The organism is Undibacterium sp. GrIS 1.8, from assembly GCF_040544445.1.
In the GTDB taxonomy this organism is placed as follows: Bacteria; Pseudomonadota; Gammaproteobacteria; order Burkholderiales; family Burkholderiaceae_D; genus Undibacterium.
Genome location: NZ_JBEONQ010000006.1, coordinates 1 through 57,671 on the forward strand (window position 1 = coordinate 1; position 57,671 = coordinate 57,671).

General features: G+C 47.7%; 46 protein-coding genes. 16 read left to right on the plus strand and 30 right to left on the minus strand.

Translation table 11 applies throughout. From position 1 onward, the window contains the following. Nucleotides 1–155 precede the first annotated feature (155 nt). Both AAKU64_RS04070 and AAKU64_RS04075 read right to left on the minus strand, forming a co-directional pair. Complete coding sequence (locus tag AAKU64_RS04070; protein ID WP_354361502.1) at nt 156–1,307, minus strand: anhydro-N-acetylmuramic acid kinase; 1,152 nt, start codon at nt 1,305–1,307, stop codon at nt 156–158. 136 nt (nt 1,308–1,443) lie between these two features. Next, nucleotides 1,444–2,811: a peptidoglycan DD-metalloendopeptidase family protein gene (locus AAKU64_RS04075; RefSeq protein ID WP_354334227.1), complete on the minus strand. Its 1,368-nt coding sequence runs from the start codon at nt 2,809–2,811 to the stop codon at nt 1,444–1,446. Between the two features lie 287 nt (nt 2,812–3,098). On the opposite strand from AAKU64_RS04075, the gene tyrS reads away from it, so the two are divergent. The 4 genes from tyrS (at nt 3,099) to AAKU64_RS04095 (ending at nt 6,369) form a co-directional block, all read left to right on the plus strand. Continuing rightward, nucleotides 3,099–4,367 carry a tyrosine--tRNA ligase gene (tyrS, locus tag AAKU64_RS04080; protein WP_354334226.1) on the plus strand — a complete coding sequence of 423 codons (1,269 nt, stop codon included), beginning with the start codon at nt 3,099–3,101 and terminating at the stop codon, nt 4,365–4,367. Nucleotides 4,368–4,422: 55 nt separating this feature from the next. Beyond that, a complete protein-coding gene (gene dtd, locus AAKU64_RS04085) occupies nt 4,423–4,884 on the plus strand; it encodes a D-aminoacyl-tRNA deacylase (protein WP_354334224.1) in 462 nt (153 codons plus the stop codon). Between the two features lie 22 nt (nt 4,885–4,906). Beyond that, nucleotides 4,907–5,554 carry a histidine phosphatase family protein gene (locus AAKU64_RS04090; protein WP_354361504.1) on the plus strand — a complete coding sequence of 216 codons (648 nt, stop codon included), beginning with the start codon at nt 4,907–4,909 and terminating at the stop codon, nt 5,552–5,554. A gap of 113 nt (nt 5,555–5,667) precedes the next feature. Continuing rightward, complete coding sequence (locus tag AAKU64_RS04095) at nt 5,668–6,369, plus strand: hypothetical protein (protein ID WP_354334221.1); 702 nt, start codon at nt 5,668–5,670, stop codon at nt 6,367–6,369. A gap of 162 nt (nt 6,370–6,531) precedes the next feature. Here the strand turns inward: AAKU64_RS04095 and AAKU64_RS04100 are convergent, their stop codons facing one another. Continuing rightward, on the minus strand, nt 6,532–8,217 hold the full coding sequence (locus AAKU64_RS04100; RefSeq protein ID WP_354361506.1) for a S1C family serine protease: 1,686 nt from the start codon (nt 8,215–8,217) through the stop codon (nt 6,532–6,534). An 815-nt stretch (nt 8,218–9,032) separates the two neighbouring features. Between AAKU64_RS04100 and AAKU64_RS04105 the strand changes: the two genes are divergently transcribed. Together AAKU64_RS04105 and AAKU64_RS04110 are read left to right on the plus strand one after the other, a co-directional pair. Next, on the plus strand, nt 9,033–11,030 hold the full coding sequence (locus tag AAKU64_RS04105; RefSeq protein ID WP_354361508.1) for a S9 family peptidase: 1,998 nt from the start codon (nt 9,033–9,035) through the stop codon (nt 11,028–11,030). 203 nt (nt 11,031–11,233) lie between these two features. Continuing rightward, a complete protein-coding gene (locus AAKU64_RS04110; protein WP_354361510.1) occupies nt 11,234–13,072 on the plus strand; it encodes a TonB C-terminal domain-containing protein in 1,839 nt (612 codons plus the stop codon). Between the two features lie 738 nt (nt 13,073–13,810). On the opposite strand, the gene AAKU64_RS04115 is transcribed toward AAKU64_RS04110, so the two are convergent. Beyond that, nucleotides 13,811–14,305, minus strand: coding sequence for an SgcJ/EcaC family oxidoreductase (locus AAKU64_RS04115; RefSeq protein ID WP_322121224.1), 495 nt, complete (start codon nt 14,303–14,305; stop codon nt 13,811–13,813). Nucleotides 14,306–14,439: 134 nt separating this feature from the next. On the opposite strand from AAKU64_RS04115, the gene AAKU64_RS04120 reads away from it, so the two are divergent. The 4 genes from AAKU64_RS04120 to AAKU64_RS04135 all read left to right on the plus strand — a co-directional run bounded on the left by AAKU64_RS04120 (nt 14,440) and on the right by AAKU64_RS04135 (nt 18,122). Continuing rightward, entirely contained in the window at nt 14,440–15,219 is a 780-nt protein-coding gene (locus tag AAKU64_RS04120; RefSeq protein ID WP_354361512.1) for a helix-turn-helix transcriptional regulator, read from the plus strand. Further along, nucleotides 15,216–17,204 carry an ATP-binding protein gene (locus AAKU64_RS04125; RefSeq protein ID WP_354361514.1) on the plus strand — a complete coding sequence of 663 codons (1,989 nt, stop codon included), beginning with the start codon at nt 15,216–15,218 and terminating at the stop codon, nt 17,202–17,204. Before AAKU64_RS04120 ends, AAKU64_RS04125 begins: the two co-directional genes overlap by 4 nt. Continuing rightward, a complete protein-coding gene (locus tag AAKU64_RS04130) occupies nt 17,201–17,668 on the plus strand; it encodes a response regulator (RefSeq protein ID WP_354361516.1) in 468 nt (155 codons plus the stop codon). The genes AAKU64_RS04125 and AAKU64_RS04130 overlap by 4 nt, the downstream gene beginning before the upstream one ends. 79 nt (nt 17,669–17,747) lie before the next feature. Beyond that, nucleotides 17,748–18,122, plus strand: coding sequence for a hypothetical protein (locus tag AAKU64_RS04135; RefSeq protein WP_354361517.1), 375 nt, complete (start codon nt 17,748–17,750; stop codon nt 18,120–18,122). A 474-nt stretch (nt 18,123–18,596) separates the two neighbouring features. On the opposite strand, the gene AAKU64_RS04140 is transcribed toward AAKU64_RS04135, so the two are convergent. The 6 genes from AAKU64_RS04140 to AAKU64_RS04165 form a co-directional block, all read right to left on the minus strand. Next, nucleotides 18,597–19,367 (minus strand): enoyl-CoA hydratase, encoded by a 771-nt coding sequence (locus AAKU64_RS04140; protein WP_354329592.1) that lies wholly within the window; start codon nt 19,365–19,367, stop codon nt 18,597–18,599. 271 nt (nt 19,368–19,638) lie between these two features. Continuing rightward, nucleotides 19,639–20,835, minus strand: a complete 1,197-nt coding sequence (locus tag AAKU64_RS04145) for an acetyl-CoA C-acyltransferase (RefSeq protein WP_322121216.1) — start codon at nt 20,833–20,835, stop codon at nt 19,639–19,641. Nucleotides 20,836–20,863: 28 nt separating this feature from the next. Beyond that, complete coding sequence (locus AAKU64_RS04150) at nt 20,864–23,266, minus strand: 3-hydroxyacyl-CoA dehydrogenase NAD-binding domain-containing protein (RefSeq protein ID WP_354361519.1); 2,403 nt, start codon at nt 23,264–23,266, stop codon at nt 20,864–20,866. 167 nt (nt 23,267–23,433) lie between these two features. Beyond that, on the minus strand, nt 23,434–25,224 hold the full coding sequence (locus tag AAKU64_RS04155; RefSeq protein WP_354329596.1) for an acyl-CoA dehydrogenase C-terminal domain-containing protein: 1,791 nt from the start codon (nt 25,222–25,224) through the stop codon (nt 23,434–23,436). Between the two features lie 140 nt (nt 25,225–25,364). Continuing rightward, the gene (locus AAKU64_RS04160) at nt 25,365–25,976 is read right to left on the minus strand and encodes a TetR/AcrR family transcriptional regulator (protein ID WP_354329744.1); all 612 of its coding nucleotides are present in this window, start codon (nt 25,974–25,976) and stop codon (nt 25,365–25,367) included. Nucleotides 25,977–26,306: 330 nt separating this feature from the next. Next, nucleotides 26,307–26,681, minus strand: a complete 375-nt coding sequence (locus AAKU64_RS04165; protein ID WP_354329746.1) for an RNA-binding S4 domain-containing protein — start codon at nt 26,679–26,681, stop codon at nt 26,307–26,309. 354 nt (nt 26,682–27,035) lie between these two features. Between AAKU64_RS04165 and AAKU64_RS04170 the strand changes: the two genes are divergently transcribed. Beyond that, complete coding sequence (locus AAKU64_RS04170) at nt 27,036–27,668, plus strand: TetR/AcrR family transcriptional regulator (protein WP_322121213.1); 633 nt, start codon at nt 27,036–27,038, stop codon at nt 27,666–27,668. Between the two features lie 208 nt (nt 27,669–27,876). On the opposite strand, the gene AAKU64_RS04175 is transcribed toward AAKU64_RS04170, so the two are convergent. From AAKU64_RS04175 to AAKU64_RS04270, 20 genes are all read right to left on the minus strand, one after another. After that, nucleotides 27,877–28,005: a hypothetical protein gene (locus AAKU64_RS04175; RefSeq protein WP_354329598.1), complete on the minus strand. Its 129-nt coding sequence runs from the start codon at nt 28,003–28,005 to the stop codon at nt 27,877–27,879. A 117-nt stretch (nt 28,006–28,122) separates the two neighbouring features. Next, nucleotides 28,123–28,971, minus strand: a complete 849-nt coding sequence (locus AAKU64_RS04180; protein WP_354329600.1) for a DUF429 domain-containing protein — start codon at nt 28,969–28,971, stop codon at nt 28,123–28,125. Then, nucleotides 28,968–30,143, minus strand: coding sequence for a phospholipase D-like domain-containing protein (locus AAKU64_RS04185; RefSeq protein ID WP_354329602.1), 1,176 nt, complete (start codon nt 30,141–30,143; stop codon nt 28,968–28,970). The genes AAKU64_RS04180 and AAKU64_RS04185 overlap by 4 nt, the downstream gene beginning before the upstream one ends. Next, nucleotides 30,136–30,987, minus strand: a complete 852-nt coding sequence (locus AAKU64_RS04190) for an endonuclease/exonuclease/phosphatase family protein (protein WP_354329604.1) — start codon at nt 30,985–30,987, stop codon at nt 30,136–30,138. Before AAKU64_RS04190 ends, AAKU64_RS04185 begins: the two co-directional genes overlap by 8 nt. Before the next feature lie 40 nt (nt 30,988–31,027). Beyond that, nucleotides 31,028–31,480 (minus strand): dihydroneopterin triphosphate diphosphatase, encoded by a 453-nt coding sequence (gene nudB, locus AAKU64_RS04195; protein ID WP_354329606.1) that lies wholly within the window; start codon nt 31,478–31,480, stop codon nt 31,028–31,030. Nucleotides 31,481–31,584: 104 nt separating this feature from the next. Continuing rightward, a complete protein-coding gene (aspS, locus tag AAKU64_RS04200) occupies nt 31,585–33,390 on the minus strand; it encodes an aspartate--tRNA ligase (protein WP_354329608.1) in 1,806 nt (601 codons plus the stop codon). A 118-nt stretch (nt 33,391–33,508) separates the two neighbouring features. Further along, nucleotides 33,509–34,117: a DUF502 domain-containing protein gene (locus AAKU64_RS04205; RefSeq protein WP_322121207.1), complete on the minus strand. Its 609-nt coding sequence runs from the start codon at nt 34,115–34,117 to the stop codon at nt 33,509–33,511. A gap of 101 nt (nt 34,118–34,218) precedes the next feature. Continuing rightward, on the minus strand, nt 34,219–34,581 hold the full coding sequence (locus AAKU64_RS04210) for an FmdB family zinc ribbon protein (RefSeq protein ID WP_354329610.1): 363 nt from the start codon (nt 34,579–34,581) through the stop codon (nt 34,219–34,221). Between the two features lie 233 nt (nt 34,582–34,814). Further along, nucleotides 34,815–36,239, minus strand: coding sequence for a high affinity choline transporter 1 (locus AAKU64_RS04215; RefSeq protein WP_354329612.1), 1,425 nt, complete (start codon nt 36,237–36,239; stop codon nt 34,815–34,817). Between the two features lie 537 nt (nt 36,240–36,776). Next, complete coding sequence (locus AAKU64_RS04220) at nt 36,777–37,916, minus strand: GGDEF domain-containing protein (RefSeq protein WP_354329614.1); 1,140 nt, start codon at nt 37,914–37,916, stop codon at nt 36,777–36,779. Nucleotides 37,917–38,325: 409 nt separating this feature from the next. Then, entirely contained in the window at nt 38,326–39,699 is a 1,374-nt protein-coding gene (gene pssA / locus AAKU64_RS04225; protein ID WP_354329616.1) for a CDP-diacylglycerol--serine O-phosphatidyltransferase, read from the minus strand. A gap of 76 nt (nt 39,700–39,775) precedes the next feature. Further along, on the minus strand, nt 39,776–40,462 hold the full coding sequence (locus AAKU64_RS04230; RefSeq protein WP_354329618.1) for a methyltransferase domain-containing protein: 687 nt from the start codon (nt 40,460–40,462) through the stop codon (nt 39,776–39,778). A gap of 10 nt (nt 40,463–40,472) precedes the next feature. After that, nucleotides 40,473–42,035: a ubiquinone biosynthesis regulatory protein kinase UbiB gene (gene ubiB / locus AAKU64_RS04235; RefSeq protein ID WP_354329620.1), complete on the minus strand. Its 1,563-nt coding sequence runs from the start codon at nt 42,033–42,035 to the stop codon at nt 40,473–40,475. Further along, on the minus strand, nt 42,035–42,655 hold the full coding sequence (locus tag AAKU64_RS04240; RefSeq protein ID WP_354329622.1) for a ubiquinone biosynthesis accessory factor UbiJ: 621 nt from the start codon (nt 42,653–42,655) through the stop codon (nt 42,035–42,037). Before AAKU64_RS04240 ends, ubiB begins: the two co-directional genes overlap by 1 nt. Nucleotides 42,656–42,779: 124 nt before the next feature. Next, entirely contained in the window at nt 42,780–43,739 is a 960-nt protein-coding gene (locus AAKU64_RS04245; protein WP_354329624.1) for a Tim44 domain-containing protein, read from the minus strand. A gap of 11 nt (nt 43,740–43,750) precedes the next feature. Beyond that, complete coding sequence (ubiE, locus tag AAKU64_RS04250) at nt 43,751–44,485, minus strand: bifunctional demethylmenaquinone methyltransferase/2-methoxy-6-polyprenyl-1,4-benzoquinol methylase UbiE (protein ID WP_354361521.1); 735 nt, start codon at nt 44,483–44,485, stop codon at nt 43,751–43,753. A gap of 64 nt (nt 44,486–44,549) precedes the next feature. Next, a complete protein-coding gene (locus tag AAKU64_RS04255) occupies nt 44,550–44,984 on the minus strand; it encodes a gamma-butyrobetaine hydroxylase family protein (protein WP_322121197.1) in 435 nt (144 codons plus the stop codon). A 349-nt stretch (nt 44,985–45,333) separates the two neighbouring features. Continuing rightward, nucleotides 45,334–45,804, minus strand: coding sequence for an HIT family protein (locus AAKU64_RS04260; RefSeq protein WP_354329628.1), 471 nt, complete (start codon nt 45,802–45,804; stop codon nt 45,334–45,336). Between the two features lie 35 nt (nt 45,805–45,839). Then, nucleotides 45,840–49,829 carry a DUF3683 domain-containing protein gene (locus tag AAKU64_RS04265; protein ID WP_354329630.1) on the minus strand — a complete coding sequence of 1,330 codons (3,990 nt, stop codon included), beginning with the start codon at nt 49,827–49,829 and terminating at the stop codon, nt 45,840–45,842. Between the two features lie 435 nt (nt 49,830–50,264). Further along, complete coding sequence (locus tag AAKU64_RS04270; protein WP_322121195.1) at nt 50,265–50,756, minus strand: YqaA family protein; 492 nt, start codon at nt 50,754–50,756, stop codon at nt 50,265–50,267. Nucleotides 50,757–50,872: 116 nt separating this feature from the next. Here AAKU64_RS04270 and ilvA point away from each other — a divergent pair, with 116 nt between their 5' ends. The 5 genes from ilvA (at nt 50,873) to AAKU64_RS04295 (ending at nt 57,620) form a co-directional block, all read left to right on the plus strand. Then, nucleotides 50,873–52,501 (plus strand): threonine ammonia-lyase, biosynthetic, encoded by a 1,629-nt coding sequence (gene ilvA, locus AAKU64_RS04275; protein WP_354329631.1) that lies wholly within the window; start codon nt 50,873–50,875, stop codon nt 52,499–52,501. Nucleotides 52,502–52,555: 54 nt separating this feature from the next. After that, nucleotides 52,556–53,440, plus strand: coding sequence for an NADPH-dependent 7-cyano-7-deazaguanine reductase QueF (gene queF / locus AAKU64_RS04280; RefSeq protein ID WP_354329632.1), 885 nt, complete (start codon nt 52,556–52,558; stop codon nt 53,438–53,440). Nucleotides 53,441–53,515: 75 nt separating this feature from the next. Then, on the plus strand, nt 53,516–54,163 hold the full coding sequence (locus AAKU64_RS04285; protein ID WP_354361523.1) for a hypothetical protein: 648 nt from the start codon (nt 53,516–53,518) through the stop codon (nt 54,161–54,163). A 66-nt stretch (nt 54,164–54,229) separates the two neighbouring features. After that, complete coding sequence (locus AAKU64_RS04290) at nt 54,230–56,950, plus strand: bifunctional diguanylate cyclase/phosphodiesterase (RefSeq protein WP_354361525.1); 2,721 nt, start codon at nt 54,230–54,232, stop codon at nt 56,948–56,950. A gap of 199 nt (nt 56,951–57,149) precedes the next feature. Beyond that, nucleotides 57,150–57,620, plus strand: coding sequence for a PTS sugar transporter subunit IIA (locus tag AAKU64_RS04295; protein ID WP_354329635.1), 471 nt, complete (start codon nt 57,150–57,152; stop codon nt 57,618–57,620). The last annotated feature ends 51 nt before the right edge of the window (nt 57,621–57,671 follow it).

A 57,671-nucleotide genomic window follows, 5' to 3' on the forward strand; every position in this document is an offset into this window, starting at 1 on the left:
ACTTTCGACTGGCTGGTCAAAAGGCAGAATGCTATCGCATCTGACCCTTTGACTTTTTATTCAATGTTGCTCTTCGTACTTGAATCCGCCGCATTTTTTATAAAAAATAGGGGGAGTATATACAATTTGGCAGTACAAAAGTCTAAGCAATCGCGCTAAGCGGGATGTAAAGCGCCAAGAATCCGCAAACCTTTTGCGCCAGTTACTTCGGGCAAATTACCCGCCGAGCGATCAACAAATTGTTGTGCCAGCCAAGCAAAGGCCAGAGCTTCAACATGATGTGGCGAAACTCCCAGATCCTCAGTGCTTGCGACGGTTGACTGCGATCCCTTGCGACGCAATGTCGACTCAATATGTTGCATCAGACATTGGTTATAAGCCCCGCCACCGCAGATATAGATGCCAGCAACATCGGCTGCATAATTTAAGATAGCGTCAACCAGAGTCGTCGCAGTGAACGCACACAGCGTCGTCTGTACGTCTACCGCCGAGATATCCGCAAACGCTGACAACTGTAATTTTTGATTCAACCAGTCGGGACGGAATAAATCACGCCCCGTACTTTTTGGTGGAGCCGCCTGCAAAAACGCCTCATCGCACAATGCAGCCAACAATCCGGTATGCACTTGCCCCTGCGCCGCCCAGGCACCATTTTCATCATACGGTTTAGCATGATGCTGCGCGATCCAGGCATCCATCAACACATTGCCAGGACCCGTGTCAAAACCGGTAGTCGAACCATCTGCTCGCAAGATACTGATATTGCTGATACCGCCGATATTGGCGACCACCCGACAGACGCCAGCCTGACCAAAAATCGCGCGATGAAATGCCGGCACCAACGGTGCGCCCTGCCCTCCCGCCGCGACATCACGACTACGAAAATCAGCGATCACATCGATGCCAGACAACTCTGCCAGCAACGCAGGATTATTGGTCTGGCGCGTATAGCCTAACTCTGGACGATGCCGTATGGTCTGGCCATGCACGCCGATGGCACGCACGCTATGCTGATCAACTGACGTCACTTTTTCAAGCAAGGCATTAACACAGGCAGCGTATTGTATGACCAGCATATTAGCGGCCAAAGCCTCTCGATGAATTTCATCTGCACCTGACTGCTGCAATGCCATTACATCAGCCCGTAAGGTGTCTGCAAACGGAATATAAGCACTCGCCAGCAATTGCATGGTGTTGGCTTGCGCAGGGTCTGTGTGCTCTGGCAATACAACCAAAACGCCATCTACGCCGTCCAGACTGGTGCCTGACATTAAACCGATATACAAGTTATTAGTGAGATTTTTCATGGCGGGGAGCAAAGTTAAATTAAGGCATCGACACCGACGCTTTATAGCAGATTATTTATCAGGCTGAAAAAAAAGGCTGAACATGGAGTTCAGCCTTCTATTGTACTTGTAGATCTGCTCGCAACTTCCTGAAGATTTACTTCGATGCGAGTCTCATTGTTGTTGGTGATCCTTGTGGGCGCAACAAGGCAAAGCGATGCGCCATATCGTCCGCCACAGATTTAAAGCGCGGCAAGTCGTTTCCGGCGAGTGGCGGTGCGTTAGGCACACTCACCGACATAGGATCACGTGCTTCGTTATTCACCCGGAATTCATAGTGCAAATGCGGACCAGTTGACCAGCCAGTGGTACCCACATACCCGATCACTTCACCTTGACTGACTTTGCTACCTTTATGGATGCCAGCTGCAAAACGGCTCATGTGTGCATACGCCGTGCTGTAATTAGACCAGTGCTTGATAACGACCAAATTACCGTAACCACCGCTCATGCCTGCTGTCTCCACTACGCCGTCACCGGATGCACGGACAGGTGTACCGACCACAGCAGCAAAGTCCACGCCTTTATGCGCTTTCCATTGACCAGAAATAGGATGCAAGCGCATCGCAAAGCCAGAAGAAATACGGGTAAATTCCAACGGTGATTTTAAGAATGCTTTCTTGAGGGATTTACCATCAAAACTATAGTAACCGCCTGCGCCACCCGCCTCATCAAACCAGACGGATTGGAATAACTTACCGGAGTTGCTGAATTCGCCAGCTAACACGCGACCAGTTCGGATGAACTCACCATTCTGCCAAAAGCTTTCATACACAACGTTAAAATGGTCGCCGCGTTGCAGGTAACGGAAATCCACATTGGTCTCAAACATACTGACGATTTGGGTCGCAATATTGTCAGGGATTTGTGCATCATCGGTGGCGGCAAACAAGGTCGAACGGATATCGCCAGAGCGCATCTCTACTCGTTTTTCTAACTTGGCAGTCGCATCGATAGAGATCAATTTACCAGCTGCATCGCGGGTGATGGTGATGTTGTGAACTGGCTTATCGTTGCTGTCGACCATGGTCGCTTGCAGCCATTCCAGCTCGCCTTCGTCATTGGTCTGAGCACGAATAGATTTACCAGTACGCAACTGCATCACAGAACGGGCAACCGCGTCAGTTTTAATGAATTTAGTCGCCTCATCATCCTCAACGCCTAAGCGCAATAACAAAGAACCCAAACTATCACCACGTAAGACTTTTTCTTCGCGGATAAAATGCTGTTCGTTCTCTTCTAGGGCAGCAACTTGCTCATCTAATTTAGGCAAATCTAATTGCTGAGTGATTTTCTTGACTGGCAAATCGGAGGCATCCGGTGCCATCGGTGCAACACCGACTGCGCCAAAAGCACACACTGCAAAAAACAAACCGCAAAACGAAACAATTCGCGAAGTACGCGTAGTTCCGAATAACAACCTGCTGCCAGAAGTTAATTGATGGAATTTATCTGATAGACGCATGCAATAAGTTAAAATTAATATATTGAGTAATAAATTGATATAAAGAATTGAGTGCAGGAACGATAAAACGTTCAATGCGGAACGATATAAAAAGTAATTCCTAATACCAATTACTGACTATCGTTCCGTCTCATTTTCATACCATTTTCGTATAGTGCCCGAGGCTGAATGCACGAAAAAATCTCGCTGGATTATAGCAAAGCTACCTTGCGAAAAAAACTGATTATGGGTGCAGACCACTCGATCGGCTAGCGGTGTTACAAAAAACTGATGTAGATAAAATCATAATGACCTCCATACAAACTCCCTCTCATTCTTCAAAATCTGCAACATCATCCACGGCCTTACCACTATCAGATGCCGTACAACATGCGCTGGCAGTTGCTAAGCGCGGTGCGGATGAACTGTTAATCGAATCCGAATTTGCGCAAAAATTAGCTCGTAGTGAACAAACTGGCAAGCCTTTACGCATCAAACTTGGCCTTGACCCAACCGCACCAGATTTGCACCTGGGACATACTGTTGTGTTGAATAAGATGCGGCAGTTGCAAGATTTAGGCCACACCGTCATATTTTTGATCGGCGATTTTACGTCGATGATCGGCGACCCTTCTGGACGCAATGCGACGCGCCCACCGTTGACCCGTGAACAAATCGAAGCAAACGCCCAGACTTACTTTAAGCAAGCCAGTCTCGTGCTGGATGCGAGCAAAACAGAGATCCGTTACAACTCTGAATGGTCAGATCCGCTAGGTGCACGTGGCATGATTGAATTGTCATCAAAATACACCGTAGCGCGGATGATGGAACGTGACGATTTCACAAAACGTTTTAAAGCAGGAACGCCCATTTCGGTGCATGAATTTTTATACCCGCTGATGCAGGGTTATGATTCTGTGGCGTTGCGCTCCGATTTGGAACTTGGTGGCACTGACCAAAAATTCAACTTATTAGTTGGTCGTGAATTGCAAAAAGATTATGGACAAGAGCAGCAATGTATTTTGACCATGCCTCTATTAGAGGGTTTGGATGGCATAGAAAAAATGTCGAAATCCAAAAATAATTACATCGCCATCACCGAACCTGCCAACACGATGTTCGCCAAAATCATGAGCATTTCTGACATCATGATGTGGCGCTATTACGAATTATTGTCGTTCTGCTCAATGGAGCAAATTGCAGCCCATAAAAAAGCAGTCGCCGAGGGACAAAACCCACGCGATATTAAAGTCGCGATTGCGCAAGAAATTGTCGCGCGCTTCCATAATAAGCAGGCCGCAGACGACGCGCTGACGGACTTCGTCAACCGCTCCAAAGGTGGCATTCCCGACGATGTGCCAGAAATCGCACTCAGCGGCGCACCGATTGCGATCGCACAACTATTGAAGCAAGCGAATCTCTGCCCCTCCACCTCCGATGCGATGCGTATGATAGATCAGGGCGGCGTGCGTCTGGATGGCGCAGTTGTCAGCGACAAAGCCGTCAAAATTGAGGCGGGTACCTTTGTGCTGCAGGTGGGTAAACGTAAATTTGCCAAAATCACTTTGTCGGCATGATCTGCGGTATTGATTACTTCCGGCATCTTCACCGCATCTATCAAAAAACGACAACATGATCGCATTGCTACAACGCGTTAGTCATGCCAGTGTTGTCGTTGATGGCAACACCATAGGCTCGATTGGCGCAGGTTTGCTGGTGTTGTTGTGCGCAGAACGCGGTGACAGCGAAGCACAAGCCGATGCCTTGCTTAAAAAATTACTGGCCTACCGTGTGTTTTCAGATACTGCTGGCAAGATGAATTTAAGCTTGACCGATACCGCAGGGGACTTGCTGCTGGTGCCACAATTTACATTAGCGGCCGATACCTATTCTGGTACGCGCCCCTCGTTTACTCCGGCCGCATCGCCAGAAGATGGTCGCAGATTATTTGACTACTTTGTCACTCAAGCCAGCACCAAACATAGCCAGATTGCCAAAGTCGCTACCGGACAGTTCGGCGCCGATATGAAGGTCTCGCTGACCAATGATGGCCCTGTCACTTTCTGGCTGCAAACCAAGAAGCCCGCTGTATAGTCAACATTCAGAAGCGTTATTTATGACCGATATTCTCTTGATCCGCCACGGCGAAACCGCCTGGAATGCGATCCGCAAACTACAAGGCCACTTAGACGTTCCGCTCAATGCAGAGGGTACGCGGCAGGCAAAAGCTCTTGCTGCGGAATTACAAAATGAAAAACTGGATGCCATTATTTCCAGCGATCTGCAACGTGCAGTGCAAACCGCCGGAGAAATCGCTCGTCTGCAAGGTATCAGCACACGTATTGATGCTGGTCTGCGCGAACGCTGCTTTGGCGGCTTTGAAGGTTTGTTGTACAGCGATCTGCCACTGCGCTTTCCGGAGGCTTACGCAGTCTGGCAAGCACGTGATCCTGATGCACCGTTTCCACCCGGAGAAAATCAGGGAGAAACCATACGTCAGTTCCACACGCGGGTCATGATACATATCCTGCATTATGCGAAACAATTTGAAGGACAAAAAATCGCTTTGGTGGCGCATGGTGGCGTACTCGAATGCGCCTATCGCGCCGCTAAAAATCTGCCACTAGATGCGCCGCGCGAAGTCACTTTATATAACGCCAGTATTAACCGCTTTCGATACGACCCGACGCTGGCAAACGGTTTGCAATTGATCTCATGGGGTGAGATTGAACATCTGAATCATGATCTCACTGACGAAATTTAACGAGATTGCATCAGAGTTGCAGCTTGAGTTGAAGCTTGAAAAATTCAGAATCGGCTTAAGATACTCAATGCTATTTATGTGCATTGCGAATGCTTAGTCACTAAGGAAACTCCATGGGCCTAGATTTACTCAATTTAAAACAAGCGTCCAATGATTTTGAGAAATCGATGGAGCGTTTGATTGATCAAAATGTAGCGCCTTTAGTTGAGCGCTCAATACAGCAAGTGAGTACGGAATTATCCCAAGTTATCCAGCAAGCCGGCGCGCAGATTGATCGTAATATTGCTGTACTCTCAGAAGAAATTCACAACCAGCGCAGCATGACCAAGGACGATATTAAAGCCTTGATTGATTATTCTACCGAACAAATTGGCGCCGCATTAGATCAGCGCATCCTCGCCATCAAGCATGAGACTTCCACCTTGATCAATGAAAAAGTGGAGATGCTAAAAGCAGAGCTGGAAGATGCTGCAATCACCAGTCGTAAGACCATGTATGTGAACGTAGCGATCTCCATCGGTGCTGCGATTTGCATGGCGATCATCGGTTTGATCTATAAAAAAATCTCGCTGGGCGAACTCAATTTGCTGAACGTGTTCCGCGTCACTTTGCTGTCGTGTGCGACATTTACGCTGGTGCTGTCCGGCTTAAAAGGCTTGCAGCGCTGGCGCGGCATGAGGCGTGCAAAAAAAAGCGTGGCGACGGTGGCCATTTCTTATCTTGGGGTATTGCGACCGAACGGCGCAATGGGATTATTTTTACTCAGCGTAGCATTATTAGCCGGGTGGATGGCGCTATATCATTTCGTCAGGTAATCGCCTGCTAACGCCACAACAATCGCTAATAAAATCCTAAACAAACTGCACTACGCTAACGGCGCTGACTCTCTGCAATATAGCAGAACGAGCGATACGATCATCTACTCCAATGGCAACAGCGATGCCTTAGCAAAAGATGACCGTATCGATGACGTCTATTTATTTACCCGATTTACCCTGCCACACCGCCAGCATATCCGGCGATGCCTGAGCGCGGATGCCGCTGTCTGTCAGAATAGATTCTGTCGAATCCACCATAGCTTTACGAGGCAACACCATGGTCTCGCCAGCGCGCTGATCAAAGTGGATCGTCACAAACTCATCTTTTAAATCGCGTAATAAAGTCACCAAATGACGCAAGCTGCGCACTGGCACGTTATTAATGGAATACACCACGGCACCAAAACGGTTGCTGTAACCCGACGTTAATTTGTGTGGAAAAAATGGCGCGGTAACGACGACTAATTCTTCACGCGCAGCATCAGGCTCATCACCCCGACGTGTCACCAATGGGCTTGCGTTGAACGCAAACGCATTCAACCCATTTGCATTAGAACTGATAAATGTCAGAAACTCAGCAGTAGCGCGCGAGAATGCAATCGGACCATAAATAAAATAAGACGGATAGCCGCCGTTTAAATCGGGGATCAGCAATGGGCGCGAAGCAACTACGGGCAATTGAATCTTCAGCTGCTTGCCACTACGCATGACTGTCAACGGCACCTTGCCATTTTTTGCCAGTTGTTGCACCCGATACTGAAATTGCACCCGCAAATTAGGTCCTAGTTTAACCATCGCCTGATTATCAATCGGTGAATCGCCGATGTGCGTAATAACATCAAACTCCTTCAAAGGATAAGATGCATCGCTTTGCGCAGGACGATGCACAATCGCGCCCTCTACCGTTTTATCTAATTTCAGAAAAATCCGCATCGCTGGATTTTCCAGAGTTTGAATATCATCATGCATTGCTGGTTTGCCGTCATAAACGCCATCACCAATGTCGGCTAAAAACAAATCGATCTCTTCGTTAGGAATGATGTAACCAATATTTTGCGCACCATTGATACCGCTAAATGCCAGCCCTACCATTTTGTCGCCTGCCATGACAGGACCACCGCTGTTACCCGGATTAATTGCAGCATCAATCTGAATGCGCAAACCTGCTGTGGAATAACCATAATTAACAAACTCAATCCGCGACACAATGCCTTTAGTGATCGACAGCGAACTACCACCGATCGGATAACCGTACGCTAATACGGCATCACGGACATCGGGTAAAACGCTAGCACGCGCTGCGGGTGCATGAGTATCAAAAAACGATTCATCATCTAGCTTCAAGATCGCCAGATCAATCCCGCGCGCGATTGCGACTACCGTGGCAGATACTTTGTCACCAGACTGATTCGCCTGGATTTGTACCTGACTGGCATAGCCAACTACATGCGCATTGGTCAGAATTCGCTTGCCTTCAATTACGACACCAGATCCGGTGACCTCTTGCGGTGCGGCTTTACTCCATGGCTTAAATGGATCAGGTCCACGCAGCGTAGAAAAAATCTTTACTACTGAATTCTCCAACATCGCTGGCAATACCGTCGTGGACGGCAGAGTAGACGGCGCCGCTGATTGCACAGCAGGCGACTTTGCTGGGGCAACGATTATTGGCGTGGTTGAGATGGGCGCAGTTCCAGCACCCGGCACATCTGCTCCCGCTGCAAAAGCACAACTGCTAATCGCCGGACTCAGCACAAGCGCAATTGATAAGGCAGCAGAAACCGTCATCAGGCGACTTCTGACAGTGCGACTTTTAACTAAAGGAAAAATTCTAAATTGGATCATGTGCTTGACTATAAAAAGGATCAATCGGAAGACAATTCATACCATCACCACGCGGCGCAGCGAATGCAAAAAAGACTGCGTGAATTGACACAATATACAGGAAACCTCTTCCAAACTTTGCGCAATTGCGAACCGAAACGTAACAATTTATTTCTCGAATAATCGCGGGCTATTCTGGAATCAAAAAACTACGGATCAGCATTCTAAAGGTCAACACGTAGGACTTAAACTTAAGCCAGCTAATATCTTGCGGTAAAAGTATTTTTGTTTTGATGAGTATGTTTGCACATCCCGCCCATAAATTATGGCGCCCATTACACGATGTGATTGGCCGGCTTTAGCGCATTTCACATGTTCAGCACATCCTGCAATATAAATATACTCCTTATTAGTATATTTATATTGTCCATACAATCTTTGGACAATTAAGCATATTTATAAAAAATTAAGGGGAGTATATTAAATGCTAGGTTTTATCAGCAGATAACAATCAACCGATGCCCTTTCGACGATACACGCCAGAGATATCTATTAAGAATATTTAAAGCACTCAAACCTAGTCGCAGAACACACTGGATTGACTGAACTTTATGTTCCAAACCTGCTGTTGTTATTTTATTATTTATCAACTAGCATCACTTATCGCTTGAAAGCCACTGGCTATCCTTGCATACTTGTCGTCCGATCATCGAATTTTGCAGTTGGTCGCATCATCACCAAAATATCTTCAAGCAGCATTTACAGTGCTATCGCAGTAAAGAATTTGTCCAGATTCTACTGAACCACATGTCCACACTACTTAATCAGGAGATCGTATGAAATTGATGCGCCACGCCATAAAAATATCTACCCTCAGCATTTTGCTCAGTGCCGCTTTCGGCTTTAGTGCTCTGCATGCAGCACCGGTCGCGGCCGATACCAGCAAGGATAGCAAAGACAGTAAAGATCAAAAACCAAGCAAACAAGCAAGGCAAGCTACACAAAACTATAAACGCTACTCGATAGAACAGTTTATGGCGACCACCAGTATCAACGGCGCATCGTTTAGCAAGGATGAAAAACAAATACTATTCAACAGCAATGAATCCGGTATTTTTAATGCATACACCATCGCGGTGCAAGGCGGCAAACCGGTAGCATTGACTAAGTCGAGTACCGACAGCACCTACGCGATTAGCTATTTTTATACCGACAACCGTATTCTGTTCACCCGTGACAAAGGCGGTGACGAAAACAACCACGTGTACGTACGCGAGTTAGATGGTTCGGAAAAAGATCTGACACCCGGCGATAAACTCAAAGCGGAATTTGCTGGATGGATCAATGACGGTAGCGGTTTTTATCTTGTCAGCAATGAGCGCGACCCCAAGTACTTCGACATGTATAAATACGATGCAAAAACCTACGCCCGTACCCTGATCTATAAATCGGAAACTGGCATGAATCCAGATAGCATCAGCGACGACGGTAAATGGATTGCGCTTGGCAAAACAAATACTACCTCCGACAGCGATATCTATTTATACAATACCGTCACGCGTGAGACTAAACTGATTACGCCACACCAAGGCGCTGCCGGTCATTACATTGCGAATTTCGATCCGACCTCACAACGGCTGTTTTACGCATCCAATGCAGGCGGCGAATTTACCTCTATCCGCACGTATGATCTAACGAGCGGCATCACGAAAGAACATGAAAAAGCAGATTGGGACATCACCGGTACCAGCTTTTCACAAGACGGACGTTTCCGGATTAGTGTCGTCAATCAAGATGGTAGTACCGTCATCCGCGTAGTCGAAGGCGCGGCAGAAAAACCTGTCGCTCTGCCTAAATTACCAGGTGGTGAAATGCGCGGCACGACGTTCTCTGCCAGCGGCAATCTCATGGCGTTTTATGTGAATGGCGACCGGTCGCCAAATAACTTATACGTCCATGATTTTAAAACCAAGCAAACCCGTCAGTTGACACAAAGCCTGAATAAAGAAATCAACCCGGATGATCTGGTCGAGGCCGAAGTCGTTCGCTTTACGTCCTTCGATGGCACCGTCATCCCTTCGATTTTTTACAAACCTAAAGGCGCCTCTGCCAATGCCAAAGTCCCAGCCATTGTGTATGTACACGGCGGCCCTGGCGGCCAGACTCGGCGCGGTTACAGCTCGCAAATCCAGTATCTGGTCAACCACGGTTATGCCGTCCTCGGCATCAACAATCGCGGCAGCTCTGGCTATGGCAAAAGCTTTAATACCGCCGACGATCGCAAGCACGGACGCGAGCCATTGTGGGATTGTGTCGAAGCCAAAACCTACCTCGCTAGTCTGGGCTATATCGACCCGGCACGCATCGGCATCATGGGCGGCAGTTACGGCGGTTATATGACGCTTGCCGCGCTGGCATTCCGCCCAGAAGCCTTCAAAGTCGGGGTCGATATTTTTGGTGTCAGCAACTGGTTACGCACTTTAGAAAGTATTCCGCCATATTGGGAAGAACAGCGTAAAGCCTTGTATGACGAAATCGGTGATCCGGTCAAAGATAAAGACTTTCTGATCGCCACCTCACCGCTATTCCACGCTAACGAAATCCGCAAACCCTTGATGGTGATCCAAGGTGCTAACGACCCCCGTGTACTCAAAGCAGAAAGCGATGAAATCGTTGACGCCGTAAAAAAGAATAAGGTGCCTGTCGAGTATGTCGTCTTCGCCGATGAAGGCCACGGTTTTAGCAAAAAGAAAAATCAGGCAGAATCCAGCGAAAAGATTCTGCAGTTTTTGGATAAATATTTAATGCCAGTTGGAGGGACAACATCTAAGTAATCAAAAAGGTTTCTGAATCTAGATTCAGGAACCTTTTCCTCCAAAGTCCTATAGTGCTGTTTTCATAGACCATGACATCGATATAAGTTGGCTTCATACAAACCAAATATGAGTGGGCAGAAACCCAAACAATCTCATCCGCGCCTTCGCAAAGGGTTTGACATTTGAGAACGGATTTTTTCTTTAAGAATGAACCCTCACGATTGAGCGCTGCGCTGCTGCTCTCCTTGATAGCTCACGCCCTGCTGTTGAGTATTAGTTTAGGAGGTCAGACATTCGGGCTTCCCGGTTTTAACTTTCCCTGGAAAGAAAAACGTCTGGGAGCTAATGATTTACTCATCCTGCTCGAGCCAGCGCAATCCTCAACATTGACATCTGCTCCGGCACCGAACGAACTATCCACGTCGATGCCAGCCGATGTGAGCAAACCCGCCTTATCAAGCACGACCACATCAACCACGATGCCAGATCATGCGGTTGACCATAGCGAGGTCAACCCTGTGTTGATACCTCCGCCAGAACCCGCGATGACGCCGGTAGTCGTCCCTGCTCCGCATACGGAGCCGGTCATAGCCACACAAAAACAACCCGATCTGCAAGCAACTACAGTACCAATAAGCTCCATAGCGCAAACTGCGACGACTCAAGTTACTAAAACTCCCTCACCCGATAATTCAGACAGCGCATCGTCAAAACAGATCAAACAAGATACGCAAGAGCGAGAACTTGAGCGGATAGCACTTGAGCGTGAGAAGCAAAACACAGAACAATTGAAACAAACAGAACTGATAGCGACCGCTCAGCGAAAAAATAAGCAACAAGAGCAGGTCAGACAGGACTCTGCACGCTCTGCACAAATCGCTGAAAATGAAGCTGCTCAACGGGAACTCGAACGCCAGAAGGTCGAAAGTCAGGAACTTGCCTTGCAGGAGGAATTGCGACGAGAGACACTGCAAAAAGAGCAAACAAAGAAAAACGAACAGGCTCAGCAAGAGGCAGTTCGCCAAGAACTCGCCCGAGCAGATGCATCAAGATTAGAAGCGAGCCGCAAAGTAGTTGCACAACAAGAACAAACCAGACAAGCCCAGCTTGAAGCAGCGCGGCAAGAGCAGTTACGACAAGACGCTGCACGCTCTGAGCAGGCTGCCAGAAACGAAGCCACACGCAAAGAGGCTGAACGCCTTGAAACAGAACGTCTCGAACTTGCACAGCGAGAAAAACTGCGAAGAGAAGCAGCACAAAAAGAATTGGCAAGGCAAACCGAGCAAGCTCAGCAGGACGCGGCTCGGAAAGAACTGGCCCGAGCTGAAACTGCTCGGCTAGAAGCGGCTCGACTAGAAACTGCTCGCAGAGAGTCTGAGCGACAAGATCAGATCAGGCAAAAACAACTCGAAACAGCGCGGCAAGAACAGCTGCAACAAGAAGCTGCACGCACAGAGCAAACTGCTAGAAACGAAGCAGCGCGCAAAGAGACTGAAGGTGCAGCAGCCCAACGTCAGGAACTTGCCCGGCAAGAGAGTTTGCGACGAGAGAGTCTGCAAAAGGAACAGGCAAAACAGGAACGGGCGGAATATGAGGCGACGCGTGAAGAGCGGTTGCGCGCCATAGGGCGGCAACTCAACGAGGAGGCTGCTCAGCGCGATGCCGCTTTGAAAAACCCGTCACGCACGCTGCTGCCCACAGTAAGCAGTCTTCGTCGTGGATGGCTACTCGGACGCGCCGATGCAAACGCCGATCTCGTCCTCTACGCAGAGGCAATGAGCAGGAAGATCGAGAGAAACATGGCCTTTGATATGGTTCGTGAATTAGTAAAACAGCCTCACGTCCAGCCATTAGTGACGGTAGCAATCCGCGCAGATGGCTCCGTAGAAAAGGTAACTTTCGTCGTCTCCAGCGGTGTCGCCGCTATCGACGACGCAATACGAAAAGTCGTAGCCAGCCAGGCGCCCTATCCCGCGTTCTCGCCTGCCCTGGCGCGTCAATACGACGTGATCGAAATTCGCCGTACATGGATATTTGATGTGACGATCCGCCTGCAATAACGGTGAGTTCATTAAAGCCGTGTTCATCATTTGAACTCATCTCAGTCAAATGAATGGAATGTGTCCTAACTTATGTCTTTTCTATTACTCAAATCGAGTCGTAAAATGCCACGAAATTTGGTGGAAAGACAAATAGATTTTCTAAAAGAAGTTGCTAACAATATAGAAAAAGCAGGCAAATTGCTTCAGGATTAAATGCAGTAATCAGTTTCGGAAAGAGCTTGGTAAATACATTAATGGAGCAATCGTTTTGGTGACTTCTTCAGATTTGTAGCGAACCCAATGCTTGCAGATCATATAGGTATAGCGAAGATAGTTTTCTTTGGCCTACCGATCTATATTCGGCACAAAAACAATATACTCCCTATTATTTTTAATGAAATCTCATTATTGACCAATAATTATATGGACAACTAAAATATACTAACTATGAGTATGTATATTTACTTCAACATCAATACCGGGGCAGCCTCACTGCTGACATAGACGAAAATCTGTTGTACGTCAAAAGATCGTAACTGTAGATATTACATTTTGCTACCGTTAAGGTATGCGGAATCTAGCTATACTTCTGCGACTTCATCACATCGTTAGCACGCCTCGTTTGCTCATGATCATCCGCATATCATCTATAACAGTCAGTATAAACAGGCGCATGAAGGAGTAATCCTTGATACGCCTGTTATGTTCAACCCAGATTTTTCAGATCAGCATCATCAACTGATTGATTAGTTTCGATTAGTTTATCGAAACCTGTTCTGGCATGGCGGATGAATGATGATTTAAGATCAGCCAGTCGTTTCCTACTTTTTTATACACGTAGGTATAACGCGCCTGTACTTTGGAGTGCTTGCCATCTTTGGTCAGATCAAAGGTGTAGACTCCGCTATCGATTGCGGAGTCTGCATCTAACAAACGAATCTGGCGATAGTTGATGACGCCCGTTGGCTTAAGCACCAAAAAATGCTCGAAATAATCAGTAATCTCAGCTGGCGTAGTACGCACCTGGTTTGATACGGTCGGTTGCAACATAGCCTTCGGGTGGTAAAGCTTGACGACCTCTGCGGGCTTGCCGGTACCGAGTGCTGCGTTCCAGCGATCAAATAACTTGGAAATTTCTTGCTCTGCCGCATTGGCAGGCGCGACTACCTCGTTACCGTAGACTCTTGGTAGGTCTTTTGCAAACGCAGATGAGCCAACTAACAGTGAAATAGCGAGTAAAAGGGATTTCATATACATCTCCGAAAAGTCATTAAAAGTGTGTCGCAGTTTGTGGTTGCGATGACACACTATGACTTGGCAATAGAATCGCCACATCCGCTTACAGACATAGGCAAAGGTATGCTACTCGGCATATACTATTACGTATGCCAAACACTCCCCACCCGACAGCACACGCCTTGCGCAATCACTACCGCGATCAGCAAGCCAATACTGCCCGTCTGAGGTTGCTATCTGACGCCGGACAGGTGCTGACAACTTCCCCAAATAGCGCAGCTATTCCTGCCATATTGGGCTATGCGCTGGAGTTTTGTGCGTTCGAATCTGGCACGGTCATGGTGGCAGACAATGGTGCGTTGCGGGTTGAGGCGTCTCGCGGTGATGTGCTGCCGGGTGGATTGCGTTTTTCAGCGCAGAGAACACTGGCGGCAGCACTAAAGCTCGACGCAAACCTGATGGTGCGACAAAACAGTGTGAGCCGTATGCTATTGCCCGCCGGAGCGATGGCGAGTCTGGAACTTTTACTGCCACTGCGTGCTGCGGGCAACCCGGTTGGTATTTTGCAATTAGTTAATCGCAAACCCATACCCGTTCCGGTTGAGGCTGACTTACAAGCACTCTCTACGCTGGCCAGTATGCTGGCGCTGGCATTATCGTCGGCACTATCTCTACCAGCAAGTAATTTGCAAGCTAGTAGCAAGCAGAGTAAAGCCTTATCCCAGCAACTCACCCCGCGAGAACGTGAAGTGCTGGTGCTACTGCCTCACGGACTGACAAATGCCGACATCGGCTTACGGCTGGGGATTGCGACAGGCACGGTCAAGGTGCATGTCGAGAGAATTATTCATAAATTAGGACTCAACGACCGCACCCAAGTGGCAGCACGTGCAGTAGAACTTGGCTTTGGCAATTCGGGAGCGACATGAAACACAGCATACAAATCAAGATGTCACAGTGGTGGTCAAATCAACCGCTGCGCTTAAAAGGTTTAGTGGTGATTGCGGTACCGGTGCTGGTGCTGCTGGCGGCGCTGGTATCCGGTTATGTCATGAGTCTTGAAAGCCGGCAAGCGCAACAAGGCATACAACGCACGCTGCAAATTCAGCATGATATTCAGGAGGTGCATACGTTGCTGGCCGAGGCAGCAACCGGTGTGCGGGGTTATTTGCTGACGGGGCAAAGTAATTTTCTGGAGCCCTACCGGATCGCAGAAACCGATCTGCCAAAACCGCTGCAACGCCTGCGACTACAGATCCGTGATCCACAACAAGTCGTTTTGCTTGAACGTGTCGCAGCGTTAGCCGCAAAAAAAAGCGAAGGGCTCCACCATCTGGTTGAGCTAGGCAGCAATACTCCCTCGTCCACCCTGATTCCTATCCTTGTATCAAACAAAATGGTGCTGGACGAGCTGCGTCGTAGTATCGACATCATGCGTACGCGCGAGGAGCTGTTGCTACAACAACGTGAAGAATATGCAGAGCAAGTTCATCAGCGTGCGATGATTGCCACTGCCATTGCAGGTATCGCCGGAGCGTTAGGTGCGCTGCTAGCGGTGCTGTTATTTTCAACCGGTATCGTCCGCCGGGTGCATCGTCTGGCCGACAACGCCGAGCGACTGGCGCGTGGTGCACCGCTGGTACCGGCAGAACCTGCCACAGATGAGCTTGGACAACTCGCTAGCAGACTGGATCATGCGAGTCATTTGCTGGCCACACGCAGTGCCGAGGCGGAAAAAGCCTATCGTGAAGCGGAGCAGGCTAACCACGCAAAAACTGAGTTTCTGTCGCGTACTAGTCATGAATTACGCACGCCATTGAATGCAATTCTCGGCTTTGCTCAATTATTGGAACGTGATCTGCAAGATCCGGCAGCGCGTGACAGCGTGGCGCATATTCTGAAAGGTGGCCGGCACTTGCTCGCGCTTATTAACGAAGTGCTGGATATCGCCCGTATTGAAACGGGGCTAATTGATATCGACCTGCAAGCCGTTGAGGTGGATAACTTGCTGCGAGAAGCGGTAGCGCTGATCACACCGATCGCCGATCAAACCGGCATCAACATTAGCATCAAGCTCAACCAAGACATCGACACAACAAATCCAATAAATCCAATAAATCCAGCAGACCAGCCTAAAAAAATCCATGTTCTGGCCGACCGCAAACGTTTATTGCAAGTGATGCTCAACTTGCTGTCAAATGCAGTAAAGTACAACGAGCACAATGGCAGTGTCAGTCTGCACGTCTTGGTCCAAGGACGCAGAGCACGGATACAAGTCAGCGATACGGGCAAAGGTATTCCCGCCGAATTACAAGAACGTTTATTCACGCCATTTGACCGTCTTGGCGCAGAACATCGTTCCAGCGAAGGTACTGGACTTGGCTTGGCGGTATCGCGCCAAATTGTACGGGCAATGGGTGGCGACATTGAGATGACCAGCAGCCCCGGAAAGGGCAGCACGTTCTGGATTGATTTACCGGCCGCAGACAACATTGCCATCAACCCGGTGACCTTAACACCGGCTCCTATTCAACCCAGATTGCTACGCAGCTGCACGGTGCTATATATAGAAGACCAATCGTCCAATCTGGCACTGGTCGAAATTCTGCTATCACGTCGCAGCAACATCACATTGATCAGCGCCTCATCCGGTTCTGCAGGCCTGGCATTGGCGATATCACACCGTCCCGATCTGATCTTGCTCGATCTGCATTTGCCAGATATGGACGGCGAACAAGTACTCGCCTCTGTCCGCGCAACACCAGCGATGCAGGGAACACCCATAGTGATATTGAGCGCAGATGCATTACCCTCAACGATAACCCACATGATGTCCGCAGGCGCCAATGCGTACTTAACTAAACCACTTGATGTCAGCTTATTTTTTTCGACTCTGGATCGATTACTGTCATGAATATTACCGATTTACTCGTTATGCGCATCCTCATCGTTGACGACAAAATAGAAAATATCAACGTCTTGGAGGACATGCTGGCACGCGAGGGATTTAGTAATGTCGTCAGCACTACCGACTCACGCAGAACCCTGGATCTGGTTACCGCTTTCGATCCCGATCTGATATTACTGGACTTGATGATGCCGGACTTAGACGGCTTTGCGGTGCTGGAGCAATTGGCCAAACGTACACCACCAGATGAATTTCGCCCCGTGATGGTGTTAAGCGCAGATGTCACGCAAGAGGCCAAACGCCGCGCCTTATCGCTAGGCGCCAAAGACTTTCTGACCAAACCCTTTGATCTGATCGAAACTCTGCTACGCATCAGCAATCTATTAGAAACCTGTCTACTGTATAAACGCCTAAAAAATCTGGCGTCAGCAGAAATGCCTTTGCCGACATGGGCAAGGAAAGACGGGTAATAAGAGTTAGGTTATTTGATACTGGTAAAAATTAAATTTAGCCGGCTAAATCGAAGATCATTCTGGAGGAAATTGAATCGTGAAATCAACAGCCTTGCTGACTTTACTCTTTGGTTCTGGCCTGTCGTCAATTGAGATTCCGTTTAAAACTCTATCGAAAGAATCACTGACTTTGATGATTCAAGAAATAGTAGCGAAACGAGCTAGTTCGGTAAGTCACAATCCAAGTCTAAAGATCGTAGAGCTAGAACAGGAAAGCACTATTTATCTAATCACTCAACCTGGTCATTTTGCGCATCCATCAATTTTAAAACGATCTATAAAAAAACTAGAACATGAAAATTGTGTCGAAGTAGCTGGCTTTACGGTGTGCGATCCCGACACAATGGAAGTGTGGATGACACAATTTAGAGAGCAAGATTCTGTAATACGTTCTACGTTCGTCAAGGATTAGTCGATCAAGTTTATTTGCATGATCGCGTCGATATTTAGGCTTATAGATATGCTGGCAATCAAACTCAGAGAATGAAATATTCACATACTCCCCTTTATTTTTAATAAAACTGCCCTATTCTCCAATGATACTATGGACAACTTAAATATACTAGTTACGAGTATATTTAACCCAGATTTTCTATTAGACCGCTACCACTTCGCAAAAAACGCAGAAGGCGTGCGGTCTTCAGAGGGATAGCACCACCGCGATTTGAGTGGGAACGCTACAGCGACAATTGCACCTTTGGCGAACTGCCTGGCGTTGTTGCTCCTCCTAGCAAGATGCAGCTTGCGTCGTCGTCGCGTCTAACCAGTCAGTTCGCCAAAGGCACACTTGTCGCTGTTCAAATGGAAAATCTGGGTTTAAATAAAAAGGAAGCATAGGTAAATATTTTCCTATGCTTCCTTTTGTTTTCGTATTGAATTTATAAAATTATGAGAACTGCGAGAAGTCTGGTTTACGTTTTTGGAAAAATGCCATGAAAGCTTCTTTGGCTTCTGGTGCGGTCAGCATGGTGCGGAAGTGGACGTTTTCTTCGCCCATCTTGGCGATGATGGCTTCTTGTTGATTGCTCTTCATCAGGCGCTTGGTGGCGCGAATGGACGCCGCTGGCAAGGCGACCAATTTAGCAGCTTGCTTTTGGGCGTAGGGCATTAACTCTTCTAGCGGCAAGACTTTATTGACGAAGCCAATTTCGTAAGCTTCTTGTGCGCTAAATGCTTCGCCTAACATCAGTTTTTCTGCTGCGCGCTGGTAGCCAACGATTTGTTGGAAAATCAAGCTGGAAGCGAATTCTGGACACAAGCCCAATTGCGTGAACGGCATAGACAGTTTGGCGTTGTCGGCCAGATACACCATGTCGCAATGCATCAGCAAGGTAGTACCGATGCCGACCGCAGCGCCAGATACCGCAGCAACAACTGGTTTGCTAGTGTGACTTAAGGCATGCATGAACTGATAGACCGGTGGCACGCCCGCGTGCTCGGCGGTGGCGTTCTTCATGAAGTCTTCCAGATCATTGCCTGCAGTAAAAATCTCTGGCCTGCCGCTGATCAAAATAGCGCGCACGGCAGTGTTATCTTCTGCTGCGGTAATTGCGTCTGCCATTGCTTGGTACATCGCGGCAGTAATAGCGTTTTTCTTTTCTGGGCGATTGAATGCAATCGACAAAACGCCATTCTCTATTTGGGTCAAAATATCCATGTGATCTCCTGAGTTTTGATTAAATTTATGGTGTACAGATTATGCTGGAATTTGCTGAATCAAGCTGACTATCCATTTTTAGCTTGATCGATCAATAAAAAACCGCACAGAAAATTTCATATGCGGTTTTTTGTTTTATCAATTAGCGGAAACTTTGAGTAAGTGTAGCGAGCGGCTCAAGGTTTAATCGAGAAGCGCAGGCGTACTTTAGTACGTTGAGCATCGCAGGTTAAAGATCGAGTAGCGCGGTAGCTTAATCAAAGTCTTCCATTTACATGCGTTCGAAAATGCCTGCTGCCCCCATGCCGGTACCAACGCACATCGTCACCATGCCGTACTTCAGATTATTACGATGCAAAGCATGGATCGTGGTCGCAGAACGGATCGCGCCAGTCGCGCCCAACGGATGGCCGAGAGCAATCGCGCCGCCCATAGGATTGACTTTGGCTGGATCGAGACCGAGGTCTTGTACCACTGCCAGAGACTGCGCTGCAAAGGCTTCGTTCAGTTCAAACCAGTCGATCTGATCTTGCGTAATACCAGCGGCACGACATGCTGCAGGAATCGCTTCTTTAGGACCGATACCCATGATTTCTGGTGGTACGCCGCGTACTGCGAAGGACGCGAAACGTGCCAGCGGAGTCAGGTTGAATTGCTTCAAAATCTTTTCACTAACTAAGATCAGTGCGCCAGCACCGTCAGACGTTTGGGAGCTGTTACCCGCAGTCACACTACCTTTGTTTGCGAACACTGGGCGCAGTTTTGCCAAGCCTTCTAAGGATGTATCTGGACGTGCGCCTTCGTCACGGCTGACGGTGCGGGTTTTTAATTCGATCTCGCCAGTCAACAGATTTGGTACGCGGTCAATGATGTCAACCGAGGTAGTTTCTGCATCAAAGTAACCTGCGTTTTGCGCAGCGATGGCACGTTGATGGGATTGCAGGGCAAACGCATCTTGCGCTTCACGCGAGACTTTCCATTGTTGCGCGACCTTCTCTGCAGTCAGACCCATACCGTAGGCCATGCCGACGTTTTCATCTTTCAAAATCGCCATGTTCATGGATGGATTGTTACCCATCATTGGTACCATGGACATCGATTCAACACCGCCTGCGATCATGACATCTGCCTGACCGACGCGGATACGATCTGCCGCCATCGCCACTGCTGTGATACCGGATGCGCAATAACGATTGATGGTGACGCCACCGATGGTGTTTGGCAAACCTGCCAGCAAGATACCCATACGAGCCAGGTTCAGACCTTGCGGACCTTCTGGGAAAGAGCAGCCGATGATGGCGTCTTCTGCCAGTTTTGGATCAAGATTAGGTACTTGGGCAAATGCAGATTGCAATACGCGCACCAGCAAATCGTCAGGACGTGTATTACGGAACATGCCGCGACCAGATTTGCCGATCGGGGTCCGTGTTGCTGAGACGATGTAAGCGTCTTGAAGTTGTTTAGTCATGTTGTGTACTCCGATTATTATTTGCGTATCAGTTACGGACTGGCTTGCCAGTTTGCATCATGCCCATGATCCGCTCTTGCGTTTTTGGATGATTCAACAATTCCATAAACGCTTTGCGCTCCAGGTCGAGCAACCATTGTTCGCTGACCAGACTGCCATTGTCGATGTCGCCGCCGCTGACCACTTCGGCAATCATCTTACCAAGCTTGTAATCATGTGCAGAGATGAAACCGCCATCACGCATATTGATCAATTGCGCAGCGATCGAGGCGATACCGTGACGACCAGTGACTGGCACCAGCTTGCGCATTGGTGCGCGATAGCCTGCATCAAACATAGCGCGTGCTTCGACTTTTGCTATATGCAACAACTCGTAAGCATTGAATACGATCACGTCGTCTTGCGACAGGTAACCCATTTTTTGCGCTTCTAATGCAGACTTAGATACCGCGGCTGTCGCTGCATTGGTGAAATAGTTCTTCAGGAATTGCAGCAAGTCAGTACCTTTGGCATCGGCTGCAGCACGGACTGCGGCTTCTTTCAAACCACCACCGCCTGGTACCAGACCTACACCAACTTCGACCAGACCAATATAGGATTCGATAGAAGCCACGCGTTTCGCTGCGTGCATCATCAGTTCGCAACCACCGCCGAGTGCCAGACCGGCAACTGCAGCGACGACAGGTACATTAGCGTATTTCAAACCTTGATGTGCTTGTTGCAGACGCGAGATCGCTGGCTCGATGGCTTTGACGCCACCAGACATAAACAATGGCAACATCGCTTGCAAATCAGCACCTGCTGAGAAGGCACCGCCTTCGGCTGCATCAGCATTCCAGATTACCAGACCTTTGTAATTCTTCTCGGCTTCGGCAATCGCTTTTTCCATGCCTTCGATTACGCCAGGACCAATCACGTGCATCTTAGTCTTCATGGACAAGATCAGTACGTCATCAGGCTTCTGATCAGTACCCTGGTGCCAGATACGCACGGAGTCATCTTCGAAGAAAGTCGTGCCTGCGGTTGCACCAGTCGGTGCACCAGCGCCCAATACCGGAGCGCGGAAAGCCTGACGGTCATATACCGCTAATGTAGAACGTGGTACATAAGTGCTGCTAGCCGCTGACCAGGAGCCTTCTGCTGTATGTACGCCTGTGCGTCCGTCAAATACCCAAGCTGGCAAGGGTGCGTTACACAATGCTTTACCCGCATCAATATCCTCTTTCACCCAACCAGCAACTTCTTGCCAGCCGGATGCTTGCCATGTCTCGAACGGACCGACATTCCAGCCGAAGCCCCAACGCATTGCGAAATCGATGTCGCGTGCATTGTCGGCAATCGTTGCGCTATGTACAGCGATGTAGTGAAAAGCATCGCGGAAAATCGCCCACAGGAACTGTGCCTGTACATTGGTCGATTCACGCAAGGTCTTCATTTTCTTGACGGGATCTTTTTCTTTCAGCATACGGGCAACAACGTCATCCGCTTTCGCGCCACCAGTCACATATTGTGCTGTGGCGAAATCGAGGCGCTGAATATCTTTGCCTACTTTTTTATAGAAACCTGCGCCAGTTTTGGAACCCAGTGCACCGGCGGCAACCAGTTTCGCTAATACTTCTGGTGTTTTGTAGACAGCAAAAAATGGATCGTCGGACAAATTATCTTGCATCGTTTTGATGACATGACCCATCGTGTCCAGACCTACGACGTCGGCAGTACGGAAAGTACCGGACGAAGCGCGGCCGAGTTTTTTACCGGTCAGATCATCGACGACATCGACGGACAAGCCGAATTTTTCTGCTTCATGAATCGTGGCGAGCATACCGAAAATACCAACACGGTTGGCGATGAAGTTCGGTGTATCTTTGGCGCGTACAACGCCTTTGCCCAATGAGGTAGTCAGGAAACCTTCGAGCTGGTCGATGATTTCTGGACGGGTTGCTACCGTCGGTATTAATTCAACCAGGTGCATGTAGCGCGGTGGGTTGAAGAAATGCACGCCGCAGAAACGGGCTTTTAATTCAGCCTCAAAACCTTCAGACAAGGCCGTAATGGACAGACCAGATGTATTCGATGCGAAGATCGCGTTTGGTGCGATGTAAGGGGACACTTTCTTATACAGATCATGCTTCCAGTCCATGCGCTCAGCAATCGCTTCAATGATCAGGTCGCAACCTTTGAGTAATTCCAGATTGTCTTCGTAATTAGCGACTTCAATCAGGGCTGCGTCATCTTTGTTGCCGAACGGAGCAGGACTCAATTTTTTCAGGTTCTCGATCGCGCGCAAAACGATACCGTTTTTCGGGCCTTCTTTGGCTGGCAGATCAAACAATACGACAGGTACTTTTGCGTTGATGCAGTGCGCAGCAATTTGCGCGCCCATCACACCGGCACCAAGAACGGCGACTTTTTTAACGATGAAATTGGTCATTTTTAACCTCATGTGGAATTCGTAGAACAACGAAAAGCAATTTCTTTGTGCCCTCTCTCAATGACGAGAGAGGCTTAGATCTCACAGGGTGCGCCATGCGCACCATTTGAAATGAAAGAGAGGCGTAAAGGTGTGTATGTTGCACCCCACGCCTGCTCAGTATTTCATCAGAACAAATCAGCTTCGAGCGATAACAGATTTGCAGAACCAGAACGTGCCTGACGGATCAGCATCGCTGTTTCTGGATACAGACGTGCAAAGTAGAAACGAATTGTCGCTAATTTTGCTTTGTAGAAGGTGTCGCCGGAATCTTGTTTTTCCAGAGCGATTTTTGCCATTTGCGCGAAGAAATAGCTGTATACCATATGACCGACAACACGCAGATACGGTACAGCAGCAGCACCGACTTCATCTGGATTCTGGAACGCCTTCATACCGATTTCCATTGTCAACTTAGTGACCTTATCGCCCAGCTCAGCCAACGGAGTAACGAATTCGCTCATTGCTTCATTGGTACCATTGGCTTCAACAAATGCTTGTACTTTTGCACCGAACTTACGCAACTTAGCACCGTTATCACCCAAGACTTTACGACCTAACAAATCCAAAGACTGGATCGTATTAGTGCCTTCGTAAATCATGTTGATACGTGAATCACGTACATATTGCTCCATGCCCCACTCAGCGATAAAACCGTGGCCGCCGTATACCTGCATACATTCAGAGGTGGCTGTCCATGCGTTATCGGTGATGAAGGCTTTGATGATTGGTGTCAGTAATGCGACTTCATCAGCGCATTCTTTGCGGACTTCTTCATCAGGATGATTTAATTCTTTATCCAGCTGCAAAGCGACATAGGCACAAAATGCACGTCCACCCTCTGCGTAGGCTTTGGCGGTGAATAACATACGACGCACATCAGCATGCACGATGATAGGATCGGCTGGTTTGTCTGGTGCTTTTACGCCAGACAAGCTGCGCATTTGCAGACGATCTTTTGCGTAAATCAGCGCATTTTGGTAAGCGATTTCAGTCAAGCCCAGGGATTGCATACCCACACCCAGACGTGCTGCATTCATCATGACGAACATCGCGTTGAGGCCTTTGTTCGGCTGACCGATCAACCAACCTTTTGCGCCGTCCATATTCATCTGGCAAGTTGAGTTGCCATGGATGCCCATTTTTTCTTCGATCGCGCCGCAGAAAATAGGATTACGCGCACCAACGCTGCCATCCGCATTAGGTAAAAATTTAGGCACGATGAACAGAGAAATACCTTTGGAGCCTTCTGGTGCGCCAGGCAAACGTGCCAGCACCAGATGCACGATGTTATCAACCATGTCGTGCTCACCAGCGGAGATAAAAATCTTCGCGCCGGAGATCATGTAGGAGCCATCAGCTTGTGGCTCGGCTTTAGAACGCAACATACCAAGATCAGTGCCGCAATGTGGCTCAGTCAGGCACATTGTTCCAGTCCACTCGCCGCTGATCAGTTTTGGCAAGTACAAATCTTTCTGTTCTTGTGTACCGTGTTCGTGGATACATTCGTATGCGCCGTGTGATAAACCTGGGTACATAGTCCAGGCTTGATTGGCAGAATTCATCATTTCGTAAAATGAATTATTCAGCACCAGTGGCAAGCCTTGGCCGCCGTATTCCGGGTCGCAAGACAATGCTGGCCAGCCAGCTTCTACGTATTGTTTGTAGGCTTCTTTAAAGCCTTTTGGTGTGGTAACAGCGTGCGTTACTTTGTCGTGATGGCAGCCTTCACGATCGCCAGAATGGTTTAATGGGAACAAGACTTGCGAAGTGAATTTGCCACCTTCTTCTAACACTTGATTGATGATATCGGCATCAATTTCTTCGTATTTTGGCAAATGCTTTAGTTCGCCTTCTACGGCTAACAGCTCATGCAGAACGAACTGCATATCACGCAAGGGAGCGACGTATTGACCCATGATTTTCTCCTGAAGACTAAAAAGTAAAACAAAATTAAGACGGCGTTATTACATTCTTTATGACTACTTACCTGGCGACGATTTAAGTGATCGCTTGTTGATCACTTACAAGCCACTTATTGATGGCTTGTTAAATCGAATTAAGCCGTGACAGCTTTTTCCAGTTGCGGCGCATAACATTCAATTAATCTTTCAAACCCTGCTGCGGCTCTTTCTACACTGCCTGGTTTGCGTAAAAACCGTGCGTCGTGGTGTAGCGCCAAAATCAGCCCATACATTTCATACACGATCTGCTCCGGGTCTACGTCTTGATCCAAGTGCCCCAACTGTATTGCCAAAGTCGCGGCACGACGCAATGCGCCTTGCCATGCATGCACCATACCGACCAATTCATCGCGGATGGGACCTTGGCGATCATCGTATTCGGCTGCGCCGCTGATATAGATGCAACCGGAGGCGATTTCAACCGTGACGCGTTTGACCCATAAGGCAAACATGGATTGCAAACGCGGCAGACCACGTTCTTCTTTCATGCTGGGATAAAACACTTCTTGCTCAAAATGATGGTGATACAACTTCAGCACTTCGATCTGCAAATCTTCACGCGAGCCGAAATGAGCAAACACGCCAGACTTGCTCATGTTCATTTTGTCGGCCAGCAAACCTATGGTTAAACCTTCGATACCATCGCGGCTAGCGGCGTCTAAGGCCACATCCAAAATGGCGGCGCGGGTAAGTTCGCCTTTACGCATAAATTTCGATGTCATATTCATATTACATTTTTCGTATTGAAATGATGCACAGACGCACAACTATGATGCAAACATGTGAATTAATCGAACGCTCGTACTATTAAGCACAGCGCACTAAAAGTCAAACTAGAAAACGGCTTTAGAGGAGAGTATCTATTTAGAGGACGACAATTTGGGACTAAACACCTAAGGTAAATCATTGATACTCACCTGGCTCCTAAGTTTTTGGACTTACGAGAATTGCTTGATATTACTGAATAAGGATTTTTTCTGAGGCCAGTATTGAGGCTATATATAAATCAAATATCAAACTAAAGTCTCCCGCCCTTTTTAATTTCTGCTGAAATCGAGTAAACGCCGGTCTCGCTTGGTAGGACGTCCGGTGAGTGTAGCACTCGGTTCGCGGAAATATTTTCTGTCTTGTGCAAGCTTGGCTCGCTGAGCGATGCTGGCATCGGTTTCTTGATACATGCTCTGTGCAACTACAGCGGAGCCACGCGTATCAGATATCCGCAGCACTTGAATAACCCAAATTTGGTCAGCGTGATGAATTTCTAGCAGATCACCAGGCTTGACGTTATGGGCAGGCTTAATACGTTCTTCGTTTTGCAGCACACGTCCTAATTCGACCGCATTGGTGGCGAGGGTACGAGTCTTAAAAAATCTGGCAGCCCATAGCCATTTGTCGATTCTGATACTGTTCATTTGCCCTAAAACTTGTCCCACGATTGTCCCGTTTATATGTGCCTAGTGTGTCGTCAAACTGTCGTCAATTTGTCGTTAATATGCAATTTGGCTGTCTGACCAGTCCGGGTAGAGTCTCATTTTTTCTCTCCTGACCAAGCTCTGACTGTTTACAAAGTCTTGGGTTTAGATCAGAAACATTGTGCATTTTTGTTTTATTGAATGTATTTCACCCCCCACTCAATTACAAGAGATTTGTTGGGCACTGTGAACAGGTTGCACAAAGAAAGTGCAAATGCTGCGCCGCGCATAGACAAATGCTTGTACGGTCGTACAATCCGCAGACCAAGCAATTGCTTTCTAATAAAGATTCCCATGAGCTCATTAGATGATCTAAGCGGAAGAAAACGCGCGATTTTGATTGCTGCGGAGAAGTGTTTTGCAGAGCAAAGCTACCAGGGTGTATCGATACGCGATATTGCTCATGAAGCTGGCGTGCCAGTCGCACTGGTGGGATATTATTTTGGCGCAAAAAATGAGTTGTATCACGCCATCTACGAGCACCATAGCAGCTATATGGCAGAGCGCCTGTCAGAGCTGCGGCTGGCGAAATTACATACCAATCCCGAAGTCGCCTTAAACGCCATTATTGCCGCCTTTATTACTCCGGTGTTAAAACTGAATGAGCAGGATCATGGCGTTAATTTCTCGCGCATTGTGATGCGCGGCGTGGTAGATAGGCATGAGGCGAGCGACCGGATTACCCGTGAGTTTTATGATCCCATGGCAAGAGAATTTATCGCCGCCTTAAGCGGCGCTTTGCCTACGGCATCCAAAGCCACTGTTTTCTGGTGCTATCAATTTGCACTTGGGGCGTTATTGCATCACGTGGTGGATACGCGGATTGAGCGTTTATCAGAAGGATTATGTCCGGCACGTAATGCCGCTGTTGCTGCGCCCTATTTATTGCGATTTATTACTGCCGGGATACAGGCAGCAGCGGGATAAACAAGGGATAGAACACTTAGGTTAAAAGAATGGTTGCGGTGCGACTACGGCGCCATAGTGAACAGGTCGTCTAAGCCGGCAATCAATATACTCCCCCAATTTTTTAATAAATAATGCCAAATGTCCAATGATTAATTGGACGTCTTAAATATACTATATAGGAGTATATTTAATCCTTGATACATTTACGATAAATCAGGAAGACTATTTAACCCAGATTTTCCATTGGAACAGCGACAAGTGTGCCTTTGGCGAACTGACTGGCTAGACGCGACGACGACGCAAGCTGCATCTTGCTAGGAGGAGCAACAACGCCAGGCAGTTTCGCCAAAGGCACACTTGTCGCTCTAGCGTTCCCACTCAAATCGCGGTGGTGCTATCCCTCTGAAGACCGCACGCCGTCTGGGTTTCTGCGAAGTGGTAGCGATCTAATGGAAAATCTGGGTTTATCCAGCTAAGCACCAACAATCCACCCCTCCAGCGCATCAAACCGAGGTAAGCCGAAATCAGCATCACGTCGCTGCCAGCCCCAAGCTGCCAGTACTGCACACAAGGCAGCATCCAGATAGTCACCGCTACCATCCTCCAATAATTGCTGACGGAATTCGCCGCAACCCAGGCGAATCTGCCAGGGCGTATTGCCGGCTTCCAAAGCATCAATTATTTGCGCTCTGGCGTCGCGCCGCTCTGAAGTCTGTTTGCGCTTATCGTCGCTTTTATAAGATGCACGGGTGATACTGCGTGCCACCATGCCAGGATAAGCCTCTAGCGCGATTCTGGCCTCTGCATAGTCGTTGTGTGCAGGGTTTGTAGCGTCACCAGAATAGATGCCGGGCAAGTGCAGTCCTGCACGCAACAAACGTGGTGCACCGGCATGCAACATGTAGGCAACGGGCGGATTAACCCATTTCATCGACGGTGATGAATTGGCAGGAATATCGGTGGCGCGGTGGGCAAATTTATTACCGGCTGGTCGTGCATCGCAAAAAGCTTTGAATAGCGCGCGCATTTCAGCACGAGTAATGCCTTCTAAATGTCGCATCAAATCCACCCAGTTATCAGGCCAAGCCAGATGCTCTATTAGTTCTCGCGGTAAAGAAAAAGGCAAATCAAAGCCAGCCAACCAAGGCCCGGGGCTTTGTAGCCAGACATCAAATTGATCAAAGTCAGACAAAGACGCTAGCGATTGCAGCACCAAGGTCGGCTGCTCATCTCCCCTTGCAGGCTGTAGTTCTGCGGCGGCAATCGTAATTCCTTTGCGCTTGCTCGGTGCAGAGGTAAAGTCAACGCCGTACAGCTTCATGAGGTATAGCCGCCTAGCGTCACAATCCGCATCAGGCTACGATAAACCATATACGCAAAACCGTACCAAGCACGCTTATACCAAGGCTGATTGGCATAGTCCGCCGCGATGATGGCGACGCCATCGGCAATACCCTGCTCCAGATGCGCCGTCAGATTTTCTGTAAAACCAACATCGCGGATCACGACATTGGCTTCTTGATTGACGAATAAACTCAGACCATCAAAATTACTCGACCCGACGGTGGCCCAGTTATGGTCAATCACCGCGACTTTGGCATGCAAAGCCGTTTTACGGCACTCGACAATTTTGACACCGTGCTTCAGTAACTTTGGATAAAAAGAATGTGTCACTGCATCTTGCAAATGGAACTGACCCACGCCTACCAGCAAGGTCACATCAACACCGCGACTGGCGGCAGAGATTAAGGCACTACGGAATTTCCTGCCGGGAGCAAAGTAAGGATTAGCAAGTATCGCGCGCTTTCTGGCGAATCCTAATGCATGTAAATAGGCGCTCTGTATGGTGGCGCGATTACGCAAATTATCCCGTACCACAAAAGTAGCCAACATTGGCTGATGCGAGTTTTCCTGATCCTCGTCATGTAATCGTCTTAATAGTTGAAAGCGCGATTTTAGATTTAAACGTCCCAACCTCATCCATTGGGTTGCCACTTCTAAACGGATATGTTCTACCAAAGCACCAACCACATGCACCGCAAAGTCCCAACGCGGCGATGTCAAAATTTCTCCAGAACCGTGGTCAGCAATTAAGTCATCAATAATATTCAGGCCACCGACAAAAGCGCAACGCTGATCAATCACACAAATTTTTCTGTGGGTACGCGCCAGACCACGTCTGAACCAGGGATTAAAACTGCGACACTCGACCCCTGATTGAATAAAATGATGAACTAAAGCATCTGATTGCCGGCCACCGCTGCCTAACCAGTCAATGATGACTCGTACCATCACGCCACGTTGTGCAGCGCGCACCAAAGCTTGCTGCACACGCATGGCAGTGGGATCATTTACATCGTTTGAGAAGATGTAGGTTTGTAGATAAATTTCTTTTTGCGCCGCGTCTATTTCTTCGACCAGGGAAGAAAAATACTCGGCACCACAACATAGCAAGCGCACCTCATTACCAGAAACAAACTGGAGCTTACGCATGGGTCTTATCAGACGTCAGGTCGAGCAGGAGACTTGAATTTTTTGTTGACTCTGGAGCTATTACAGAGATCAGCTCTAGCGTTGCCACAATCGGTACGTGATCAGATAATTTAGTCCACGGCGCACCAGTCATGACTTGCGCTTTTTCTATTTTAAAACCACGGACATAAACGCGATCCAGACGTAAAAAAGGCAAGCCTGCTGGAAAAGTTCGTCCATGCTGAATACTACTTTTACGCGAAAAAAAAATACTATTGCCTGTCGTTGGAATCACATTATCAAATACTTCTGTCACACCTAAGCCCTGGTACAAACTGGCGCTCAAATGATTTTGCCAATCATTAAAATCACCCGCAATGATCAGCGGTGCGTCAGCCGGCAAACTATGTTTAATCTGATTAATCAGTGCCTGTACCTGACGACGGCGACTCGCTGCAAACAAACCCAGATGAATCACAAAACAATGGATATCGGCACCAGGTGTGCCTATCACTGCGTGCAAAATCCCGCGCTGCTCATAAGCATGATCGGAGACATCATGATTAGTAAAATCAGAAATCGCAAAACGGCTTAGCAACGCGTTTCCGTGGTGCCCGTGTTCATATATTGCGTTCATTCCGTAAGCGGAATGATGCGATTCGCCAGCCAAAAAATCATGTTGAGATTGCTCTGGCCAATGCGCATGTTTCGCTGCATGCAGATCATGCTGACCTTGCACCTCTTGCAAAAATACCAGATCAGCATCCAGCAAATCAATCGCAGCTTTGATGTCATGGATACGTGTGCGTCGTCCAAATGCACTGACGCCCTTGTGAATATTGTAGGTCGCAATCCGTAATTTCATGGGAAAATCAATCAATGATGAACAAAGTAGTAAAGGACAATCATACGAGCGCGTGCATTGCAGGTAACTGCAAAATCGCTTCCGCATTGGAGGAAGAAAAGCAACGATCCGCGGCCTCACGGTATGGCAACCAACAGTATTGCACATGCTCGCGCGGTGCTAGCTGAATTGGGATATTTCGTGGCACACACAGACCAAATACATGCTCGGTGTTTTGCGTCACACCGGGAGCATAACGATGTCGCCAAATCGGGTAAATTTCATAAATATTAGAAATCCTCCAGTCACTCAGTACGATACCAGCCGCACTGGAGTCGATCCCGGTTTCCTCCATCACTTCTCGCTGTGCAGTGAGTAATAAGGGTTCATCCAGACTATCTTTAGAACCAGTAACCGACTGCCAAAAATCGGGCTGGTCGGCACGTTCGATTAGCAAAACATCTAAGTCTTTGGTGTAAATAATGACCAGTACAGATTCAGGAATTTTAACCATGTTATCCAATAAAAAAAGGCGCGGAATACCGCGCCCTGATTATGCCTTATGGATGGCTTGTTTGCTGATCAACACTGTTGATTACCACCGTTGATGATCGCTACTTATGCCTTGATTACCGGTTCAGCGGTACGCAAACGGATATGCAATTCTTTTAATTGCTTTTCATCTACAGCAGACGGTGCTTGCGTCAACAAACATTGCGCACGTTGTGTCTTAGGGAAAGCGATCACGTCACGGATAGATTCTGCACCCGTCATCATCGTCACAATACGATCCAGACCAAACGCCAGGCCACCATGCGGAGGCGCGCCGTATTGCAAGGCATCTAGCAAGAAACCAAACTTGAGTTGCGCTTCTGCGTCGTCAATCTTCAATGCACGGAATACTTTGCTTTGTACATCAGCGCGATGGATGCGGACAGAACCGCCGCCCAATTCCCAGCCATTCAAGACCATATCGTAGGCTTTGGCGATGCACTTGCCCGGATCAGTTTCCATAAAATCTTCATGACCGTCTTTTGGTGCAGTGAAAGGATGGTGCGTCGCAGTCCAACGATCATTTTCTTCATCATGCTCAAACATAGGGAAGTCGATGACCCACAATGGCTTCCAGACGTTTTCAAACAAGCCGTTAGCTTTACCAAATTCACTATGACCGATTTTGACGCGCAAAGCACCGATCGCATCATTCACCACTTTAGCTTTGTCCGCTCCGAAGAAAATCAGATCGCCATCTTGAGCGCCAGTCAATTCTAAAATCTGTGCGATCGCTGCATCATGGATATTTTTAACGATTGGAGACTGCAAACCATCACGGCCTTTGGCTTTTTCATTCACTTTGATGTAAGCCAGACCTTTAGCACCATAGATCGCGACGAACTGCGTGTAAGCATCGATCTCGGAACGTGGCATGTTAGAGCCGCCCGGTACGCGCAAGCCGACTACGCGACCGCCATCCATATTTGCTGCGCCAGAGAAGACTTTAAAATCAACGTCCTTCATTACTGCCGTCAAATCGGTGAATTGCAGCTTAACGCGCATATCTGGTTTGTCAGAACCGTATAGCCCCATCGCTTCAGCAAAATCCATTACCGGGAAAGGATTTGGTAAATCGATATCTAGCGTGTTTTTGAATACCAGACGTATCATGCCCTCAAACATATCGCGGATTTCTTGTTCATTCATGAACGAGGTTTCGCAATCGATCTGGGTAAATTCTGGTTGACGATCAGCACGCAAATCTTCATCGCGGAAGCATTTGGTAATTTGGTAATAGCGATCAAAGTTGGCGACCATCAGCAACTGCTTGAACAATTGCGGTGACTGCGGCAACGCAAAGAAACTACCGGCGTTGACACGAGATGGCACCAAATAATCGCGTGCGCCCTCTGGCGTAGATTTGGTCAACATCGGCGTTTCGATATCGATGAAACCATTCGCATCTAGGAACTTACGCACTTCCATCGTCACTTTATAACGCAGACGCAAATTGTTTTGCATTTGCGGGCGACGCAGATCCAAGACGCGATGTGTCAGGCGAGTTGTTTCAGATAAATTGTCGTCGTCGAGCTGGAACGGTGGTGTAACCGAAGGATTGAGCACTTCAACATTGTGTGCCAGCACTTCGATTTTGCCGGATTTCAAATTAGCATTAACGGTACCGTCAGGACGGCTACGGACTACGCCAGTGATGCGCAGACAGAACTCGTTACGGACTGATTCTGCGGCTTTAAATACGTCGGCGCGATCAGGATCGCAGACAACTTGCACCAGACCTTCGCGGTCACGTAAATCGATAAAAATAACACCGCCGTGATCACGGCGACGATGCACCCAGCCGCACAGGCTAACGGTTTGGCCGAGTAATTCCTCAGTGGTGAGGCCGCAATAGTGAGTACGCATGGACATATTTTCTTACCTGTCTGTTTTAAATTTATACAAAATTACGTTAATTTTTGATACCCAATGACTCTATGATTTTTATCTTGATATGAAATCAAGCGCTAAAAACCCAGCAATATTGCCTTTATTTTTTTTCAACTGGCAGTTGATCGGGAGCGACTACGCCCATTGATACAATATATTTTAGGGCGGCATCAACACTCATATCTAATTCGATTGCATCTGCTTTTGGTACCATCAGAAAAAATCCTGATGTTGGATTTGGCGTAGTCGGCACGTAAATACTAACGTAATCGCCATCCAGATACTGAACGACATCCCCGCCTGGAACTCCAGTGAGAAAACCGATAGTCCACGATCCTTGACGTGGGTACTGTACCAACACGGCCTTACGAAAAGCGTTACCGGAAGACGAAAATAAAGTATCCGAAACCTGCTTAACACTGGAGTAAATCGAATTGACGATAGGAATGCGGTTTAGCAAGCCCTCCCAAATCTTGACCACATAATTGCCAATAAAATTTTGTGTCAGCAAACCCGTGACGAAAATAATTAGCAACGTCAGGATAGTACCTAGGCCCGGAATTTTAAAACCAAACAGTGCTTCTGGCCGCCACTGCTCAGGTAACAGGAGCAATGACTGATCCATTGTGCTGATAATGGCATGCAATACCCATAAGGTAATGGCTAAAGGCACCAATATCAGTAAGCCTGTAATAAAGTATTTACGCATTTATTTGTCTAACAGCCAATGGAATTAAGGTCAATTTAAGGTCGTGACTGAATCAGATGTTTTCGTCCAGTAGTTTCGTCCAGCACGGAGGTTTATCGCAATCAGGATGTGCTAGTAGGCGTAGCAGAAGTCAGATTGCTGGCACTGGTTGGACTATTTGCACTAGTAGTACTCGCCGTAACACTAGTTGCATCGGTTCCGCTGCCCTTGCCAGACTCCGCACTAGCGGAAGAAGGCGCATCCGACTCGGAATTTGCCACTGGCGCAGTTGCTCCACCAGAACCGCCACGAAAATCCGTCACATACCAGCCAGAACCCTTAAGCTGAAAACCAGCAGCCGTTACCTGCTTTTTAAAACTTGATTTGCCACAAGAGGGGCAATTGCTCAGAGGATCGTCAGACATTTTCTGCAATACATCCTTGGCAAAACCACACTCTTCACAGCGATAAGCATAGATAGGCATCTTCGTTCATCCAGAAAACTTGTAAAACCCTGAATTATAAAGGTTTTCCCGGCCTCAATGCCGATCTTATTGAGCAATTTAGGACTTGCACAAAATTGTCTCAGCAAGGCGTAGCGACGAAGACTGTACTACATACCTAAGTTACTAAGCCCCGGAGCTACAACGCTTTGGGGAGGTTTTGCGTAAGTCATACAAGTTATTCACCAAGAATCCAGGCCGAGGTCAGACCAACCTCAGACTGCAGCTTGCCTTGGAGTGAATTGCGGTAACAAAGAACCAACAATCATACTGACCATGCTGACCACAACACCGACCAGTTGCGGAGGCCATAAACCCTCAGGACTTTGAATTTCCAAAAATATCCATGAAGTCAAACCCAGCACTATCGATGCTAAAGCACCTTGGGTGGTAGCACGCTTCCAATACAAACCAAAAGCAAGCGGCACAAAGGCAGCGACCAAAGTCACTTTATAAGCATTTTCAACCATTTTATAGATGCTAGAACCTGTGTTCATTGCAAACAGCGTCACTATCAGCGTGAACACCAACACGACGGAGCGCATCATAAAAAGGAATTGCTTATCCGTTTGCTTGGGGAAAAATGCCTTCAAAATATTTTCAGAGAAAGTGACTGAAGGTGCCAGCAAGGTAGCGCTGGCACAGCTCTTAATTGCAGATAGCAAAGCGCCGAAGAACATCACTTGCGCCAGCATTGGCACTTTGGTCATGATCAGCGTCGGTAAAATCAGTTGTGAATCCTTGTCGATCAAGCTTTCGACCATTTTTGGATCGATCATGGTGGCAGAATAGGCTAAGAACATAGGAATGAAGGCAAAGCAAAAATACAATACGCCGCCCAGAACAGAGGCGTTACCAGCGATTTTTTCATTTTTAGACGAGGCTACCCGTTGAAACACGTCCTGCTGTGGAATAGATCCCAACATCATCGTGATCCATGCAGCAAAGAACCAAAGGGCATCTTTGGCATTGGGTGCAGGCCAAAATTCCAGCTTGCCGGCATTCGCGGCATGCGCAATCACATTACCTGCGCCACCGACCATGCCAGAGACTTCCCAGCCTATGTACAACATGCCAATCACGATAATAATCATCTGTAAAAAATCAGTAATTGCTACCGACCACATACCGCCCATCAAGGTATAAATCAGCACACTGGCAGCGCCGATCATCATGCCCAGATCCATAGAAATTGCACCACCCGACACCACGTTAAATACCAGACCCAATGCCTTAATTTGCGCGGCAACCCAACCGAGATACGACACCACGATACATAAGGTGACCAGGACTTCTACCGTGCGGCCAAACTTATTGCGGTAGTAGTCGCCGATCGTCAGTAAGTTCATACGGTATAACGGACGAGCAAAAAACAGCCCGACAAAAATCAAACACAGCGATGAGCCAAAAGGATCGGCGACGACTCCCCTCAGACCATCTTTCACAAAAGTGGAAGAAATCCCCAGCACCGTTTCTGACCCAAACCAGGTCGCAAATACAGTCGCGGTGACGATGTACATAGGCAGTGCACGGCCAGCCACTGCATAGTCTTTGGAGTTATTCACGTAGCGGGCGGCGTATAAACCGATACCGATTGAGATAATCCAGTACAGAATGACAAACCAGATAAGAGTATTCATGAATGTGCGAGCGAATAAGATGTCAAAAGACACGAAAAAGTGTCAATAAAAATGGCTTGAAAATTTACTGGGAGAATTATAACGGCAAGTTACAAGAGGTTTAACCCAGATGTGCATAAAAACAAAGGGAGTTTGTAACTTAATTGTTGCTGGTAATTTTTTATCTATCCAGAGCAATATGTGCTCTGGGCTAGCTTACTAAGCTTGCTTTGCAGATCAAGATAATCATAGACTTGACTGAAAACCCAAATTTCTTTGTCCATACAATCTGCGCCTCCCGGGCCAATATACCCCGGAAAGGCTTATAAACATTGGAGGTTAAATTTGGGAGATTTCCAAAAACTTTTACCGTGAGGTAAATAAACTCTGGCGCCAGGCAGAGTTTGCTGACATCGATGCAGCAACTTATCGGTATTTTGGAGCGGTAAGGTTTGAAATGATCACGACCTTTTTTACCAGATCATGATTTTTAGAGCGCCCTTTAAATAACTGAGGACGATTGAGTGTATCTGCGTGGCAACTGAAAAATAAGCTGCTCTAGCGAGCCACAGGCTCTTCGACAACAACCTGATTGCGACCGCCCTGTTTTGCCATATACATCGCTGTGTCTGCTCTGGAGAACAATTCCAGTACCGATTCTCCCGGAATATATTGTGTCACGCCGATAGAGACGGAAACACGACGCTGCAGAGCCTCATCCCAGGAATACACTTCTACTTGGGAGCGAATCCGCTCAGACGTATTCAATGCAGGTAACAATGGCGTAGTTGGAAAAATCAGCAAAAATTCCTCGCCACCGTAACGACCAAAGATGTCTCCGGTGCGGATATTCTCTTGCGCTATCTGTGAAAAAGTACGTAGTACCTCATCACCGCCAAGATGACCGAGCTCGTCGTTAATCCGTTTAAAGTGATCTAGATCGATGACCGCCAAGCAAAATGGCGTATTGTTTTCATCCGATAATTGCTTTTGCTCTTCTAGTGCCGCAACGGTATAACGCCGATTAAAACAACCGACAAGATTATCCCTTTGAGCATCCTCCTCAATATTTTTTATTTTACGGCTAGCACGGTGCAATACCCGATGCAGCAACTGCACTTTCCCGGTTAAAAAAACATACGCTGGCAAAGAAACTACCAAGGTAACCAAGTGCATGAATTCCAGCTTTAGAAGAGCAAGATTATGCCAATTGTGATAATGCAAAAACATTACCAAAGCAAAACCGAGCAAGACTGCTGTCGCCAAGATCATCACTTCTTTGTTAGAGATGCGATACATGCCGTAAGCAATCGCAATAAAAGTGAACGGGGTAAAAAGAATATGGGTTGCTGGATCAAGGTAACAGATCACTAACATTGATGCCAAAGCGGTCGTCACGATCGGAAGCTTTAATCGTTTCTCACGAAAATTAAGATGAATTCCCGAGCGGAAAATAAAGTAAAAGCTAGCGAGGAAAATCGCAATCAGGCCCGTCAGGACAACTACAGTAGACTTTTGTACCATGCCCAGGCTATAAAACACCAAGACTCCTGCAAAGTAAAAGGCAATCATAAGACTGGCGATCAGCCATTTTTGACGGGTAGTACGTTTGACTGGCGTCTTTGACGTATCGTTTTGACGACGTCCTGTAGATTCGATCGAAGGCAAGGTTTCGTCAAAATCTATAACAGAATCCATTAATGGAAAATTATCTGTATTAGAAAATGGATTTTTTTTGCGTCCGAATAACATGAATAGAATGAGTTAGATACTTTAAATAGTTCAAAACATGGTAACACGACAAGTGACGTGTTTTTGCTTGAAATCTCTCCCCCAACTCATACACAGAGATAAAGATTGTGAACTTTTGAAGTCTAAGAGAGGCGCAAGACTTGGCTACATAAGACAAAGTGTGTCAAATAAACGTCATATCAACTTCTCTATAAAAAGCTGAGTTTGTCTTTTGCCTTACAGGCAAGGCTTTAACAAGCCTCGATCAAAAAGCAAATTTTGCTTAAAGCAGATTTTCCATTTAAACAACAAATGCCGTCTGCGTTGCTACGAGGTGATAGGAGATTTAATAGAAAATCTAGATTGGAAACACAGATTAAAGCACCCGATAAGCCAGACGGTCTAGCCTGGTTCTGCTCAACCGGCTTAATAATTTACGCACTTCAACCGGGTACATGCTGGTTTTTTCTAGTGAGCGGTAATGGTCGATTGACATAGTGTGCAAAAAAATACTCTGCAGCTCAGCTTCTCTTTGTTTGGCTAATTCATGTTGCGGATCATGGATCAGTAAAGCATTTTCCAGATCCAGGCGAAACGCTCTGGGGTTGAGGTTGTTGCCTGTCATCAGGGTGTAATTCTGATCAATCCAGACACCTTTCAGATGATAGGTATTGTCGCCGTCTTTCCATAAATGCAAATTAAGTTGCCGGTTATTCAGGGCCGTCTGATGTGACTTTGCAAAACGACGCAAATTAGTCTCGTACAGATAAGGTAAAGCAGCAATGATTTTAAACGCCTGATCTGGCGGAATAAAAAAATCATTCGCAGTTTTATCGCCAACGATAATATCAATCTTAACGCCTCGTTTTAAGGCACGATTGATTTCTCTGGTGACCGCTAAAGGAAAATTGAAATAAGGAGTACAAATTGTAATCTGATGCTTGCTTGCAGCGAGCAACTGGCAGATCACTTTATTGAGTGGATTATTTTTACCAACGCCAACTAAAGGCGTCACGCTCAAGCTTGTTGATTCACTTCCCTCTGTCTGGCTATGGTCCTGCGAACTAATGCTGTAACGCGCTTGTTTGAGTTTTTCACGAAAACTACGAATATCACTACGAATGCTTTGCGTTGTCGGAATCTCTGCGATATCCAGCCGATGTACCGCAGAAGCAGATAATAGATGTTCTCGAATAAACAACTGCATACAATTCGCCAGCGCGGTACTTTGCAAAATCAGATAGCGATCATGTCGATATTTATCAAATTTATGCAGGTAAACATTATTCAAACTAGCGCCGCTGTAGATGACGCTATCGTCAATGACGAAACCCTTTAGATGTAAGACACCGAATAATTCTCTGGTCTGAATCGGGACACCATAAATGGGGACATGTGTCGTATGTGCTGATGCAATTTTTTGATACCAACCAGCGTTACCCGCCTGCTCACCTATTTTTTTAGCCTCACCGATCAGCCCGCGCTGCGCTCTATGCCAATCAACCAGCACCGCAATATCAAGTGCAGGGCGAGCTGCTTTTGCTTTATGTAATGCTTCTACAAGCTCGCTACCAGCCTCGTCATTTTGCAGATATAAACTGCAGAGATAAATGCGCTGTTTTGCGGAGGCAATTTGTTTAAGCAACTCCAAGCGAAACTCCAGCGCGCTATGCAAAGTAGTGACTGCATTAGCGTTCAATGGAATGCCGGATAAATGCGCTAAAGGAGAGCGAGGTTTAAAAAAATTCATGATAATTCAGGTAATTGTATTTACAGCACGCAGGTTAATACTGACGCGTCGCTGGCAAGACTTTGCAGACGGATTATCAAGTGACAGAAACGGGTAGCCGCCGCCAGATTTGCCAGCGCTCTTTCCCTTTAAATACATCAATAGAATCGCTGACATCACAATCTTCCACCAACGAAAAATAGGGCGATATCAGCTCTTGCCAAGCCTGGCGCTGGATACTAAACGGTGGGCCTTTAGGTTTTGTATCCTGTAATGCGCTCGGTGTTGCGGCTTTAGCGGCTGATGTTACTGACGTTGCTGATGTTACGTTCGGCACATCTTCAAAAAAGAAGTAGCCTGCCAGTAAGCCGCCCTCTGCCAATAAACTAGCCCAACGTTGCACAATATCTTTGCGTAACCGCGGAGGTAAAGCACAAAAGAACGCGCGCTCATAAATCAGCTGCAACGGACATGCTGGATTAAATTGGAAAAAGTCAGCCTCAAGCACATGTTTGCTCCAGACCCCGATAGCTGCCTGCGCACTTCGCACAGCGACGGGAGAGAAATCAATCGCGGTGACATCCCAATTGGCTTGCGCAAAAAAAGCGGCTTCATAGCCATTACCACAACCCGGGATCAAGGTAACCAATGGCGCCTCTGCAGCCCGGACAAAATCTTGCAAGGCTTGAGGGACGCCGCCTTTATCCCAAGGAGTGAATGCGGTTTCAAAACGCTCATCCCAAAAATGCGTCTCGGCAGAATCTTTACTGGAGAAGTTTTGCATTGTAATAAGCTTAGAGGTATAGCAAATGTAAAACTAATTGCGCTAATAATGCACCTGCAATGGCACCACCACCAAAGTAAATAATAGTACGCAATAATTTATTAGTACTCCGTTGCTCTAGCAGCAGTGCGGCAAGTAGTTCGCTATTCTCACCTTGTGTACCTGCTCGCGTCAGCGCCTGATGTGCAAGTCGTGGCAATTGCGGGAAAATATGGCTGTAACGTGGTGCCTCTGCTTTAAACTTTTCTAACAAACCGCGCCAGCCGATCTGATCACTCATCCAGCGTTCCAAATAGGGTTTGGCGGTTTTCCACAGATCCAGATGGGGATCAAGCTGCCTGCCCAGACCTTCAATATTCAGCAAAGTTTTTTGCAGCAAAACTAATTGCGGCTGTACTTCTACATTAAAGCGGCGAGAAGTTTGGAACAAGCGCAACAAGACCTGACCAAACGAAATATCTTTCAATGGCCGATCAAAAATCGGCTCGCAACAAGCACGTACCGCTGCTTCCAATTCATCGACACGGGTTTCTTTAGGTGCCCAACCAGATTCGATATGTGCCTCTGCAACCCGTTTGTAATCTCGACGGAAGAAAGCCAAAAAATTCTGCGACAAATAATCTTTATCAAAATCATTGAGCGTGCCGACGATACCAAAATCGAGTGCAATATAACGCCCAAAAGTCGCTGGCTCGGTGGAGACTAAAATATTGCCCGGATGCATATCGGCATGGAAAAAACCATCCCGGAAAATCTGAGTGAAGAAGATGGTGACACCATCTCGCGACAGCTTGGACATATCGACGCCGGCCTCAATTAGCTTATCTAATTGAGAAATCGGAATACCCTTCATGCGCTCCATCACGATCACGGAGGAAGAACAATAATCCCAGTACATTTCAGGCACCAGCAGTAAATCGGAGTCAGCAAAATTGCGCCGTAGCTGACTACCGTTTGCGGCTTCCCGCATCAAATCCAATTCATCATGCAAGTATTTATCAAACTCAGCTACGACCTCGCGTGGCTTGAGGCGCTTGCCGTCGGCCCAGAGTTTTTCTAGCCAGCCTGCAGCAATTTGCATCAGCGCGACGTCTTTATCGATAGTGTCCTTCATGCCAGGGCGCAGCACTTTGACGGCAGCTTCTCGCCCGTCTTTGAGTGTCGCGAAATGCACCTGAGCGATGGAGGCAGAAGCCACAGGAATCCGGTCAAAACTGGCAAACAATTGATCAGGATGCGCACCCAGAGACTTGACGATTTGCGCAATTGCCAGATCAGGGTCAAACGACGGTACGCGATCTTGCAATTTGGCGAGTTCGTCTGCAATATCTGGTGGCATCAGATCACGGCGGGTCGATAACACCTGACCAAATTTGACGAAAATCGGCCCTAAGTCTTCTAGTGCTTTACGCAAGCGTTCGCCGCGCGGTGCAGACAAATCACGCCAAAAAAGTAAGGCATTAATCGCTCTGGCAGTGCGCGGCACGGACAAACCTGAAATCGCAATTTCATCAATCCCATAGCGAATTGCGATACGGATGATTTTGAAGAGACGCAAAAACTTAAACAGCATCAACGCAACCTTTCTAATTTTTCTAAGCGCTTGATGAGACGTTCTGCATCATCACGTAACTTATTGATTTCTGTCCCCATCGCGGTAACTGCCGCTGGACGGACTAACATCGGGTTTTCTTCGAGAAAATACTCGGCAAGATTTTCCTGGATTTTTTGATGCGTCTCTTTAGCAGTCTGCATCAGACTGCGTGCGCCAGATACCATGCGGACCGCGGCGATATCTCCAAACAATTTGCTCAGATCATCTTCTGCCTCCCAGCGCAAATGCTGACTTAGATGAGAAATCGTATTAGCAAAGTCGGCATCGCCTTCTATCTTGACATAAGAAAAAGCGCGCTCACGATTTTGGGCGATCAAAGGCAGATCGCTGAGCTGAAGACGGATGGTGACGTTGTTGCGCTCAGCCTGACTAGCAACATCAGCGTCAGCTTTAAGCTCGACCGGATCAGGTGCGAGGGACTCCACCATGCCATCAGAAGTTATTTTTAGGCGGATTGTAAATGCCTGCAAATCGACGCAGGCAATTTTTCCCGCGTGAGGTAATAGCTTGCTCTTAGCCCAGTTTTCCTGTGCCAGCAAATGATTGATGAAGAGAACGATAGGAAGCGTATATGTCATGATCAAATAAAAAAACCGCCCATGGTTGATGGGCGGTTTCCAGTTTAACAGTTTATCCCTGCCGGGAGGTTTGAGATTGATCTACTTAAAGCGATATCAAAGTTGCTGAATCAAAGTTGTTGAATCAAAGCTGCTGAATACCGGCCAATACCCAACCGCCTTGACCGTTTATAGGTTTAGACAAGTTCCAGACTTCATTAAACGCTTCTGCCGGCGCATTAGCTGCCTCTTTGATCATGCCGCTAAACTTGACGCTGGCGAGGTAATCATTGCCCACCGTTTCCAGACCCATTAACTCGGCATCGATCGACACCACATCGGTCACATTCGGGCTAGCGCCACGTTCCTGGATTTGCAGTTTGATTTCTGCATACATCTCAGTAGAGGTGAATTCGCGGATATCGCTGATATCGGCTTTATCCCATGCCGCTTGCAGACGGATAAAGTAGGTTTTTGAGTTACGCAAAAATGCTGGCACATCAAAATCTGCCGGAACGCCCCAAGGTGCAGCGGTCGCAGGTGCTGCCGCGGAACTGTTAAAGGAACTTGTTTGCGTAGCAGGTTCAATACGGGAGCCGATTTCTGGTGTGTTAGAAGGGACTCCTGCATAAGATGGCTGCGAAAACGCCGATGGCACTGCGCTGTTGTTACTAACATTGCCACTATTTCCACTGTTGCGGCGGAACATTCTGATAATAAATATCACTGCAAAAGCCAATAAAGCGATTGTCAGGATGGAACCTAATGCGCCACCTAAAGCACCGCCCAGACCAAAATGCGAGAACATCGCACCCAACAAGGCGCCACCAATCAAGCCGCCTACAATCCCTTTCCAAGGACTAGCTGGCTTTGGCGGAACTGCGCCCGGCGCTGGCGCTGCGGCTGGTGCAGCCGGTTTAGTTTGATTCAAATTACTGCCTGGATTATTAGCTGGTGGCGCAGCCTGGCGCGACACATTACTGGACTGACGTCCAATCGATCCGCCGCCGCCCAAACGCTTAGCATCTGCGTCAGATACGGTCATTGCCAGTGCACCTGCAACCAGCATGATGGAAACGACAGCTTTATTAAAAATCTTGTTCATACCTGCAACTCCTAGAGTTTGATACCAGTGTGGAGAGCGGCCACACCTGCCGTTAAATTAAAATACTGCACGCGATCCAGACCAGCGTCTTGCATCATGCCCTTCAAAGTCTCCTGATCTGGATGCATACGGATCGATTCGGCCAGATAACGATAACTGTCAGCATCATTCGCAATCTTTTGTCCCAACCAAGGCAGCACCTTGAAAGAGTACAGATCGTAAGGCTTTTGCATTACTTCTGGCACTTTAGAAAATTCCAGCACCAGCAATTTGCCGCCCGGCTTCAGCACCCGCTGCATTTCTGCCAATGCCTGATCTTTGTGCGTCATATTCCGCAAACCGAATGCCACACTCACGCGATCAAAGTAATTATCAGGAAAAGGCAATTTTTCTGCGTCACAAAGTAATGTTGGGGTAATCAAGCCTTTATTCAAGAGGCGATCACGACCGACTCGTAACATGGACTCATTGATGTCGGTATGCCAGACCTCGCCTGTCTTGCCCGCTTGCTTGACAAACTCTTTGGCGAGATCACCTGTGCCGCCAGCAATGTCCAGCACTTTGAAGCCCGGCCGCACGCCAGCCTGGGCAATCGTAAAAATTTTCCATGCGCGGTGCAAGCCCGCCGACATCAGGTCATTCATCACATCGTACTTAGCGGCAACTGAGTGAAAAACCTCCGCCACTTTGTGTACTTTTTGATCTTCTTCTACGGTGGTGTATCCGAAATGAGTGGTATTGGTCATGATATTGGCTGATAAGAGATTGTGCGCATAAGTATCTGGATTATAGGGCTCTGCCGGTTTTAGCTCAATGTTGATGACCGCAGGCACTTGCTTGCTTGTCTTGCATAGGAGCATCGCGGCCAGTGTCATCTGGATAACCTGCTACATGCAATCGGGTCATGTAGTCCAGCCAAAGTGATGCCTGGTTTTCGCCCAGCCAATACAGATAATCCCAGCTAAAAATCCCGCTATTGTGGGTGTCGGAGAAATGTGGCTGTACCGCGTAATTGCCAACGGGCTCAAGCGCCGTCAACGTCACGTCGCGCTTGCCGGTTTGTAGGGTCTCTTGCCCGACGCCATGGCCGCGTACTTCAGCGGAAGGCGAATACACCCTTAGCAATTCAAATGGCAAGGTAAATTCTTTGCCATCGTCAAAATGAACCTCCAACACGCGTGATTGAGTACGTACATTTAATGCCGTAGGGATTGGTGTCGGGATACTTTGTTTGGAGCCTGTCATGATGTTCCTGCTGTGCTGGCTGCTATGTTGATGGTTGATATTGAGCAATTAAAGTATTGCGCGGCATTAGTGCTGCTTGCTTATTTGACAGTCACTTGCCGGTCAGCTTAACGAGCACTTAAGACAAACACCATATTCCCAGGCGCACAACACTTTAAGTAATACTCCCACTATGTATATTTAATTGTCCGTATAATCATTGGACAATACGGCAATATTTATAAAAATGAGGGGGGTATATGTTAAATCGCTGTAAGTCCACGCGCAATACCGGCAATTGTACCTTTGGCGAACTGTCTGGTGTTGTTCCGGTGGAAATTCTGAATTACTCTCTTAATTACACCCTTGATTAATTTTCGCTGTTTTGGGATAAACGATTAATAATCGCGGCCTTCAATCCGGGCAATAAAGCCTGTCTGGCGCTAATGATCAGCAGAGCTGATTCGTCCTGCGCATCGGCGGTCACTTTTGCCTGCGCCCATACCGGATTCGGAAAATGCAAATCGTCGGTATAACGCGGAATAATATGCCAATGCAAATGCGGCACCATATTGCCAAAGCTGGCTAAGTTGATTTTATGTGGCTGCATTACCTCACGGATAGCCCGCTCGACATGCCAGACGGCTTCCATCACTTCATTGCGTTCTGCTGCCGGCAAATCCGTCATTTCTTTGATATGGTCATTCCACACCACGCGACAAAAACCCGGGTAATTGGCATCATCTACCAGCAATACTCGCCACCGCTGACTGGCAAAAATCACCTCCCCAGTTTGAGGATCGCACAACTCGCATGCTGGCGCTTCGGTCAACTTACTCATCAAATTATTCTTCAGCTCGCTGGTCAAATTCACCATCAGACCAACACCCGTTCTATACCGCCGTTGTTGGCGCGTGCCACATAATCTGGCAACCAGTTTTCGCCCAAAACATGTTTGGCCATTTCGACCACGATGTAGTCTGCGGTCGTGCCCGAGTCTTCATCGTAGCGGGTTAAGCCTTGCAAACAGGCTGGGCAAGAGGTCAGGATTTTCACATCACCAGCAAAACCATCGGCGCGCAATTTATCCGCACCTTTGAGCATTTCTTCTTCTTTACGGAAACGGATTTGCGTCGAAATATCCGGCCGCGATACTGCCAGCGTACCAGCCTCGCCACAGCAACGGTCGTTCTTTTCAATCTTTACATTATCGATTGTCGTAATCAGCGCGTTCACGGTTTTAAGCGGATCTTGTAGCTTCATCGGCGTATGGCAAGGGTCGTGGTACATGTAGCGCGTGCCATTGACACCTTCTAGCTTCATCCCTTTTTCCAACAAAAATTCATGAATGTCAATAATGCGGCAGCCCGGGAAAATTTTTTCAAACTGGTAGGTCGCCAGTTGGTCATAGCAAGTGCCACAAGAAACCACCACAGTTTTAATATCGAGGTAATTCAGCGTGTTTGCCATCCGGTGGAAAAGGACGCGGTTGTCTGTGATCATCTTTTCGGCTTTGTCGAATTGCCCGGCACTGCGTTGCGGATAACCGCAACACAAATAACCCGGTGGCAATACAGTTTGGACACCGACATTCCACAACATCGCCTGGGTCGCCAGACCTACCTGCGAGAACAGGCGCTCCGATCCGCAGCCGGGGAAATAAAATACCGCCTCAGTATCTGCCGTCGTAGTTTTGGGGTCGCGAATAATCGGGATGATTTTATCGTCCTCAATATCCAATAAAGCCCGCGCCGTTTTCTTCGGCAAATTGCCTGGCATTTTCTTATTAATAAAGTGAATCACCTGCTCTTTCATCGCAGGCTTGCCCAAGGATGCCGGCGGTGCTTTAGTCTGTTTTTTCGCTAATTGCTTGAGCACGGTATTACCCAAGCGTTGCGCCGCAACACCCCAGCCAAAAATCACCTGACGGGCAGCTTTAATCGTCGCAGGATCTTTCGCGTTGAGGAAAAACATTGCTGATGCTGTGCCCGGATTGAAGGATTTTTTGTCCATCTTCCGCAGTAAATTGCGCATATTCATCGAGACATCGCCAAAGTCGATATCGACCGGACACGGCGTCAGACATTTATGGCAGACCGTGCAATGGTCGGCTACATCTTCAAATTCTTCCCAGTGCTTAATCGAGATACCGCGACGGGTCTGCTCTTCATACAAAAAGGCTTCGACCAGCAGGGATGTTGCCAGAATTTTGTTACGTGGTGAGTACAGCAAATTCGCCCGCGGCACGTGGGTAGCGCACACCGGTTTGCACTTACCGCAACGCAGACAATCTTTTACGCTATTGGCAATGGCACCGATATCGCTCTGCTGCATAATCAGCGACTCGTGTCCCATCAATCCGAAGGACGGCGTGTACGCATTGCGCAGGTCGGCGGCGAACTCCGGCAGGTTCAGCAATTTTCCTTTATTAAAGCGCCCTTCCGGATCGATCCGTAATTTGTACGAGCGGAAATCCTTGATCTCATCTTCCGTCAAGAACTCTAGCTTGGTGATGCCGATACCGTGTTCGCCGGAGATCACGCCATTCAACGAACGCGCCAGCACCATGATGCGGGCAACAGCATGATGCGCCACTTGCAGCATCTCGTAATCGTCGGAATTAACAGGTAAATTGGTATGCACATTGCCGTCGCCCGCATGCATGTGCAAAGCAACGAAGACACGGCTGCGCAAGATTTTTTTATGAATCGCGGTGCACTCATCCAAGATCAATTTAAACGCGCTACCATTAAAAATCTGACGCAGATGCGCTCGGATTTCTTGCTTCCAAGAGACGCGAATCGTCCGGTCTTGCACAATACTAAATACCGTCGCATCAGTTTGTACTTGCAGGCGCTCATCAAAGACGAAGGCGAGTTTGTCTAGTTCCAGTGCAACCAGTTCATCCCGTGCATCACGCAAGGGTTTGTCGAGCTGGGTTAATAAATACGTCCAACGTGCGTGCGTGGCAGCGAGCAAACTCTTGGCTTGTAATACGCGATCTTCCAGTAATTCGTTGGCAGAAATATCGTCACCATCGGCATCTTCGCTTTTACCCAACGGTAGATTACCTTTGACGAAAAACGCCTGCAATTGCTCCAGCATCGCCAACTTATTCTGGATCGATAATTCAATATTGATGCGTTCAATACCATCGGTATATTCGCCCATACGATCCAGTGGAATAACCACGTCTTCGTTGATTTTAAAGGCGTTGGTATGCTTAGAAATCGCCGCCGTTTTGGCGCGATCAAGCCAGAATTTTTTGCGCGCTTCCGGACTCACTGCGACGAAACCTTCACCCACACGGGTGTTCGCCATACGTACTACTTCGGATGCAGCCTGTGCTACAGCGTTTTCATCATCGCCGACGATATCGCCAAACAAGGCCATCTTGGGCAACACGCCACGTTTGGATTTGGTGGTGTAACCAACGGCGCGCAAGTAGCGCTCGTCCAGATGTTCTAAGCCAGCCAGACGCAGAGTCGAGAAATTCTCGCCTCCCTTTTTTGGCAAGCCATCCAGATAATCTTTGATCTCGACAATACTCGGAATCGCGTCCCGTGCCTGACCGAAAAACTCCAGACAAACGGTGCGGGTAAATTTAGGCATCTTATGCAAAATCCAGCGCGCCGACGTGATCAGACCGTCGCAGCCTTCTTTTTGTACACCAGGCAAACCCGCCAGAAATTTATCGGTCACATCTTTGCCTAAACCCTCTTTGCGGAAGGTGCGACCAGGGATATCTAATTGCTCGGTTTTAAACGGCGTCTTTTCGCCGGGATGCGACCATTCCAGTTTGAACTTAGCTACTGCAACATCGTGAATCTTGCCAAGATTGTGTTCTAGTCGCGTGACTTCCAACCAATCGCCGTTGGGGTCGACCATTTTCCAAGAGGCCAGATTATCCAGCGCTGTGCCCCATAAAACCGCTTTTTTACCGCCTGCATTCATGGCGACATTGCCGCCTACGCAGGAGGCTTCTGCCGAGGTCGGATCAACTGCGAATACAAAACCAGCTTTGTCAGCGGCATCCGAGACCCGCTTGGTCACGACGCCGGCACCGGAATAAATAGTGGCGTATTCACGATCAACACCAGGCAACATCGTCATTTCGACCGCGCCTAATTGCTCTAATTTTTCGGTATTGATCACCGCTGACAATGGCGTGAGCGGAATCGCACCGCCTGTATAGCCGGTGCCACCGCCACGCGGAATGATGGTCAGACCCAGCGTGATACAGCATTTGACCAGCCCCGCCATCTCATCTTCGGTATCTGGCGTGAGCACAACAAACGGGTATTCCACGCGCCAGTCGGTGGCGTCGGTGACGTGCGAGACACGCGACAAACCATCAAATTTGATATTGTCTTTTGCGGTGTATTTTGCCAACAGCTTATTGGAACGCTTGCGCAAGTCGTAGGTATCGCGGAATTCTTTGGCGAATTGGGCGACAGCTTTGCGCGCTGCCTGCACCAAAATTTCTACGCTGTTGCTGCGCTCGCCGTCGTCATCATTAATCGTGCTGAGGCGACGCTTTTCCACTTCCGCCAGACGGTGATTTAGCGCATCGATCAGGGCTTGGCGACGCTTAGGATTGTCCAGCATGTCGTCTTGCAAATACGGATTGCGGCGCACCACCCAGATATCGCCCAGCACTTCATAGAGCATACGGGCAGAACGTCCTGTTTGGCGCTTACCACGCAGCTTGTCCAGCAAATCCCAGGCATCTTCGCCCAACAGGCGGATCACAATTTCGCGATCTGAAAAGGACGTGTAGTTATAAGGAATTTCGCGCACGCGGGTAGGCGTAGCGCCCGGAGCGAGGTCAGAAAGTAGAGCTTGAATTTGTGCTGGAGCGTTCATCAGTGGGATCTTTTGGACTGATCAAGGGCGGCAAAGTGAAACATCGATTTGCATTACATGCGTATCAATTGCGTATCACATGGGCATCACATAAAAATTATGTGCAAGCCCGGCCGCCAGATTTAAATATGCTAGGAAATTACAAACCATTCTAGCCTATTGCGGCGCACCACGCGGTAACAGCCTTACGCTTAATACGCCTTACCAGCCATACAAACTGAGGAATATTTTGATTTTTCCTAAGATTATTTGGCGAAGAGTTATTGAAAGATTTTTAAAAATAAAGGGAGTATGTTGGAAAATACCACCTAATGTCCAACAAACATATGGACATAATAATATACACATAGCAGTATATTATTTCGCCTTAGACAATGGGATTGAACTGGTATTGAAATTGGTATCGAACCAAATTATTGTGAGACAGGAGGATTTTTATGCCAACAAATCTGCCAGTCCACGCCAGAAACCATCCGGAACATTGAGCAATAGCCAGGTCATTAGTAGGTAACGCAAAAATTTACCGATGGCCATGTACATCACGCTGGGCCAAAAAGGGAGTTTGAGCCACCCGGCCAAGGTGCAGATCGGATCGCCAATCCCTGGCAACCAGGCAAGTAACATCGTCTTAGCACCGAAGCGCCGGAGCCAGCGAAACCAAGTGGTATCGCGTTCCGCGGCAAACGCTTTTTTAGCGTAATAGCCCATCCAATAATCGACCACGCCACCCAAGGTATTGCCGACGGTGGCGACAAACATTACCGCCCAATATAAATTGGGATTCGCCTTAATCACGGCAAAAACAGCCGGCTCTGATCCCAGAGGTAATAAAGTAGCGGAGATAAAGCTAATCAAAAATACCGAAGTCAACCCGACTTCTGGCAGTGCCAATAAATTTAATAAACCATGAATCGCTGCCTCTATCATACTAATCCGATGCTGTTGTGATGCTGCTGTAGTTGGGTGATGGTGCGTCATGCTGCTTAAACAGCGCTCTTGTCGCGTTCTTATAGTGTCTTAAATATGGCATCCATTATAATGACATGCTATTTGCTATCGTTTTTGTACGCTATTTGCATGATTTCTATGCTTTTTTACTACCCCGACTAAGTCAAATCACCTCCAACACCACCTCCATGACGACCGATTATCTTAAAAAAATCCTGACAGCCCGCGTCTATGACGTGGCATTTGAAACACCGCTGGAATTTGCCCCTAGCTTGTCAGCTCGCATGGAAAACCGAATTTTGTTTAAACGCGAAGATATGCAAAGTGTCTTCAGCTTTAAGATACGCGGTGCGTACAACAAAATGGCACATTTGACCGCAGCACAATTAAAACGTGGGGTGATTTGTGCGTCTGCTGGCAATCATGCGCAGGGTGTTGCGATGTCTGCCGCCAAGCTCAATTGCAAAGCGGTGATCGTGATGCCAACCACCACGCCACCGGTGAAGATAGATGCAGTGCGTACATTTGGCGGCAGCAATGTTGACATCGTCTTACATGGCGATTCTTATAGCGATGCTTATGCGCAAGCGGTTTTATTGGAAAAGAAGCAGAAACTGACCTTCGTTCATCCATTTGATGACCCTGATGTCATCGCCGGCCAAGGTACGGTAGGAATGGAAATTTTGCGCCAACATGCACAGCCTATCCATGCAATTTTTGTCGCAATTGGCGGCGGCGGCTTGATTTCTGGCGTTGCAGCCTATGTCAAAGCCGTGCGCCCGGACATCAAAGTCATCGGGGTGCAATCGGTTGATTCCGACGCCATGGCACGCAGCGTCAAAGCCGGTCGACGCATTACTTTAAACGACGTTGGCCTGTTCTCCGACGGCACAGCCGTCAAATTAGTCGGCGAAGAAACTTTCCGTATCACCAAAGAGCTGGTCGATGACATCATCCTGGTCGATACTGACGCAATCTGCGCGGCGATCAAGGACGTATTTCAAGACACACGCAGTATTTTAGAGCCCGCCGGTGCCTTAGCCGTTGCTGGCTGCAAAGCGTATATTGAACGCGCCAAAGCGAGCAAAAAACCGCTGAAGAATGAAACTTTAGTCACTATCGCTTGCGGCGCGAATATGAACTTCGACCGCCTGCGTTTTGTGGCAGAACGCGCTGAAGTCGGTGAAGCGCGCGAAGCTGTATTCGCAGTGACGATCCCGGAAGAACGCGGTAGTTTCCGCCGTTTTTGCGAACTGGTCGGCGCACGCAATGTGACGGAATTCAACTACCGTATCAGCGATCAAAAAGCCGCGCATATTTTTGTCGGCATCCAAGTCAGTAACCGGGACGATTCCAGCAAAATCGCCAAGAATTTTGTCAAACATGGTTTTCCTACGCTCGATCTGACACATGATGAATTAGCGAAGCTGCATATTCGTCATCTGGTCGGCGGCAAAAGTGCGCTGGCGGAGAATGAATTACTGTACCGCTTTGAATTTCCAGAGCGTCCGGGTGCATTAATGCGCTTTTTAAATAGCATGGCACCGAACTGGAATATCAGCTTATTCCACTACCGTAACCATGGCGCGGATTACGGACGAACTTTAGTCGGTTTGCAGGTTCCAAAGAAGGAGATGAAGGCATTCAAAGAATTCCTCAACTCGCTGGGCTACCGCTATTGGGATGAAAGCAGTAACCCAGCCTACCAGTTGTTTTTGGGTTAATTTAACGATCTATATTGATACCAACGTGATGCCAACGTTACAAAATTTGATGCTATGACAGAACCAAAACCAGACTCCAAGCAAAATTTACCGATCAATCCAGCACCGGACTCCCCCGAGCAATCATTGTTGGGCAAGCCTGCGACATATCAGTCGGATTACGACGCTAGTTTGCTTTTCCCCATTGCGCGCGCTGGCAAGCGGGAAGAAATTGGCATTCATAACAACACATTGCCCTTTTTTGGTCTGGATATCTGGAATGCTTATGAAGTCTCGTGGCTCAATTTGCGTGGCAAACCCCAAGTGGCAATTGCCACCATCAGCGTGCCGGCAGACTCGCCCAATATTGTTGAATCCAAATCCTTTAAGCTCTATCTCAACTCATTCAATCAAACCAAGTTAGCAGGTGCAGACGCTTTAATCAGTTTGCTACAAGCCGATTTGTCTGCCGGTTTTGGTGCGCCGGTGCATGTCACACTGACCTTGGCAGAACAGTTTGGACAATTAAAGATGCTGGAGTTGGAAGGTAGTTTGCTGGACAGGTTAGATATTGAGGTCAGCAGCTACACACCGAATCCATCTTTGCTCAAAGCCAATCAAGAATCTGTTCCCGTGGAAGAAACCTTAGTCTCTCATCTGCTCAAATCAAATTGTCTGGTGACCGGACAACCGGATTGGGGCAGCGTACAAATCCGCTATGTAGGACCACAAATCGAGCAGGAGAGTCTGCTGCAATATCTAATCGGATTTCGCGACCATAACGAATTCCACGAACAATGTGTAGAGCGCATCTTCTGCGACATCATGCAGCATTGCAAACCGCAAAAATTATCGGTCTATGCGCGCTATACCCGACGCGGCGGACTAGATATTAATCCATGGCGTAGCAATTTCAGCACAGGTCAAAAGCCTCCCAACGCAAGGAATGCACGTCAGTAATTGATGCCAGTAAGGTACTCCAATAATGCTTATTCTTAAGGCATATCAATAATTTTTAACCTTAATTTTCTCACTATGTTGAACTCTATTTTTAAAAAAACTAGCCTTTTTCTTTACTTCAGTATTGCGGGCATCTGCGCAAGTGCTCCAGCAATAGCGTCAGAAACGCCAGACGTGCTACCAACAGACGTTGCGGCAACAATGCCAGCGCCGAAATCAGCAGAAGATATGAGCTGGTGGCAACGATTTAAATCTGACTCGGAAGCCAAAGCACATAAAATAATGGACGAGGGAGATTTATCCATTATGCTTTCCGGCTACGCACATCATGGTCGGGGCACTTATAAACGTGAGCGAATTGCCGAATTAAACGAAGATGCTTGGGGTATGGGTTTTAGCAAGCAAATCCGGGATGCTAAAGATAATGAAGAATCTTTGTATGCGCTAGGCATTACCGACTCTCATTACAAACCACAATTGATGGCAGGCTATGCTTACCAATGGATGAAACCTCTGGGGCCGCTTGAGGCGGGGCTTGGATACACAACACTGTTGATCAGTCGTGCTGACTACTTTCACCATTTTCCATTCCCTATCGTATTGCCAGTAGCATCAATCGGCACAAGAAGCAGCAAAGTCATGGCCGCTTATGTGCCGCGCCTGTCAAAAAATAAGGGAAATGGCGATGTACTGTTGGTATTCGTCCGATTTGATCTTAAGTAGTTGTGACACTGCCGTGCATCGGTTACATTAGCCAATAATTAATATTTCAGCCTCAGCCATATTGTTGTGAGTTCCATAGCCAAGTTAAGCAGTACGAAAAATGACATTGCTAATAGTAATGATTGGCAAGCTGCGCTGTTAGAACATCATCCAGACGCGATTTACGTGTTTATTGATGAGATATTGGTCTATACCAACATCGCTGGTATCACTTTATTGAAAGCAGAATCCGCTACGCAAGTTCTGGGTAAAAAGGCAAGCGAGTTTTTATTGCTACCAGTTGAACTCAGCGGTGCATCTCTGTCTGCGTCCTCCTCTGAAACTCAGTCTTTAAGTCACTTGCTAGATCAACAGCTAGTACTACAAGCAGATTGCGCTACGCAAATATGTCAGTGTAGACAAATGGATGGCGAATATCGACAGATAGATGTATGTGGCGCGTATTTTTCATATCAATCCAAAGCCGCAATACAACTGGTGGTGCGAGAAAATAAAAACGTCTCCACATCGGATTTAGCAACATCTGATTCAAACACCCTCAAGTATGTAACCAGACACAAATCTAGTCGTGTTCATGAAGCTTTACATCACGAGAAAGAAATCCTCGAAATGATTGCTCTGGACAAACCGCTTGCACATATTTTGCAAGATGTTTGTGATCGCATGGAACGCTTGCTGGATAATGAAGCACTATGCGCCATCATGATGTTTGATGAGCGTAATCAAAGCTTGCAGCTGGGCGCAGCGCCATCACTGCCCGCAGAATTTTGCGTCTCCATAGAATCACTTCCGATTGGTTTGCGTAACGGATCGGGCCCGGCGGCAATCCACCACAACAGAATTATTGTGGTGGACGATATCGCACATAATCAGCTTTGGGAGCACGGTCGGAAACTAGCGCTTAAGCATGGCTTGCGCTCTTGCTGGTCAGTGCCAATTACTACTGCGTTTAATGTGGTACTTGGAACGGTAGATATTTACCACCACACCAAACGTAGCCCTAGTGAGGATGAGCAAGCATTAATCAAAGATGCGACCGATCTGATTGCTTTAGCAATCGACAAAAAAAACATGGAGCAAAGTCTAGAAGAAAGCGAACAGCGCTACCGCTCTGTCGTCACTAATCTGACTGAAGGTATTATGGTGGTTGCTCCTGGCGGACAAATTCTGACCTGCAATCCCAGCGCCATGCGAATTTTAAAAATCAATTCGAATGATGCGCAAAATGCCGGTCGTCGTCATCGCTACTTCAAGCGCATTATCAATGAAGATGGCACAGAACAAAAAATGGGAGACGATTTAGTCTCCAAGGTGTTTCGTACCAATATACCCATCCTGAATTTATCTATAGGGCTGGAACTGCGTGACCGTTCTATTGCCTGGTTAGTCGTGAATGTTTTACCGATCAGTCAAATCAGTAGTAAAGCGACGACTGCCGTCCTAATCTCATTTACGGATACCACAGAGGTCAGAGAAACTCAGCGCCAGTTGCAATATATTGCGTCCCACGATGCACTGACGGGCTTGCCGAACCGGCATCAACTCCATCAGCGTTTGCAGCATGCTTTGTTTAACGCGAGGCATAACCAGCATAAAGTCGCTGTATTATTTCTGGACTTGGATCGCTTTAAAAATGTGAATGACACTGCCGGACATGCGGCTGGCGATAATCTATTGAAAGATGTAGCGACCAGACTTAACTCGTGTATCCGCACTACCGACATGCTAACCCGCTTGGGTGGCGATGAATTTGTGATTGTGGCAGAAGCTTTTGATACCGCTTTGCATTTAAAAGAGCTGGCTGAGCGCGTACTCGCGCAAATGCGTGAGCCGTTCTTGATCGATGGTAACGAATACCACCTTGGTACATCAATCGGCATTAGCATTTTCCCTCATGACGCAGACGACGCACCGACCTTGCTGCGCAGCGCAGATTCCGCCATGTATTACGCCAAGGAACTAGGACGGAATAACTACCAGTTCTTCACCACCGAATTGAATGTCCGCGCCCAGCATCGTTATACCTTAGAGAAAAACTTACGTCGCGCCCTGATCGAGGAAGAATTTTTGGTATATTACCAGCCAAAAGTCTGCTTGAGCACCTCACGCATACTGGGTGCAGAGGCACTGATACGCTGGCAAATGCCAGAATCTGGCTTAATCCCGCCAACGGACTTTATCCCGATTTCAGAAGAAATTGGTTTGATCCTGCCTATTGGTCGCTGGGTTTTAGAACAAGCCTGCAAACAAACCAAAGTATGGCGCGATACTCTCATCCCAGATCTGGTCGTCAGCGTCAATATTTCGCCACGTCAATTCCAAGATCCTAGTCTGGTGAAGTTTATCCATCAGGTGTTAGAGGAAACCAACTTACCTGCGAATGCGTTGCAACTAGAGATTACCGAAGGCTTATTAATGGGTGAAATTGACCTGTTGTTGCCAGTATTTGCAGCGATTAAAAAATTGGGTGTTAGCATTTCACTGGACGACTTTGGCACTGGATTCTCGTCACTGTCTTACCTGCAACGCTTCCCGATTGATAATCTGAAAATTGATCGTTCGTTTATCCGCGAGATTCCAGAAAATCAGGATTCTGTGATTTTGACGCACGCCATTATTGCGATGGCGAATGCGCTGGGTATGAGTGTTACGGCCGAAGGTGTAGAAAAAGCGGAGCAAATGTTTTTCCTGACAGAATCTGGTTGCCAGGAAATGCAAGGCTATTATTTTAGTAAGCCGCTGCCAAAAGACGAGTTTGAACAATTGTTGATCAGTCATACGCGCTAAACCGACCAAAGCTTTTCGTCATGCGGTCTTAAGCTTACTTTAGAAGTTTTATCCGTTTTTCAACAATTTCTCTTAGCGTTTCTGTTAAAGCTTTTGTTAGTATTTTTGTCAATTAGGCAGACAAAGAAAAGAAGCCTATAATTTGCCAGATGCGCCTCTTGTGCATCGCACCATTTTGCTGAAATACAGATCTTGCGTCATGACAAACATTGCGAAAATACTCCCCCTCTCCAACGTCTTACTGGACTTAGAAGTGTCCAGCAAAAAAAGAGCCTTTGAACAAGCTGGCCTGTTATTTGAAAATAATTGCAGTATTGCTCGCTCTACCGTCTCGGATAACCTGTTCGCCAGAGAACGTCTGGGCTCAACCGGGCTTGGTCATGGTGTTGCTATTCCGCATGGTCGTATCAAGGGATTAAAAGCGCCGATTGCGGCATTTGTGCGCTTGGCAGAGCCAATTCCTTTCGAGTCTCCAGATGGACAAGCAGTCAGCATTTTGATTTTTCTGCTGATGCCAGACAATGTGACGCAGCAACATCTGGAGATATTGTCTGAAGTTGCTGAAATGTTATCCAACGAGGCATTTCGGGATACGCTCAACAGTGAAGTCAGCGCCGGTGCTATTTATGAAAAAATTATCGCCTGGCAGCCAAATCCACAATTTGTCTGAATTTGTCTAGCTTGGCAAATCAAAGCGCCAACCTGCGGTAATTGCGCTTTG

Bases quoted from the DNA above. Each gene is read 5' to 3' on its own strand.
- AAKU64_RS04125 (WP_354361514.1), top strand. From the start codon at position 15,216: ATGAAACACAGCATACAAATCAAGATGTCACAGTGGTGGTCAAATCAA.
- AAKU64_RS04150 (WP_354361519.1), bottom strand. From the start codon at position 23,266: ATGACCAATTTCATCGTTAAAAAAGTCGCCGTTCTTGGTGCCGGTGTG.
- AAKU64_RS04215 (WP_354329612.1), bottom strand. From the start codon at position 36,239: ATGAATACTCTTATCTGGTTTGTCATTCTGTACTGGATTATCTCAATC.
- AAKU64_RS04075 (WP_354334227.1), bottom strand. From the start codon at position 2,811: ATGCGTCTATCAGATAAATTCCATCAATTAACTTCTGGCAGCAGGTTG.
- AAKU64_RS04210 (WP_354329610.1), bottom strand. From the start codon at position 34,581: ATGCCTATCTATGCTTATCGCTGTGAAGAGTGTGGTTTTGCCAAGGAT.
- AAKU64_RS04220 (WP_354329614.1), bottom strand. From the start codon at position 37,916: ATGGATTCTGTTATAGATTTTGACGAAACCTTGCCTTCGATCGAATCT.
- nudB (WP_354329606.1), bottom strand. From the start codon at position 31,480: ATGGTTAAAATTCCTGAATCTGTACTGGTCATTATTTACACCAAAGAC.
- AAKU64_RS04190 (WP_354329604.1), bottom strand. From the start codon at position 30,987: ATGAAATTACGGATTGCGACCTACAATATTCACAAGGGCGTCAGTGCA.
- AAKU64_RS04180 (WP_354329600.1), bottom strand. From the start codon at position 28,971: ATGAAGCTGTACGGCGTTGACTTTACCTCTGCACCGAGCAAGCGCAAA.
- aspS (WP_354329608.1), bottom strand. From the start codon at position 33,390: ATGTCCATGCGTACTCACTATTGCGGCCTCACCACTGAGGAATTACTC.
- ubiE (WP_354361521.1), bottom strand. From the start codon at position 44,485: ATGACCAATACCACTCATTTCGGATACACCACCGTAGAAGAAGATCAA.
- ilvA (WP_354329631.1), top strand. From the start codon at position 50,873: ATGCTATTTGCTATCGTTTTTGTACGCTATTTGCATGATTTCTATGCT.
- AAKU64_RS04270 (WP_322121195.1), bottom strand. From the start codon at position 50,756: ATGATAGAGGCAGCGATTCATGGTTTATTAAATTTATTGGCACTGCCA.
- AAKU64_RS04105 (WP_354361508.1), top strand. From the start codon at position 9,033: ATGAAATTGATGCGCCACGCCATAAAAATATCTACCCTCAGCATTTTG.
- AAKU64_RS04230 (WP_354329618.1), bottom strand. From the start codon at position 40,462: ATGCAAAACTTCTCCAGTAAAGATTCTGCCGAGACGCATTTTTGGGAT.
- AAKU64_RS04115 (WP_322121224.1), bottom strand. From the start codon at position 14,305: ATGAAATCCCTTTTACTCGCTATTTCACTGTTAGTTGGCTCATCTGCG.
- AAKU64_RS04170 (WP_322121213.1), top strand. From the start codon at position 27,036: ATGAGCTCATTAGATGATCTAAGCGGAAGAAAACGCGCGATTTTGATT.
- AAKU64_RS04260 (WP_354329628.1), bottom strand. From the start codon at position 45,804: ATGAGTAAGTTGACCGAAGCGCCAGCATGCGAGTTGTGCGATCCTCAA.
- AAKU64_RS04255 (WP_322121197.1), bottom strand. From the start codon at position 44,984: ATGACAGGCTCCAAACAAAGTATCCCGACACCAATCCCTACGGCATTA.
- dtd (WP_354334224.1), top strand. From the start codon at position 4,423: ATGATCGCATTGCTACAACGCGTTAGTCATGCCAGTGTTGTCGTTGAT.
- ubiB (WP_354329620.1), bottom strand. From the start codon at position 42,035: ATGCTGTTTAAGTTTTTGCGTCTCTTCAAAATCATCCGTATCGCAATT.
- AAKU64_RS04140 (WP_354329592.1), bottom strand. From the start codon at position 19,367: ATGGATATTTTGACCCAAATAGAGAATGGCGTTTTGTCGATTGCATTC.
- AAKU64_RS04165 (WP_354329746.1), bottom strand. From the start codon at position 26,681: ATGAACAGTATCAGAATCGACAAATGGCTATGGGCTGCCAGATTTTTT.
- AAKU64_RS04185 (WP_354329602.1), bottom strand. From the start codon at position 30,143: ATGCGTAAGCTCCAGTTTGTTTCTGGTAATGAGGTGCGCTTGCTATGT.
- AAKU64_RS04145 (WP_322121216.1), bottom strand. From the start codon at position 20,835: ATGACTAAACAACTTCAAGACGCTTACATCGTCTCAGCAACACGGACC.
- AAKU64_RS04100 (WP_354361506.1), bottom strand. From the start codon at position 8,217: ATGATCCAATTTAGAATTTTTCCTTTAGTTAAAAGTCGCACTGTCAGA.
- AAKU64_RS04095 (WP_354334221.1), top strand. From the start codon at position 5,668: ATGGGCCTAGATTTACTCAATTTAAAACAAGCGTCCAATGATTTTGAG.
- AAKU64_RS04265 (WP_354329630.1), bottom strand. From the start codon at position 49,829: ATGAACGCTCCAGCACAAATTCAAGCTCTACTTTCTGACCTCGCTCCG.
- AAKU64_RS04245 (WP_354329624.1), bottom strand. From the start codon at position 43,739: ATGAACAAGATTTTTAATAAAGCTGTCGTTTCCATCATGCTGGTTGCA.
- AAKU64_RS04240 (WP_354329622.1), bottom strand. From the start codon at position 42,655: ATGACATATACGCTTCCTATCGTTCTCTTCATCAATCATTTGCTGGCA.
- AAKU64_RS04130 (WP_354361516.1), top strand. From the start codon at position 17,201: ATGAATATTACCGATTTACTCGTTATGCGCATCCTCATCGTTGACGAC.
- tyrS (WP_354334226.1), top strand. From the start codon at position 3,099: ATGACCTCCATACAAACTCCCTCTCATTCTTCAAAATCTGCAACATCA.
- AAKU64_RS04120 (WP_354361512.1), top strand. From the start codon at position 14,440: ATGCCAAACACTCCCCACCCGACAGCACACGCCTTGCGCAATCACTAC.
- AAKU64_RS04090 (WP_354361504.1), top strand. From the start codon at position 4,907: ATGACCGATATTCTCTTGATCCGCCACGGCGAAACCGCCTGGAATGCG.
- AAKU64_RS04160 (WP_354329744.1), bottom strand. From the start codon at position 25,976: ATGCGTAAAGGCGAACTTACCCGCGCCGCCATTTTGGATGTGGCCTTA.
- AAKU64_RS04205 (WP_322121207.1), bottom strand. From the start codon at position 34,117: ATGCGTAAATACTTTATTACAGGCTTACTGATATTGGTGCCTTTAGCC.
- queF (WP_354329632.1), top strand. From the start codon at position 52,556: ATGACAGAACCAAAACCAGACTCCAAGCAAAATTTACCGATCAATCCA.
- AAKU64_RS04295 (WP_354329635.1), top strand. From the start codon at position 57,150: ATGACAAACATTGCGAAAATACTCCCCCTCTCCAACGTCTTACTGGAC.
- AAKU64_RS04155 (WP_354329596.1), bottom strand. From the start codon at position 25,224: ATGGGTCAATACGTCGCTCCCTTGCGTGATATGCAGTTCGTTCTGCAT.
- AAKU64_RS04285 (WP_354361523.1), top strand. From the start codon at position 53,516: ATGTTGAACTCTATTTTTAAAAAAACTAGCCTTTTTCTTTACTTCAGT.
- pssA (WP_354329616.1), bottom strand. From the start codon at position 39,699: ATGAATTTTTTTAAACCTCGCTCTCCTTTAGCGCATTTATCCGGCATT.
- AAKU64_RS04070 (WP_354361502.1), bottom strand. From the start codon at position 1,307: ATGAAAAATCTCACTAATAACTTGTATATCGGTTTAATGTCAGGCACC.